Genomic DNA, 54348 nt, shown 5'->3' on the forward strand with positions numbered 1-54348 from the left:
CCTGGCAACTGCTGCGGATCGGCGGGGTGCGGCCGGAGCAGGCCGACGGGTTCGCGCGGGCGCTGCTCGGCGCGGAGTGCCGCCCGGACGACGAGCGGCGGGGCCGCGCGGTGACCGTCTGGCTGCTGGAGCAGGCGGCGCTGGCCGGGCACACCGCGCTGGAGCTGACGGCGCTCACCGCGGCCCTGGCGCAGCGCGGCGTGCCGGACCCGGACGCGGCGGTGCAGAGCACGATCGCCGAGGCGGAGGCGCTGGTCTTCCAGGACGCCCTGGAGGAGCCGGGCGCCCCGGCCCCGAGGGAGGACGACGGCGGGGAGGAGGAGCGCCCGGTCCGGGTCCTTGCCGGTCTGGAGCGGTACGCGCTCGCCGAGGAGAGCCTCGCCGACGGGCTGGCCCGGCTGGTCAACTCACCGGCCAAGGAGGCCGCCGGCCCCTGGGAGGCGGTCGCCGCCGGGGCGTCCGGCGGCGCGGCCGAGCTGACCCGCGCGGTCGCCGGGCACGCTCTGGTGCTGCACACCGGCGGCGAGGCGGCCCGCGCCGAACCGGCCGCGCTGCTCGGCGCGGCCCGGGCCGCCGGGCTGCGTGCCTTCGCCGTCTGCCACACCCCGGCCGGCCGCACCCGTCTCGCCGCCCTGCTCGGTGACGACGAGGGCGCCCGGGCCGTCGGCACGGTCGCCGGTGTCCTGTCCGGGGCCGAGGGGCCCGGCCGGGACGCGGAGGGCGCGCTGGACCTGGATCTGCTGATCGTGCTGGACGCGCCCCAACTCGACGTGGAGAGCGCTGCGATGCTCGTGGAGTCGCTGCCGGACGGGGCCCGGCTGGTGCTCAGCGGCGACCCCTCGGTGCTGTGGTCGGCCGGGCCCGGCCGGGTCTTCGCCGATCTGCTGGCCGTCCGCGCCTGCCCGCAGCTCGCCTCCCGCATCCCCGACCCCGGCCCGCTGGGCGAGCTGGTCTCCGGCATCGGGGCCGGTGAACTGAACCAGGTGGAGGCGCCCGGCAAGGAGATCGTCATCGTTCCGGTGCGGGACGCGGGCGAGGCCGTGCACCGGACGGTGCAACTGGTCGCGGACTCGGTGCCGCGGGCCATCGGGGTGCCGCCCGAGCAGACGGTGGTGATCACCCCGGGCCACGGCGGCGCCGCCGGCACCCGGGCCCTGAACACCGCCCTGAAGGAACGCCTCAACCCGGGTCCCGGCCGCTTCGGCGGCTTCGACCCCGGCGACCGGATCGCCTACTCCCCCGCCCCGGGCCGTACGGTGCCGGGCCGCGTGGTCAACGCCGACGCCGACGGGCTGCGGCTGGAGTGCGCGGGCGAGCCCGTCGTCGTGCCCCGGGAGCGGGTGGAGCAGTCGGTGCGGCACGGCTGGGCGCTGACCGCGCACCAGGCGGTGGGCGGCCGCTGGCCGGCCGCGGTGGTGGTGCTCCCCGGGGACGCCGCGCAGACCCTCACCAGACCCTGGATCTACACGGCCTTCGGCCGGGGTGAGCGCCATCTGTCGGTGGTGCACGGTGTGGAGCAGGCGCTGCCGAGGGCCGTGGCGGAGGTCCAGGCCAAGCCCCGGACCACCCGCCTGCGGACGCTGCTGCGCGCCCAGGTCCCCGCGGCGGACTGACCGGCCCGCCGGCTTCGCGCCCGGCCGGGGCGGCGGTGCCGTACGGGCCCTGGGCCCCGGCGGCACCGCCGGACCGGGTCACCGCTCGGCGTCGAGCGGCTCCAGATCGTCGTCGCCGTCGAGCTCGTCGTCCGCGTCCAGCTCGTCCAGGGCCTCGTCGATGCCGTCGTCCTCGTGGTCCTCGTCGTCGTCCTCGTGGTCCTCGTGGTCCTCGTCGAACACCGCGCTGACGTCGAACCGGCACAGCACCCGCTCCGGGTCGACCTCGTCGAACGGGGCCTCCAGCCACTCACCGGGTTCGGCCGGCTCGTCGGCGGCGGTGACCCACAGCGTGGAGTCGCCCTCCTCGAGGCCGAACTCCGCGTGCCGGGAGGCGATCTCGTCCGGTTCGAACTCGCCGAAGAGGACTCCGAGCGCCCCGGGGACGGTGGCGGCGGCCTCGTCGTTCGCGCCCTCGCCGTCCTCGTACTCCGCCGCCTCGACCCGCTGGGCCTGGGCCAGCAGCCGCTGGGGCTCCGCCACGGAGTAGTCGCGGCGGATCAGCACGCTGACGGCGTGCGGTTCCCCGGGGCCCGCGTACGGCGGCAGCGAGTCCTCCGCACCGGGGATCTCGAACGGCGTGACCTCGTCGTAGCGGTCGTAGAGCAGCTCGTCGTAGGCCTCGGCGGCCGAGGCCAGCTCGTTGAACGCCTCGTAGACGGCCTGGTCGTCCTCCCCCGTCCTGCGTTCGACCGCGGCCAGGTGACGGTCGAGCGCGGTCTTGACCGCCTCGACGGCGGCGCGTACCTCGGCAGCGGTGGGCTGCGCAGCATCAGACATAGTGCAGACGCTATCCGTACCGGGCACCAGCCCGCACAATAGATGCGATGCCGGAATACGAATTTGTCGACGTGTACGTGCCTCGTGGGGTGTCCCGCAAGGAGGCGACGCGTCTGCTGACGGACCATGCCGAGTACGGACACTGGGAGTTGGACCGACTGAGCCTGCTGCGCGACGGCAGCCGCAAGGTGCGGTTGCGCCGACGGATCATCCGCCAGGTGCGGGCCACGTGGTGAGGCAGGACGACGTATGAACAGCGGAGCGGGCCCCGCCAGGACGGCGGGGCCCGCTCCGGTTTCGACGGCCTCGCGGCCACGGCGTTCCGGCTAGGCGGCCCGGGCCTTGCGGTACAGCACCGCGCCCGCGAGCAGTGCGCCGGCGCCGGCCGGCAGCGCGAGCCCGAGCGGCACCTCGCTTCCGGTGTGGGCGAGCTGACCGCCGCCCGCGGACTGCTCCGAACCGCCGCCGTGCGTCCTGACCTGGGACGAACCGTGCGGCGTCCGGCCGGTGTCGGTGGGCGGAGTGGCCGGCGTTCCCGGGTGGCCGGGCGTACCGGGGTTGCCAGGCGTACCGGGGTGGCCGGGCGTTCCGGGGTGCCCCGGAGTGCCCGGGTTGCCGGGGCGGCCCGGGTGCCCCGGGTGGCCGGGCGGGTTGTGGTGCCCGCCGCCGTTGGCGCAGTCGTTGCCCTTGGCGGCGTTGCCGGCGCCCACGACGTCCACGCTGTTGCCGCACACGTTCACCGGGACGTCGACCGGCACCTGAACGGTGTTGCCGGAGCCGACGCCGGGCGAGTGGTCGCTGCGGCCGCTCGCGTGGGAGCCGCCGTGGCCACTCGAGCCGCTGCCGCCGTGGTTGGCGCACGCGTTGCCCGCGGCCGGGTTGAGGAGCCCGACCACGTTCACGGTGTTGCCGCAGACGTTCACCGGAACGTGCACCGGTGCCTGCACGGTGTTGCCGGACAGCACGCCGGGCGAACCGGTGGCGGATCCGGCCGCGCCGGCGTCGGCGTGCGCGTAGCCGCTCGCGGCGGCGATCACGCCGGTGGCGGCGGCCATGGTCATAAGACCCTTGCGGGTGCTCTGTCGCATTACGGAATTCCCCCCTGCCTTCGATGTTCTCTGCACCCTCCGCGAAAGGGAATTCCGCGGAGAAAGGCCCGTCGGCCCCGGAGCGCATGGCACGCGCTCCGGGGCCGACGGCACGTAAAAGACGCCCCTCGGGGAGCCTGCGTCAGTCGTTGACGCAGCCGTTGCCGAAGGCGGGGTTCAGGAGCCCGATCACGTCGACCGTGTTGCCGCAGGCGTTCACCGGAACGTGGACGGGCACCTCGATGACGTTGCCGGAGACGACGCCCGGCGAGTGCGCGGCGGCACCCTGGGCACCCGAGTCGGCGACGGCCAGGCCCGCGCCCGCGAGAACCAGACCACCGGTGGCGGCCGCGGCAGCGACGACCTTCTTGATCATTTATTCCTCCTAGTTGGCAATGCGATCCCAAGGTGCGGGGATCACATCACCTGTAACGAGGAGGGGGTAATGAGGCTACGAGCTTATCGTCGCATTCACTCTTCCCAGTCGATCTCGCACAGCCGCCCGATTAATCGACCGAAGGCGTCACGACGCCGATCGTCCGAAGGCGTCACGGCGCCGATCGTCCGGAGGCGTCACGACGCGTCGATGAACCGGTCGAGCACCCGGACACCGAACTTCAGCCCGTCCACCGGCACCCGCTCGTCCACGCCGTGGAACATGCCGGCGAAATCCAGCTCCGGAGGCAGCTTCAGCGGCGCGAAGCCGAAGCCGCGGATGCCGAGGTCGTCGAAGGACTTGGCGTCGGTGCCGCCGGAGAGCATGTAGGGGATCGCCTTGGCGGTCGGGTCCTCGGCGAGCAGCGCGGACTGCATGGCCTCGACCAGCGCGCCGTCGAAGGTGGTCTCGACCGCCTTGTCGGCGTGCACGTCCTCGCGGCGGACGTTCGGCCCGAGGAGCCGGTCGAGGTCGCCGAGGAACTCCTCCTCGTGCCCCGGCAGGAACCGCCCGTCGATGTGCGCGGTGGCCTCGCCGGGGATGACGTTGACCTTGTAGCCGGCGCCGAGCTGGGTGGGGTTGGCGGTGTTGGAGAGGGTCGCGCCGATGAGCTTGGCGATGCCGCCGAGCTTGGCGAGGGTGGCATCCATGTTCTCCGGGTCCAGCTCGGTGCCGAGGGCGTCGCCGAGCTCGTCCAGGAAGGCCCGGGTGGTCTTGGTGACCCGGACCGGGAACTTGTGCCGGCCGACCCGGGCGACGGCCTCGGACAGCTCGGTGATGGCGTTGTCCCGGTGGATCATCGACCCGTGTCCGGCGGTGCCGGCCACGGTCAGCTTCATCCAGTGCATGCCCTTCTCGGCCGTCTGGATCAAATAGAGCCGCCGCTTCTCGTTCACGGTGAACGAGAAGCCGCCCACCTCGCTGATCGCCTCGGTGACGCCGTCGAACAGGCCGGGATGGTGGTCGACGAGGTGGCGTGCGCCGTACGTGCCGCCCGCCTCCTCGTCGGCGAGGAAGGCGACCACGATGTCGCGCGGGGGCCGGCGTCCGCTCCGGAGCCGGTCGCGCACGACCGCGAGGGTCATCGCGTCCATGTCCTTCATGTCGACGGCCCCGCGCCCCCACACGCACCCGTCGGCGACCTCGCCGGAGAACGGGTCGTGGGTCCAGTCGTGGGCGTTGGCCGGTACGACGTCCAGGTGGCCGTGGATCAGCAGCGCGGGCCGGGACGGGTCCTCGCCCTCGATGCGGGCCACGGTGGAGGCGCGTCCGGGGTGCGACTCGAAGATCTCCGGCTCCAGCCCCACCTCGGCGAGCTTCCCGGCGACGTACTCGGCGGCCGCCCGTTCGCCGGGCCCGGAGTGGTCGCCGTAGTTGCTGGTGTCGAACCGGATCAGCTCGCGGCAGAGGTCCACGACCTCGTCCTCGCCGGTGACGCCCCTGGCCGTGTCCGTCTCGCTCACGCTGACTCCTCCCACTGTCACTGCTGGTGGTCCCGTCCATCCTCTCCCCGGCCCGGCCCCGCGCCCAAGACCGGGCCCGGCCCGTCACGCGCCGTTCACGCCGGACGGGCCCCGGGGACGGGGTGTGATCGGCCGGCCCGGAAAGCCTGGTAGTCTTTCCTTCGTCGCCGCGGGGGAAACCCTCGCACGAAAGACACCTTGTCCGGGTGGCGGAATGGCAGACGCGCTAGCTTGAGGTGCTAGTGCCCTTTATCGGGCGTGGGGGTTCAAGTCCCCCCTCGGACACCAGCAAGGCCCTCGCATCGCGGGGGCCTTTCGCATGCCCCGGGAGCGGCGCCGCGGTCCGGGGCGGCTCCCGGGTCGGCTCTCAGCGGGGCGCGGTGGCGCGCAGAGGCCGTGCGGTGAGGGTGCCGTCGTCGCTCCGCTCGACGCGGGTGCCGAGGTCGCGGCCGCACCGGTCGAGCACGGTGCGCAGCCAGGAGGTGTCCTCGGCCGAGGCGGGTTCCAGGCGCATCCGGCGGGCCCGCAGGGGCACCATCCGCAGGCGGGTCAGCCTGCCGGTGCCCGCCTCCAGGGTCACCAGGTACAGCAGGCGCAGGTCGTCCCGGTAGCGCTCGTAGCCGCTGATGCCCTCGTAGTCGTCGACGAGGTCGCCGCAGCCGTACAGGACGAGCCGGCCCCGGTACACCTCGGGGGCGCGCGGGTGGTGTGAGGAGTGGCCGTGGACGACGTCCACGCCGGCGTCGACCAGGGCGTGGGCGAAGCGGATCTCTCCGCCGGCGATTCCGTAGCCCCAGTTGGGGCCCCAGTGGACGGAGGCGACGACGAGGTCGGCGGGCCGCCGGAGCTGGCGCAGGCAGTCGGCGAAGGCGGCCGCGCCGGCCGGGGTCGGCGCGGCGATCAGGGCCACCCCGGAGCGGTCGGCGGTGGCGGCCCAGCCGTGCGGGATGCCGCTGGAGGGCATCCCGAAGGAGAAGACGAGGACGCGGCCGCCGGACTTCAGGGGGACGGCCGCCGGCCGCCAGGCGGAGACCGCGTCGGGGCCCGCTCCGGCCGTGCGCAGCCCGGCCCCGGCCAGGCTGTCCAGCGTCTCCGCGAGCCCGGGCGGCCCGAAGTCGAGCACGTGGTTGTTGGCGAGGGCGCAGACGTCGGGGCGGGCCGCGGCGAGGCAGGACAGGTTGGCGGGGTTCATGCGGTAGTGGACGGCCTTGCCGGGCTCGAAGTCGCCGTCCTGGGTGACGGCGGTCTCCAGGTTGATCACCCGTACCTCGGGCGCGGCCCGGTCCAGGCAGGGCAGTGCCTCGCCCCAGGGCCAGGCCGGGTCCACCGGGCGGGGTATCGGGCCGTTCACGGACTCGGCGAGGGCCACGTAGTCCCGGGCGTCGCGCACGTAGTCCTCCCGCAGGGCGGGGTCGCCGGGGTGCGGGAGGATCTGGTCGACGCCCCGGCCGAGCATGACGTCACCGGCGAGGAACAGGGTGACGGCGCCCTCGCGCATGGTCCCGGCCCTACACGTGCGCGGGGGCCATGTGGTCGGTGAACCAGTCGCGGGCCAGTTCGGTCACCCGCTCCAGCGTGCCGGGCTCCTCGAAGAGATGGGTGGCGCCGGGCACCACCTCGAGCCGGCTCTCGCAGCGCAGCGCGGCCCGCGCCTCCCGGTTGAGTTCGAGCACCTGCCGGTCGGCGCCGCCCACGATGAGCAGGGTGGGCGCCGTCACGTCGGGCAGCCGGGGCCCGGCGAGGTCGGGGCGGCCCCCGCGGGAGACGACGGCGGCGGGGCGGGCCGACGGTTCGGCGGCGGCCCACAGGGCGGCGGCCGCGCCGGTGCTGGCGCCGAAGTAGCCGACCGCGAGCCCTTCGGCGTCGGGCTCCTCGCGCAGCCACCGGGTGACGTCGCGGAGCCGGCCGGCCAACAGTGCGATGTCGAAGACGTTGGCCCGGTCGCGCTCCTCGTCCTCGGTGAGCAGGTCGAACAGGAGGGTGCCGAGTCCGGCGCGGTTCAGTCCGCCGGCGACGAACCGGTTGCGGGGGCTGTGCCGGCCGCTGCCGCTGCCGTGGGCGAAGGCCACGATTCCCGTCGCGCCCGCGGGCAGGGTGAGCCGGCCGCGCAGCCGGACGGCGCCGGCGGCGATCTCCGCCTCCCGGTCCCCGGGGCCGGTGCCGGCGAAGCGTTCGTGGCGGTGGGCCGCCTGCCGCAGCCAGGCGGTGACCTCGTCGTCGGCGACCTGGGTGAAGTCGCCGTAGAACTGGCCGATCGCGTAGAAGTCCGCCGGAGTGGCCAGGCAGACCAGGTCGTCGGCCTCCCCGGCGAGCCGGTGCGGGAAGTCCCAGGGTGCGACGGGGACCGCGAGCACGATCCGGGCGGCGCCGCGGGCCCGGGCGATCCGGCAGGCGACGCGCGCGGTGGAGCCGGTGGCCACGCCGTCGTCGACGATCACGGCGGTCCGGCCGGCGACTCCGGCCGGCCGGCGGTCGCCGCGGTAGCGGGCGGCGCGCTGTGCCAGGACGGCGCGCTCGTGCGCCTCGACCCGGTCCAGGTCGGCCCGGGTGACCCCGCTGCCGCGCACCACCTGCTGGTTGATGACGCGGACGCCGTCCTCGCCGATGGCGCCCATGCCCAGCTCGGGCTGGCTGGGCAGGCCCAGTTTGCGGACCATGCAGACGTCCAGCGGGGCGTCGAGGGCCTCGGCGACCTGCGCGCCCACCGGGATGCCGCCCCGGGGCAGTCCGAGCACCACGACGTCCTGGCCTCTGAGGTACTCGAGGCGGGCGCCCAGCCGCCGCCCCGCCTCGAGCCGGTCGGTGAAGAGCACGGTGGGTCCCCTCATTCCCGGGACAGCCAGAGCGGCGCGGGAGCCTCCCGGTCGGTCGCGCCCATGTCCTTCATGTCGCCCGCGGCCGCGCGCAGCAGCACCCGGCCCATGGCGATCAGCGCGCGTCCGGCGGCGAGTTCGTCGCCGATGTCGGGCACCGCCGTGTCGTAGGGGTTGCGGCGGGCCTCGGCGTGGCTCTCCAGGACGTTGTCTCCGGTGTCCAGGACGATCCGGGCGGTGGTGTCCGGGTCGTGTTCGGACAGGTACAGGTTCAGCCGCCATTCCTTCACCGACGGAGGACGACTGCTCAGGGGTCGGGTCATCGTCCGCCCCTCCTCACTGCGCTGCGAGGCCGACGGGACGCACCGGCACGCGTCACCCCTTCCACTGTGCACCGGCCGGGCGGGCGGCGCACCGGCGGCGGACCGGCGCGGCGGCCCGGGCAGAATGAGGGGCATGACCACGCGCGCCTGCCCCTGCGGACCTGCCCAGCCCTACGACGCCTGCTGCGGCCGTTTCCACTACGGGCCGGCCGCCGCTCCGACCGCCGAGGCGCTGATGCGGTCGCGGTACAGCGCGTTCGTCCGGGGGGACGCGGCGTATCTGCTGCGGACGTGGCATCCGCGCACCCGTCCCGAGCGGCTGGAGCTGGATCCGCGGACGAGGTGGACGGGGCTGGAGATCCTGGAGACCGGTGAGGGTTCGGCGTTCCACCGCGCGGGGACGGTGACCTTCCGCGCCTCCTACCGGGGCGGTTCGCTGCACGAGCGGAGCCGGTTCGAGCGGGTGGACGGGGCGTGGGTGTACGTCGACGGGGACTTCCTCGACTGAATCCCGGCCGGGGGCGTCGCGTCCGGCCCGGGATAACGGTTCCGGGGCGTCAGGGCGCCAGGATGTCCAGTTCCTGGAGGGCGCCCTCGGTGATCTCCCTGGTGAGCCGTTCGGCGCGGGTGCGGTCGCCTTCGCGGACCGCCTCGGCGACCTGGACGTGCAGGGTGACGGCCGCCGGGTCGGGGTCCTCGAACATGACCTCGTGATGGGTGCGCCCGGCCAGCACCTCCGCGACGACGTCGCCGAGGCGGGCGAACATCTCGTTGCCGGAGGCGGTGAGGACGACCCGGTGGAAGGCGATGTCGTGGACCAGGTAGTCCTGGAGCCGGTGTCCGCGTGAGTTGGCCACCATTCCGAGGGCGCACTCGGTGAGTTCGGCGCACTGCTCGGGCGTGGCGTGGGTGGCGGCGAGGCCGGCGGCCACCGGTTCGATCGCGGAGCGCAGCACGGTCAGGGAGCGCAGCTGGTGCGGGCGGTCGGCGCCCGCCAGACGCCACCGGATGACCTGCGGGTCGTAGACGTTCCACTCGCACTTGGGGCGGACGGTGACGCCGACCCGGCGGCGGGACTCGACCAGGTGCATGGACTCCAGCACGCGGACGGCCTCGCGCATCACGGAGCGTGAGACCTCGAAGTGCTGTGCCAGCTCGTCGGTGCGCAGCACGCTGCCCGGCGGATACTCCCCCGCGGTGATCGCGGGACCGAGGGTGTCCAGTACGCGGCCGTGCAACCCCCGGCCCGGTGTGCTCATGGAATCAGCGTACGGCCTGGATCACGGCGACAAAAAGTCAGACTTATATGTCACACACTCTTGTATTCGTCGTACCTAATAGGTTTCAGTGTGGCGACGCCGAAGTGGCGTCGGATGTCGAGGAAGACAGCGAGGCAGTCATGCGCACCCCCCAGGTCGTCGTCGTGATGGGCGTCGCCGGGACGGGCAAGACCACGATCGGTCCGTTGCTCGCCGCCCGGCTGGGTGTCCCGTACGCCGAGGGCGACGACTTCCACCCGCGGGCCAACATCGAGAAGATGACGGCCGGCGTTCCGCTCGAGGATGCCGACCGGTGGCCGTGGCTGGAGGCCATCGGGCACTGGGCGCACGGGCGCGCCGGGCTCGGCGGGGTGGTCAGCAGCTCGGCGCTGAAGCGGTCGTACCGCGACCGGCTCAGGGCCGTCGCTCCGGGAGTGGTGTTCCTCCACCTCACGGGCGACCGCGCGCTGATCGAGGACCGGATGTCCCACCGGCAGGGTCACTTCATGCCGACCGCGCTGCTGGACTCCCAGTTCGCCACGCTGCAGCCGCTGGAGCCGGACGAGGCCGGAGTGGCCGTGGACGTCGGCGGCAGCCCCGAGGAGATCACCGCACGCGCCGTGCGGGCCCTCGACGCGTTTTCCGACACCTCCGAGTAACACCTCACCCCCGTCCCCCGTACCTGCAAGGGAACCCCCGTGACCAGACTCAGCGTCGAGATGCTGGCAGCGGACGCACCTCCGCCGATCACCTCCGCCGGCCATGCCCAGCTCGGCATCGCCGTCCTGGTGGGCATCGCCGTCATCGTGCTGCTCATCACCAAGTTCAAGCTTCATGCCTTCCTGTCGCTGACCATCGGGTCGCTGGCGCTCGGCGCGGTCGCCGGCGCCCCACTGGACAAGGCCATCGTCAGTTTCACCACCGGACTCGGCAGCACCGTGGCCGGCGTGGGCGTCCTGATCGCGCTCGGGGCGATCCTGGGCAAGCTCCTCGCCGACTCCGGCGGCGCCGACCAGCTGGTCGACACGATCCTCGCCAAGGCGGGCGGCCGGTCGATGCCGTGGGCGATGGTGCTGATCGCGTCCGTGATCGGCCTGCCGCTCTTCTTCGAGGTCGGCATCGTGCTGCTGATCCCCGTCGTCCTGATGGTCGCCAAGCGCGGCAACTACTCCCTGATGCGCATCGGCATCCCGGCGCTCGCCGGCCTGTCCGTGATGCACGGCCTGATCCCGCCGCACCCCGGCCCGCTGGTCGCGATCGACGCGGTCAAGGCCAACCTGGGTGTCACGCTGGCGCTCGGCATCCTGGTCGCCATCCCCACGGTGATCATCGCCGGTCCGGTGTTCTCGCGCTTCGCCGCCCGCTGGGTGGACGTCCCCGCCCCCGAGCGGATGATCCCGCAGCGCCCGTCCGAGGACCTGGAGCGCCGTCCGGGCTTCGGCCCGACGCTGGCCACCGTGCTGCTCCCGGTGGTGCTGATGCTGGCCAAGGCGCTGGTGGACATCGTGGTGGACGACACCACGGACATGACCCAGCGGGTCTTCGACGTGGTCGGTTCCCCGCTGATCGCGCTGCTCGCGGCCGTCATAGTCGGCTTCTTCACGCTGGGCCGGCCCGCCGGCTTCAGCAAGGAGCGCCTGCAGCAGACGGTCGAGAAGGGCCTGATGCCGATCGCCGGCATCCTGCTGATCGTGGGCGCGGGCGGCGGCTTCAAGCAGACGCTGATCGACTGCGGAGTGGGCCAGATGATCCTGGACATCTCCAAGGACTGGGCGATCCCGGCGCTGCTGCTGGCCTGGCTGATCGCGGTCGTGATCCGGCTGGCCACCGGCTCGGCGACGGTGGCGACGGTCTCGGCGGCCGGTCTGGTCGCGCCGCTCGCGGCCGACATGTCGACCACCCACTCCGCTCTGCTGGTCCTCGCCATCGGCGCCGGCTCGCTCTTCTTCAGCCATGTCAACGACGCCGGTTTCTGGCTGGTGAAGGAGTACTTCGGGCTGAGCGTGGGGCAGACCGTGAAGACCTGGTCGGTGATGGAGACGATCATCTCGGTGGTCGCGGGCGGGCTGGTCCTGCTGCTGTCACTCGTCATATAGGCGGCACGGGCGCGGTACACACGGCGCCGCGCATGCGGGCGCGGCAGCCACCGCTCACCCCCTCCTCGGCGGCCGAGGAGGGGGTGAGCGCCGTTTCAGGGGCGCCACAGCGGGTGCTCCCGTTCGGCCCACCGTCTGCTCACGGTGCCGGTCCGCAGTCCGCGCCGGGCCTCCGGGTCGCCGAGCGCCATGCCGATGTGGCCGGCCAGCACCACGCCGATCGTCAGGGCCAGCCAGTCGTGCACGAAGGTCGCCGAGGTCCGCCAGACCAGCGGGGTGAGACGGGTGAACCACATCATCAGGCCGGTGCCGAGCATGACCAGCGTGGCCCCGGCGATCCAGGCCGCGTAGACCTTCTGACCGGCGTTGAACTTGCCCGCCGGCCGCGAGGAGCGGCGCTTGTCCCGGCTCAGCGCGGCCCACAGCCAGACGCGGTCGTGGGGGCCGAAGCGGTTGAGGAAGCGCAGGTCGGCGCGGAAGGCTCGGGAGGCGAGGCCCAGCAGCACCGGGACGGGCAGGGCGAGCCCGGCGCACTCGTGGATGCGGACGACCAGTGCACGGCGGCCGACGAGCACGGCGAGCTGCGGGATGTAGAGGCAGGCCGCGGTGAGCACGCACACGCCCATCAGCGCGGCCGTGCCGCGGTGCACCCAGCGCTGGGCCGGGCCGAAGCGGCGGACGCGGGAGTCCGGCGGTGCCGGGGTGTCAGCTCGTAGGCTCATCGGTCCGTCCGTTCGACCGGCCCACCCAGGCGTCGACGTCGTAGCCGAGCCCCTCCCAGTAGCCGGGCCGGACGCGGTCGGTCACGGTGATGCCGGAGAGCCACTTCGCGGACTTGTAGAAGTACATGGGCGCCACGTAGAGGCGGACGGGGCCGCCGTGGTCGTGGCCGATGTCCTTGTCCTGCATGCGCAGGGCGACCAGGACGTCCCGGCGGCGGGCCTGGTCGAGGGTGAGGCTCTCGGAGTAGGTGCCGTCGAAGCAGGTGAAGCGGACCGCCCGGCCGGCGGCCCGTACTCCGGCCGCGTCCAGCAGCCGGGAGAGCGTCACGCCCTGGAAGGGGGTGCCCGGGACCCGCCAGCCGGTGACGCACTGGACGTCTCTGACCAGCCGGGTCTGCGGCAGCGCGCGCAGGTCGGCGAGGGTGTAGGTGCGCGGGTGGTCGACCAGGCCGTCGACGGTGAGCCGGTAGTCGGCAGGGCTCTTGTGCGGGACGGAGGCGGCCACCGAGTAGTAGCGGAAGCCACCGCCGTTGGGCAGCAGACCGGTCAGGCCCGTCGGGTCGCTGCCGAGGAAGCCTTCGAGGCCGCGTTGCACCACCGGGGCGGTGGCGACGCCCAGTGCTCCCAGGGCGAGGGTGCCGAGGAAGACACGGCGGCCGACGGGCCGGCCCTGGGCGCCGGGGTCCTCGGGCGGTTCGGGGTTCACCTGTTCATTCGAGCACTTCCGGCCGGGGCGGGGCCAGTGTGTGCGGACATCGGTCAGAGTTCCGTAAGGACTTCCCGGACGGGTGCGGGAGCGCTCCCGCCGTGTGGGTACGGGTGTCCGCCCAGCGCGTGGGCGCGGGCCGCGCGGAAGGCCGCCCACGGGTCGCGGTGCGGGTACGACCAGGGGACGGGGGTGGCGTGCCGGCCGATGCGCCGGAACAGGGCCGCCGCCTCGGCCGGGCGGCCGGCGCAGGACATCGCGAAGGCGAGGTGGTTGAGGTCGGTGTGGCGGCGGGGGTGTTCGTCGTGCTCCCACTCCAGCCACCAGTCGAAGGCCGCGCGCAGGACGCGGCGGGCCCGGGGGCCCGACCAGTGCCCGCTGCCGGACGGGTCGGCGGGCGCCAGGCCGGTGGCGGCCAGGACGCGGTAGCGCTCGGCGTACGCGACGACCGGCAGGACGGCCAGCGGGGAGTCGGCGGGGGCCTCGGCGGCGGCCCGCTCGGCGAGGTCGTACACCTCGTGGGACTCGGCCCGGCCGCCGTGGGGCCGTTCGGCGAGCCGGGCGACCAGCAGGTGGTGGGCGTGGTGGTGTTCGGGGTGGCGCTCGCGCAGCTCGGCGAAGACGCCCAGCAGTTCGCGCTCGGGGCCGAGAAGGCGCGCGAGCCGGAGCAGGCCGAGCCAGGGGGTGGGGTCGGCGGGGGCCAGGGCCGCCGCGGCGTGGCAGGCGCCGCGGGCCCGTTCGGGGCTCTCCTTGCCGCGTAAGGTCCGCCGGACCAGCGCGAGGGCGTGCAGGGCGGCGGCGTCGGGCGAGTCCGGTTCGGCGACCAGCCAGTCCTGGGCCCAGGCGGCGGCGTAGGGCGCGCCGGCGAGCACGGTGAGGCGGTGGCCCCTGCGGTCCCAGTCGTCGCCGGTGCGGCGCAGCAGGGCGCGCGTGGCCTGTCGCCTGCCCTGGGCCAGCGAGGCGCGGGCGGCGAGGAGCTCGGCGTCGTCCAGGGCCTCGTCGAAGGCGCCGGGGTCCTCCGGGGCGGTGTCGCCCGGCTGGTCCGGAAGGGCACGGCGGGCGCCGAGCAGAGACGGGATTGGGGGCACCGCGGGACTTCCTGTTTCTCGGGCTGCCATCGACCGATCACGCACAGCAAACCCGCAGCCAAGGTTTGCGTCAAGCGAAACCGGAGTGTTGCCCTCTTCAACCAGCTTGTGGCGCGGGGCACTTGGGGCACGGACGCGCTGGTCGCCGCCGGGTCCGGACGGTGTGCGGGCCAGAGGGTGTGGCGTACGCCATGGCACGGTGTCCCGGGAACGCTACAGTCGGCCACTACGCGTCCGTGGTCCGGCCGGATGATCGAGGTACGCAGCGTGTCCGTTCTGGTTCTCCTGCTCGCCGTGGGCGCCGCCGCCTGCGTGGGCTGCGGGTTCGTGCTCCAGCAGAACGCCGCGCAGCGGGCACCGCTCGGCGACTTCCTGTCGTTCCGGCTGCTGCTGGACCTGATGCGGGTGCCGCGCTGGCTGGGCGGCATCGCCCTGATGGTGGCCGGCATGGTCCTCGGCGCGGTCGCCCTCGGCAAGGGCGAGATCTCGCTGGTCGAGCCGCTGCTCGCGACGAACCTCCTGTTCGCGCTGGCCCTGTCGCGCCTGCGGACCGGGAAGTCGCTCGGCCGTCAGGGCTGGGCGGGGCTCGGGCTGCTGGCGGGTGGTGTGAGCGCGTTCATCGTGGCGGGCGAACCGCGCGGTGGCATCGCCGTCACCGACCCGCTGCGGCACTGGCTGATCATCGGTGTCATGCTCGGCGCGGCCCTGGTGCTCACCACCTGGGCCAAGCGGTCCCGGCTGGACGGGGGCCCGGTGCTGCTGGCCACCGCCGCCGGGCTGCTCTACGGCGTGCAGGACGCGCTCACCCGGATCAGCGGCACCCGTTTCGCGGCCGGCGGCTTCCCGGAGCTGCTCAGTGGCTGGCAGCCCTACGGCGTGCTCGCGCTGGGCGTCACCGGACTGGTCCTGGTGCAGAGCGCGTTCGAGACGGCCGAGCTGCGCATGTCGCTGCCGGCGCTCACCGCGGCCCAGCCACTGGCGGGCATCCTGTGCGGGGTGGGCTTCCTCGGCGACCGGCTGCGCACCGACACCGGGGCGCTGGCCTGGGAGGCGGCGGGGCTCGCGGCGATCGTCGCGGGCATCGTGCTGCTCGGGATGCACCCGGCGATGCCGTCCGGCGCGGCGGACCCGGAGCGCGCCCGGGACCTCCAGTCGCGCTGAGCCCGCGCGCCGGGCCCTGCTTGGATACGGGCATGAACCCTGCTGACGAGATCCTCGACATCGTCGACGAGAACGACCGGGTGGTGGCGCGGGCCCCGCGCGGCGAGGCGTACGCCCGGGGCCTGCGCCACCGGTGCGTCTTCATCCAGGCCCGGGACGCGGCCGGGCGATTGTTCGTGCACCGCCGCACCCCCACCAAACTCGTCTTCCCCTCCCTGTACGACATGTTCGTCGGCGGTGTGGTGGGCGCGGGCGAGTCCTACGACGCGGCGGCGCTGCGCGAGGCGGAGGAGGAACTGGGCGTGTCGGGGCTGCCCCGGCCGGAGTTCCTCTTCAAGTTCCTCTACGACGACGGGGCCGGGAAGAGCTGGTGGTCGGCGGTGTACGAGGTGTGCTGCGACCTTCCGGTGCGGCCCCAGGCGGAGGAGGTGCAGTGGCACGACTTCCTGTCGGCGGACGAGGTGGAGCGGCGGCTCGGCGAGTGGGAGTGGGTGCCGGACGGCGTGGCGGCCTACGAGCGGCTGCGGGCGTTCCGGTCGGCCCGGTGACGCCCCGGTAGGGTCCTGCGCGTGAGTGAGTTCGTACGCAACGTCCGGCTCTGGTTCGCCCCGGAGCGGGTGCGCGAGGAGGGCGGCACGCCCGACTACCGGTTCTCGCTGGCCAACGAGCGCACGTTCCTGGCCTGGCTGCGGACCGCGCTCGCGCTGATCGGCGGGGGATTCGCGGTGGACCAGTTCCTGCCGGACCTGCGCTGGGCGTGGCGGGTCGGCCTGGCGCTCGCGCTGCTCGGCGCGGGGGTGCTGTGCTCGCTGCGCGCGGTGAACCACTACGTGCGCTGCGAACGGGCGATGCGGCGGGGCGAGGACCTGCCGGCCTCCCGGTTCCCGGCGGTGCTGAGCCTGGTCGTCGCGGTGGTGGCGGTCGCGATGGTCGTGGTGGTGCTGGTGGGATGGGCGGGGTGAGTACGGCCGGCCGGGATCCGGGGCTGCAGCCGGAGCGCACCCGGCTGGCCTGGCGGCGTACGACGCTGTCGGCGGCCGTGGCCGCCGTGCTCGCGGTGCGGGCCGCGCTGCACGGCGGGGCGTCGGCCACCGCGGTCGTCGGATGCGCGCTGTGCTGCGCGCTCTGGCTGGGCCTCCTGTGGGTGGCCCACCACCGCATCCGCGTCCTGGCGGCCGGGGCCCGGCCGCCCGCGCTGGCACCGCGGCACGCCACGGCGGCCGCGCTGTGCGCGGTGGCGATGGCCGTGTGCGCGGTCGTGCTGGTGGTCTGAGCGGGCGTTCCCCGGCCCGGGAAGCGCCCGCGGGAACGGCCGCCGGGTCCGTGGCCGCCGGGGTCGGTGGCCGCCGGGGTCGGTGGCCGCCGGCGTCTAGGAGGTTCCCTCCGCCTCCCGGTCGACCGTGACGACGATCTTCCCGCGGGTGCGCCCCTCCTGGCTTCGCCGGTGCGCGTCGGCCGCCCGTTCCAGCGGGTAGGTCTCCTGGACGTGCACGGACACCGCCCCCTGCTCGGCCAGTTCGGACAGCTTGCGCAGGTCCCCGGCGTCGGGCCGGACGAAGTGGTAGCGGCCGCCGAAGCCGACCACCTCCGGGTCGGCGATGGACACCAGCCGGCCCTCCGGGGCGAGCAGGTTGGCCGAGACCTTCAGGGTGTCGCCGCCGATGGTGTCGAAGACGGCGTCCACGCCCTCCGGGGCGAGTCCGCGCACCCGCTCGGACAGGCCCTCGCCGTGGCTCACCGGCTCGCCGCCGATCCCGCGCACGAAGTCGTGGTTGCGCTCGCTCGCCGTGCCGATCACCCGGGCGCCGAGGTGGGCGGCGATCTGGACGGCCAGGGAGCCGACCCCGCCGGCCGCCGCGTGCACCAGGACGGTCTCGCCGCGCTTGACCTCCAGCGCCTTGACCAGGACCTGGTAGGCCGTCAGCCCGGCCAGCGGCAGCCCCGCCGCCTCCTCGAAGGACAGGTTGCGCGGCTTGCGCGCCAGGGTGCGCACGGGCGCGGCGACGTACTCGGCGAAGGTTCCCCGGGACAGGAAGTCCTCGCGGACGTAGCCGATGACCTCGTCGCCGACGGAGAACTCCGGTACCGAGGCACCGGGCCGCACCACCACTCCGCTGACGTCCCAGCCGGGGATCACCGGGAAGACGGCGTCCAGGATCTGGTCCAGGTAGCCCTCGCGGCACTTCCAGTCGACCGGGTTGACGGCCGCGGCGCGGACCTTGACCAGCACCGAGTCGGGGCCGACCTTGGGGTCGTCCGCCTCGCCGTACTCCAGCACCTCGGGCCCGCCGTAGCGGCTGTAGCTGATGGCCTTCATGCCCACGACCCTCCGGGGTCCTCGTGCGCCGCGCAACCGGTATGCCGAGATGTGCACCGTTCGCGTGACAACGTCCGCGTCGCCCTCACCGGTACCCCGAAGACGGCCGTCATGACAACCCGCCGGGCGCGGTGCACCGATTATCGTGGCTCCGGTCACGTTCGGGGGCCGGTTCGGCACGCGCACTGGACTACATACCGACCGGTCGGCATCATGAGACGCGTTCCTGTTCACCCGTTCGTAGGAGTGATGTATGAGCGCCGACCACCCGCCCGGACTCGATCTCGACCGGCTGCGCGCGCTGCTCGACCGTGAGCGGCCCGGCCTGGTGAACGGCTCCCTGTCGGGCCGGCTGATCGAGGGCGGACGGTCGAACCTCACCTACGCGCTCTCCGACGGCACCTCGCGCTGGGTCGTCCGGCGGCCGCCGCTCGGGCACGTGCTGGCCACCGCGCACGACATGAAGCGCGAGCACCGCGTGATCAGCGCCCTGCACCCGACGGAGGTGCCGGTCCCCCGCCCGGTGCTGCTGTGCGAGGACGAGGACGTGCTCGGGGCTCAGTTCTACGTCATGGAGTTCGTCGAGGGCACGCCCTACCGCACCGCCCAGCAGCTCGCCCCGCTCGGCGAGACGCGGACCCGGGACGCCGTGCTCTCGCTCGTCGACACCCTGGTCGAGCTGCACGCGGTGGACCCGGCGGCCGTGGGCCTTACGGACTTCGGGCGCCCGGAGGGCTTCCTGGACCGCCAGCTCCGCCGCTGGGGCAAGCAGCTCGACGCCTCCCGCAACCGTGAGCTGGCGGGCGTCGACGAGCTGCACGCGGCCCTCGGCCGCGCCCTGCCCACCTCGCCCGCCCCGGCCGTCGTCCACGGCGACTACCGGCTGGACAACGTGCTGATCGGCTCCGACGACACGATCAGGGCGATCCTCGACTGGGAGATGTCCACCCTCGGCGACCCGCTCACCGACCTGGGCCTGCTGGTGATGTACAGCACGCCGCTGGGCCTGCCGACGTCGCCGGTGTCCACGACCGCCGAGGCGCCCGGGCACCCCCGGCCCGCCGAGCTGATCGAGCGGTACGCCGCCCGCTCGGGGCGCGACGTCTCCGCCGTCTCCTGGTACACGGCGTTCGCCTGGTTCAAGCTCGCCGTGATCCTGGAGGGCATCCACTACCGGTACACGCTCGGCCAGACGGTGGGCCGCGGATTCGACCGGATCGGCGAGCTGGTGCCCGTCTTCATCGACCACGGACTGACCACTCTTCAGGAAGGCTGACCGGACATGGACTTCGCGTTCGACGCGCGCACCGAGGAGCTGCGCGCCAGGCTGCTGGCCTTCATGGACGAGTACGTGTACCCGGCCGAGCCGGTCGCCGAGGAGCAGCGGGCCGCGCTGGCCTCGCCCTGGGACACCCCGGCCGTGGTGGAGGAGCTGAAGGCCGAGGCGCGCCGGCAGGGCCTGTGGAACCTCTTCCTGCCCGATGCCGAGTACGGCGCCGGGCTGACCAACCTGCAGTACGCCCCGCTCGCCGAGATCACCGGCCGCTCCCCGCACCTGGCGCCGACCGCGACGAACTGCGCCGCGCCCGACACCGGGAACATGGAGGTGCTGGCGCAGTTCGGCGACGAGCGGCAGAAGAAGCAGTGGCTGGAGCCGCTGCTGGCGGGTGAGATCCGCTCGGCGTTCGCGATGACCGAGCCGGAGGTGGCCTCCTCGGACGCCACCAACATCACCACGCACATCGAGCGGGACGGCGACGAGTACGTCGTCACCGGCCGCAAGTGGTACATCTCCGGGGCGATGAACCCCGACTGCAAGATCTTCATCGTCATGGGCAAGACGGACCCGGACGGCGCCGACATCCGCCGGCAGCAGTCCATGGTGCTGGTCCCGCGCGACACCCCAGGGGTGACCGTGAAGCGCGCGATGCAGGTCTTCGGCTACGAGGACCACTCGCACGGCGGTCACGCCGAGGTGGTCTTCGACCACGCGCGCGTGCCCGTCACCAACCTGATCGGCGAGGAGGGCGGCGGCTTCGCCATCGCCCAGGCCCGGCTCGGCCCCGGCCGGATCCACCACTGCATGCGGCTGATCGGCATGGCCGAGCGTGCGATCGAGCTGATGTGCCAGCGCGCGGTGTCCCGGACCGCCTTCGGCAAGGCGCTGGCCCAGCAGGGCGTGGTGCAGAACTGGATCGCCGACGCGCGGGTCACCGTCGAGCAGCTGCGGCTGCTGGTGCTGAAGACCGCCTGGCTGATGGACACCGTCGGCAACCGGGGCGCGCACACGGAGATCCAGGCCATCAAGATCGCCACTCCGCGCGCGGTGGTCGGCATCCTGGACCGGGCGATCCAGCTGCACGGCGCGGGCGGGGTGAGCCAGGACTTCCCGCTGGCCGAGCTGTACGCCAGCGCCCGCACCCTGATGCTGGCCGACGGCCCGGACGAGGTGCACCAGCGGTCGCTGGCCCGGCGCGAGCTGAAGAAGTACCTGTAGGGGGACACGGGTGAGGGGCGGCCGCGCGGCGCGGTCGCCCCTCTTTCGTGCCCGGTTACGGGCGCAGCGCGCGCAGCAGCAGGTCGGCGAGGTGGTCGGCGACCTGCTGCGGGGTGAGCGGGCCGTCGGGGCGGTACCAGGTCGACAGGTGGTGGACCGAGCCGAAGTGGTAGTCCACGACCAGGTCGGCCGGGGTCGCGGTGGAGAAGACGCCCTCGCGCTGGCCCTCCTCGATGAGCGCGCGGAAGCCCTCGTGGTAGCGCCGGCGCTCGGCGCGCACCTGCTTGTTCTTCTCTGGGCTCAGATGGTGCATGGAGCGGAAGAAGATCATCGCGTCGTCGAGGTTCTCGATCGTCGTGACGACGACGTCGGCCGCCGCGCCCCTGAGCCGCTTCTCCACCGGCTCGTCCGCGTTGGCGAAGGTGTCGAGGCGCTCCTGCTGGATGCGCAGCACGCGCGCGTACACCTCGTGCAGAAGATCGTCCTTGGAGCCGAAGTAGTGGTACAGCGCCCCCTTGGTGACGCCGGCCGACTCCACGATCTCCTGCACCGACGTGCGGTCGTAGCCCTGCTCGGCGAAGAGGCGGGTGGCGGCGGCCAGCAGCCGCTGCGGGACGGGCGTCCCGTCTCCGTCCGTCGTCCTGGGCACTGCCGCCACCTGCCTTTCCGTCGTGTCTACCGACTGTCGTTACCGCTGCCCTGCGCCCGGGTGCGCAGTTCCCGCCGGAGGATCTTCCCACTCGCCGTCTTGGGCAGGTCGGGCAGGATCTCCACCTGGCGCGGGTATTTGTAGGCGGCCAGTCTCTCCTTGCAGTACACCGCGAGTTCATCCGGGTCCGGGTCGGCGCCCGGACGCAGGCTGATGAAGGCCTTGACGGTCTCGCCGCGGTAGCCGTCGGGGACGCCGACGACGGCCGCCTCGCGCACCGCCGGATGGGTGTACAGGACGTCCTCGACCTCGCGCGGCCAGACCTTGAAGCCGGACGCGTTGATCATGTCCTTCTTGCGGTCGACGACGTAGAGCCAGCCCCGCTCGTCCATGAACCCGATGTCCCCGGTGCGCAGTTCGCCGTCCGGGAAGGTCTCGGCGGTTGCGTCGGGGCGCCGCCAGTAGCCGGGGACGACCTGCGGGCCGCGTACGACGATCTCGCCCTGCTCCCCGAAGGGCAGTTCCTCGCCCCGGTCGTCCACGATCCGTACGACCGTGTCGGCGCCGGGCAGGCCGACCGAGAGCGTCCCGGAGACGGGGTCGACGGGTGACTCCAGGCCGGGCGGTACGGAGGCGCAGGGAGCGGTGCACTCGGTGAGGCCGTACCCGGTGCGGATGTACGGCCCGAAACGCTCGCGGAACCCCTCGACCAGGGCGGGCGGCACGGGGGCCCCGCCGGAGGAGATGTTCACGAAGGAGGAGAAGTGGTCCGGGGTGACGTCCGGGTGCGCGGCGAGGGCCATGAACGCGGTGGACGGGCCGACCGTGTAGTGCGGGCGGTGCTCGGCGAAGGCCGCCAGGACCACGCCCGGCTCGAAGCGGTAGGTGAGCACAAGGGTGCCGGCGCTGTTCAGGCAGGCGCCGAGCTGGCAGACCATCCCGGTGATGTGGAACAGGGGCGCGAGCGCGTAGTAGACGGGCGCCTCGGGCAGGGCGAGGCCGGTCCGCTGACGCTCGGCGTTGTGCATGATGTTGCCGTGCGTGTTGGTGGCGCCCTTGGGGGTGCCGCTGGTGCCCGAGGTGTAGCTGATCAGCGCGATGTCGCCGGGGCGCGGGTCGCGGCCCGCCGGGGCCCGGCCGCCCCGCCGGGCGACGGCCACGAGATCGTCGGTGTCGGGAGCCTGGGGCAGCCGCTCGAAGGTGAGCACGCGCGCGTCGTCACGGGTCTGGAAGTCCAGCTCGCAGCCGGTGAGCACGATCCGCACCGGCGAGTCCGCGGCCGTGTCCCTCAGGTACGACTCCCAGGCCCGGTCGGAGCAGATCAGCGCGGCGACCTCGCCGTCCCGCAGTACGTGGGCGACCTCGGCCGACTTGTACATCGGGTTGACGGGCACGACGGTGGCGCCCGCCTTCCAGGCGCCGAGGACCGCGAGCACGAAGTGCGGGGAGTTCTGCAGCAGTACGGCGACCCGGTCGCCGCGCTCCAGGCCGCGCTCCGCGAGGTGGGCGGCGACCGAGTCGGTGAGCTCGTCGACCTCGCGGTAGCCGAGGGAGGCGTCGAAGTAGGTGAGGAAGGCGCGGTCGGGGGCCTCGGCGACGGCGCGGCGCAGGGCGTGCACCAGGGAGTCGGCGGGGTCGACCGGGGCGCGCTGGGCCTCGTCGAGCAGGGCCAGCCAGGGCCGGGCGGCGTAGCGGGAGTCGCTCATCGGCCGGCCTCCCACTTGCGCTGGATGTGGTTCATGCCGGCCAGCCAGCGGTCGGGGGTGGCGGCCCGCGCCTGGTAGAACTCGGCGACCTCGGGGTGCGGCAGGATCAGGAAGCGGTCCTCCTCGATGCCCCGGAACAGTGCGTCCGCGACGTCCTCGGGCTCGATCGCGGTGGGCTGGAGCACCAGGTCGCCCGCGCTGCCGGTGGCGGCCAGCATGTCGGTGCGAACGCCCTGGGGACAGATGGCGTGCACCTTGACGCCCCGGTGGCGGTAGGTGAGCGACAGCCACTCGGCGAAGGCCAGCGCACCGTGCTTGGTGACGGCGTAGGAGGGGGCGCCGATCATGGTGAGCAGCCCGGCGGCCGAGACGGTGGAGACGAACCGGCCGGCGCCGCGCTCCAGCCAGCCGGGCAGCAGCGCCTGGGCCGCGCGGACGTGCGCCATCACATTGACGTCCCAGGACAGCGCCCAGGCCCGCTCGTCCAGGGGCGCGCCGGCTCCGGCGTCCTCGAAGGCGACGCCGGCGTTGGCGCAGTAGACGTCCACGGTGCCGCCGAGCGCGTCCCGGGCCTCGTCGACGACGGCCGAGGCGTCGCCGGGCACGGCGATCCCGCCGATCTCCCCGGCCACGGCCTCGGCCTTCTCCGCGTCCAGGTCGTTGACGACCACGCGGGCGCCCTCGGTGGCGAACCGCCGGGCCAGCGCGGCCCCGATCCCCCCACCGGCTCCGGTGACGACCACTCCCGCATCCTGCACGGCTTTCACCATCGGTCTCCTTCGACGCGACGCGACTCGGCTCAGCGACGGCCAGACTAACCGGTCGGTATGTGTGAGGGAAGGGCCGCCGGAGCAAACCTAGGCAGGCCCCGAGGGCGCGCGGGGCCGTACCGGTGTGCGACTCCGCGGCGTGGGCTCGACCCGCCACGCACGGTCCGCACTTCCCTACCCGATGGAGGTCTCCTCGTGCATCTGTCCAGACGGAGCGTACTGGCGGCGGCCACGGTGACCGCCGCCCTCCCGGCGGCACCGGCGGCCGCCGCGGAGCATCCGCGCACGGGCTTCGAGCGGCTCGCGGCCGACGGGTACCGCGTCCTCGACGGCCGGCGCGTCGGCGTCGTCACCAATCCCACCGGCATCACCCGGGACGCCCGGCACATCGTCGACGTCATGCACGCGGACCCCCGGGTGCGGCTGACCGCCGTCTTCGGCCCGGAGCACGGCTTCCGGGGCACCGCCCAGGCGGGCGGCTCGGAGGGGCGCTACGACGATCCGGCGACCGGGCTGCCGGTCTACGACACGTACCTGAAGAGCGGTCAGCCGCTGGCCGACGTCTTCACCGCCTCCGGGGTGGACACGGTCGTCTTCGACATCCAGGACGTCGGCGCCCGTTTCTACACGTACATCTGGACGCTCTACGACTGCATGGAGGCGGCCGCTCTCGCGGGCAAGAGGTTCGTCGTGCTCGACCGGCCCAACCCGGTGACCGGCCGCTCGGCCCAGGGCCCGGTGCTGCACCGGGAGTTCGCCACGTTCGTCGGCCGGCAGCCGATCGCGCAGGCGCATGGGATGACGGTGGCCGAGCTGGCCCGGCTGTTCAACGGGGAGTTCCTGGACGAGCCCGTCCCGCTGGAGACGGTCCTTATGACGGGCTGGAAGCGCGACCGGTTCTACGACGCCTCGGGCCTGCCCTGGGTGCCGCCGAGCCCGAACATGCCCACCCCGGACACCGCGCTGGTGTACCCCGGCACCTGCCTGTTCGAGGGCACCAACCTCTCCGAGGGACGCGGTACGACCCGGCCGTTCGAGCTGCTCGGGGCCGAGGGCATCGACGGGCGGTGGGCCGAGGCGGCCAACGGGGCCGGGCTGCCGGGCGTGCGGTTCCGGGAGGCGTACTTCGCGCCCACGTTCTCCAAGTTCCAGGGGAAGACGGTCGGGGGCGTGCAGATCCATGTGCACGACCGGGACGCCTTCGATCCGGTGCGCACCGGGATCGCGCTGCTGGTGACCGCCCGGAAGGTCTGGGACGGCTTCGCCTGGCGCCCGGACAACTGGATCGACAAGCTCACCGGATCCACCCGGGTGCGGACGATGATCGACGCGGGCGCGGACACCGACGAGGTCGTCGGCGCCTGGCAGGGCGAGCTGGCGGCGTTCCGGCGGGTCCGCGGGAAATATCTCCTCTACAGGTGAGCCGCCCGCTCTGGCCAACTCCCCCGGTCAGCGGGACGATGCGCCCACATCGCACCGTTTCGGGGCACGAGGGAGCCTGTCATGGCGGAGCCTGGGATGAGCGTGTCTCCCTACTGGGAGCTGACCTTCGACGCGGACGGGGACTTGGACGGCCCCGAACGGGACCGGCTGCTGGCACAGGTCACGGAACGCGGCGTCCGTGACCTGATCGTCTTCGCGCACGGCTGGAACAACGACCGTTCGGGCGCGACGGCGCTGTACCGCGCGTTCTTCGCCCCGGTCCCGGGCCTCGCCCCGAGGGCCCGGATCGGGTACGCCGGCGTCATCTGGCCGTCGATGCGGTTCTGCGACGAGCCCATCGGGGACCTGCCCCGGTCGGTGGCGGCCGTGGAGGCGCAGGCGGCGCCGGGCCCGGCGCTGGACAAGGACACCCGGCGCGCCCTGCTGCGCGCCTTCCCGGACCGGGCCACCGTGCTCGACCGGCTGGCCCGGCTGCTGGACGAGCAGCCGGCCGGGGACGAGGGGCTCGCGGAGTTCGGGCGCCTGGCGCGGCTGCTCGTCGAGCGGGGACCGGGCACGCCCGCGGTGGCGGACGTCCCGGAGGAGGACGGGCCGGCCCTGTTCCGCGGTGACCCGGCGGCGGCCTGCGCGGAGCTGGCCGACGCCCTGGCGGGCCTCGGCACGGCGGAGGGGTTCACGCTGCCGAACCCCTGGAACGGGGCCAAGGAACTCCTGCGGCAGGCCACGTACTACACCATGAAGCGGCGGGCCGGGACGGTCGGCGAACACGGGCTGGGGCCGGTCGTCGGACGGCTGGCCGCCACGGCGCCGGGCGTGCGGGTGCATCTGGTCGGGCACAGCTTCGGCGGGCGGCTGGTGTCGTTCGCGCTGCGCGGGCTGCCCGCCGGGGTGCGCACGGTCAAGTCCGTGACGCTGCTCCAGGGCGCCTTCTCCCATTACGCGTTCGCCGCCCGGCTGCCGCACGACCCGGACCGCGCGGGGGCGCTCGGGGACCGGCAGAAGCGGATCGACGGCCCGCTGGTGTGCTGCTACTCGCGCTTCGACTCGGCGCTCGCCACGTTCTACCCGCTGGCGTCGCGCTGCGCGGACGACGACCGCTCGGTCGGCGGCCTCGCGCTCGGCCGGATGGTGGGCGACCGATGGGGAGCCATGGGCCACGACGGGGTGCGGGGGGTGGCGGGGACCGGCGCCCTGGACCTCGCCGCGGCCCTGCGCGGACCGCTGCCCTCGTCGGGCTGTGTGAACGTCGACGTGGCGGCGGTGGTGCGGCGCGGAGGCGCGCCGAGCGGGGCGCACAGCGACATCGTGCACCCGGAGCTGGCGCGGGTGGTGCTGGCGGCGGGCCGCATCGCCTGACCCGCCGCCGCCGGGGTGTCACCGGTGCGAGGTGTACTCCACGACCTGCTGGAAGGTCGGCCGGTTCTGCCAGCCGATCCGCCCGTGCTTGACGCCGCCCAGGGGGCGCTGCGCGATGGAGTCGGCGCACCACTGGTCGCCCGCCGAGCACTGGTCGTCGCCGGGGTAGACCTGGGCCGCGGTCTTTCCGGCCGCCTCCTTCAGGGTGCTGATCAGGACGTCCCGGCAGGCGCCCGGGCCGCCGCCGCCGCAGTACTCGCGTGTCAGGCCGTCCCGCACGGGCTCACCGAGCACCGCCCGGATGTCCTTGTCGACATAGCTCCACCAGCCGTACTGGAAGGAGCTGCCGGCGTGCGATCCGGTCGGGCCGTGACCGGCCGACGGGGCCTCGTCCACGGGGAGGTTGCCGGTGAACGCGGTGTACAGGTCGCTGCCCAGACCGGGTTCGAACTCGGCCTTCACCAGCAGCGGCCACCAGGCGTCCAGGATCCGGACGGCGTCCGCGTCGGCGTACTTCCTGGAGCCGGCCGAGGTCTCCGTGCGTTTCGCGCCCGCGGTCACCCACGCCTGGAGCCTGCTCACCGCCGCGGCGGCCGTGGAGTCGGTCACCGGCGAGGAGCCGATCACCTTGAGCAGCTTCGGCAGCACGTCCTCGGCGCGCAGGTCGGCGAGGGCCGCGTCCGCCATGGCCTGCACCACTTTGGTACGGGTCACCCCGCCGGCCGCGACCAGCTTCGCCACGCGGTCGTCCAGCAGGTCGCCGCGGTGCACGGACCCGTCGCCCCAGGAGGCGGTCGTGTAGTCCGCGGCCTGCTTGTTGTTCCAGGAGATGTAGTAGTCCTGGTCGACGGAGTTCGGATGGGCGGAGGCCGGGGTGTAGTCGGCGGTGTTGGTGGCCGGGTCCCAGTTCCGCCACTCGTAGGCGGGCTCGGCCAGTACCGGGAACTCGGCGTCGACGCCGCTCGCCCGGACCGGATTGTCGCCGCTGTTGTAGTACGCGGTGTGCTGCGAGTCGGCGTAGAGCCAGTTGAAGGTGTAGTTGATGTGCTGGGCCGCGCTCTGGAAGTCCTTCGGGCCCTTGACGTAGCCGGGGTCGTTGAGCATCTGGAAGCCGATGATCGAGTCGGCCTCGTGCAGATAGGAGGAGCGCAGGGTGGTGTAGGCGACCTTCTTGCCGCCGACGGTCGCGCGGTACTGCACCGGTCCGTACTTGGTGCGCCACACCCGCATCGTGTACGAGCCCGCGGCGGTGCCGTCGGCCACGGTGGGCTTCCAGGCGTTCTTCCGCTCGACCTGGTCCATGGCCGTGCAGGTGCCGTGGTACAGGTAGTGGTGGTCGTCCTGGCACAGCTCGACGGCGTAGGTGTCGATGATGTCCTGGCCTGAGGTGGTCGCGCTCCAGGAGTAGTCCTGGCCGCGGCCGAGTTCGACGTACATGCTCAGACCCGCGAAGGAGGCGCCGCGGGCGCTGATGCCGGGGCCCTGGATCTCCTGGAGCAGGAGCAGTTGCGGGGCGAAGTAGCCGGTCTGCGGTCCGAAGACGGCGACGGGGCGGCCGCTCGCGGTGTACTTGCCGCTGACCACGAGGGCGTTGGACATGCCGCGCCGGGCGGAACTCAGGGCGGTTCTCGCCGCCGCGCCCGACGCGCTCTTCGCGCCGGCGGTGGCCGCGCTGCCGGTGCGGTCGTAGACCAGCGGCTCCTCGGTCACCGAGCCGGCGTCGGGCAGCGCCGTGCCCTCGGGGTCGGCGGGCCGGCCGGCGTACGGGAAGCTCGTGCCGTCGTGGACGGTGAGGGCCGCCTCGGCGTCGTTGCGCATCCGGAACGACTCCCAGACCCTGGTGCCTTCCACCACGCCGTACTTGGACTGGGCGGCGATCAGGGAGAGCGCGTTGTTCACCTCGCCGCCGCCGCCCGAGCCGAACAGCGAGCCGACGACGGAGGCGAGGGCCACCAGGTCGGTGATCTTGAAGTGGTCTATGGTGCCGGCGTTGGTGACGGAGTCCTTGTGGCCGGTCAGGACATACTCGCCGGGGAAGTAGCGGCCGCTGTCGGAGGCGTCGATGTAGGAGTTGATGCCGTCGAGGTAGGCGTTCGCGTCGGTGAGGGCCTGCTGCCCGCGGGTGCCGTTGTGCGCGACGGCGTTGTCGATCTGCGCCTGCAGGTCGGCCTCGGTGTACGGCGCGTCGCGGTAGAACTGCTGCTCCAGGCCCTGGTTGGCGGCCGCGCCGCCCGCGAAGCCGGTGAGCTGCCCGCGGCCCACGTGCCGGAAGACGTCCATGAGCCACAGCCGGTCCTCGGCGGCGGCGTATCCGGCGCCGAACTCCGTGCCGTACCGGCTGGTGCCTGTGATGTGCGGCACACCGGTCTTCTTGTCGCGCACGATGGTCACGTCACCGCGCCCGGCCGGCTTCTCGGTGGAGGCGACCTGGTCGGAAGGGACGCCGAAGGACGCGTCGTTGAAGAAGGTGTTGATCTTCGCGTCGGTGAGCCCCTGGTATCCGGTCGCGAGGCCGGCGTAGGGGCCGAGCTGGTCCTCGGCGTGTGCGGGCTGGGTGCCGAAGGCCTGGTTGAGCAGGATCTGGGCGAGAGTTGCGTTGCCGTTCTCGCCGGGCGGCAGGATGTCCGAGCACTGGCCGCCGCAGTAGTCGTTCGAGGCGGCGGCGGTGTCCGCGGCGGTGGCGCGGGTGACCGGTGAGAGAAGTCCGGCGACGAGAACGCATATCGACGCCGTCTTCAGGAACCCGGTGAGCCTGCGGGGAGTTCTCAGTTTGTCGAACAGCACGTTGCGTGGGGCGCGCCGTGGCATGGCAGCTCCTCCCGACGGGGATGGGCCGGACGTTACCGCCGGTATCCCCGGGATTGAAGATGAACATGCGTCAACTTTCGGAGTCACCGGAGCGGCGCCCGGCGGTCAACCCGGGGCGCCTTATGGGAGGGCATCGGAAAACGGATGGAGCCGGATCGTGTGTCGATACGTCTATTCGGCGACGTCGCGAGGAACCCGTACGGCGACGGAGAAGTGACGCAAGAGCGGACGCAGGTGTGACGGAGGTGCATGGCGATGGCCGGATTCCGAAGTCTGGCGAGACAGGTGCGAGATCCGCGGTGTGACCTGGCGCTGCGGCGCTACTCACTGCGCAAGTGCCTGGAGCGGTTCGCTCCTTATGGGCATCGGGCGACCTGGGACCATCTGTGCTCCCGGGCCGGTTTCGGTCCGGAGGACCGGTCCCCCGATCCGGCGCGGCTCGTGGCCGCGCTGGAGGAGTTGGAGGAGGCGCGGGCGGTCTGGCTCGGCTACGAGGCCGAGTTCGCCGAGCGCCGCAAGAAGGAGAAGCACGACGGGCTGCGTCGGCCGGGGACGGTCGACGACTGGCACCGGCTGACCTGGGGCGGGTTCGGGGTCGCCTGGTGCGACGACCCGCGGGTCCACCCCGGCGAGCCGCTGGCGGAGGTGCTGCGCCGGCTCATCGCCGCGCTGAACCGCGAGCCGGGCGGATGCTGCCCGGTCTGCGACGGGGAGCGGCTGGTCTGGAGGTACGGCCTCGACCACGAGCCGTCGTCCGGCCCGGTCTGCGCGGACTGCGGCATCCTCGTGCCCCGGCCCGTGCTCACCCCGCAGGCACTGGCGTACGCCAGAAGCGAGCGCCTGCTGATGTCGGCCTGAACCACGGCCGGCCCGACCGACGGGGATGCGCCGGGGGTGCGCCGGGGGATGCCGCACCCCCGCAACGGCACGGCCATGTGCCGCACTTGAGGCGCACCGCGACAGGCCTCGGCCGGCGACGGCAGGGCGAGCCGCGCCACGCGGCCGCCGCTACGGCCGTTCCGGCAGGAGGCGGGAGCCGCTCAGGCGGTTGCCCGAGATGTCGTCCGGGTTGGACAGGACGCAGTTGTCCAGGGACAGGCAGCCGCAGCCGATGCAGTCCGTGAGGTGGTCCCTGAGCCGGTTCAACTGCCGTATGCGCTCGTCGAGTTCGGAGCGCCACGCCTGCGAGAGGCGGGCCCAGTCCTCGCGGGTCGGGGTCCGCTCCTCCGGGAGCCGGGCCAGGGCCTCGCGGATCGTGGCCAGCGGGATGCCGACCCGCTGGGCCGCGCGGACGAAGGCGACCCGGCGCAGGGTGTCACGGGTGTAGCGGCGCTGGTTGCCGGCGGTGCGGCGGCTGGTGATCAGCCCCTTGGTCTCGTAGAAGTGCAGGGCGGAGACGGCGGCGCCGCTGCGTGCGGACAACTGGCCGACGGTCAGCTCGTGGACCTTCTCGGGGATCTGGGGCACCCCGCAGAGCCTACCGACCCGGCCGGCCCCTCATCCGTTGACATCGGCCCCGCACCCGACCATGCTAAGCAGTTGCTTAGGACTGCGAGCGAGAGGCCGGGAACATGGCAGAACCGAGGACCTTCACCTCCCCCGACGAGCTGAAGGCCGCCGTGGGCGAGCAGCTCGGCCACACGGACTGGCTGGAGATCGACCAGAAGCGGATCGACCTGTTCGCGGAGGCGACCGGGGACCACCAGTGGATCCACGTCGACCCGGAGAAGGCCGCCGCGGGGCCGTTCGGGACGACCATCGCGCACGGCTATCTCACCCTGTCCCTGCTGCCGCTCTTCGGCCCGCAGCTGCTCCGGGTCGAGGGCGTGCGGATGGGCGTCAACTACGGGACGAACAAGGTCCGCTTCCCCTCCCCCGTCCCGGTCGGCTCCCGGCTGCGGGCCACCGCGGCCATCACCGGCGTCGAGGACGTCAAGGACGGCATCCAGGTGACCCTCGCCTTCACCGTGGAGCGGGAGGGCGGGCAGAAGCCCGTGTGCGTCGCGGAGTCGGTGTCCCGGTACTACCTCTGAGCCGGGGCGTCCGCCTCGGCGCCCACCATGCGCAGCACGAGGTCGGCGTAGAGCGCGCCGACCTCGTCGGGCGTGCGGGGCCCGTCCACGTTGAACCAGCGGGCCACGTCGATGCAGAGCGACAGCACCGCGAGGGTGGTGCCCTGCACGTCCGGGACCCGGAACTCGCCCGCGGCGACACCGTCGTCGATGATCCCCCGCACCTCGGCGTCGACCTGGCGGCGCAGCGCGACGATCTCGGCGCGGGCCGCGGGGCCGAGCGCGTCGAGTTCGTACTGCACGACCCGCGCGGTGGTGCGCCGCCCGGCGTGCCAGCGGACGAAGGAGCTGACGGCGTCGGTGAGCCGCTCGGTGGCGGTGCCCTCGCGCCGGGCCGCCGTACGCAGGATGTCGAGGGCCTTGTCGTGGCCGATCCTGCTGATCCGGTGGAGCAGCTCTTCCTTGGTCTTGTAGTGGATGTAGAGCGCGGCCGGGCTCATGCCGGCGCGGCCCGCGATGTCGCGGGTCGTCGTCGCGTGGTAGCCGCGCTCGGCGAAGGCCTCCACGGCGGCGACCAGCAGCCGCCGTGCCGCGTCAGGGGTGACCTGTTCCCACGGCTCGACCTCGCCGCCGGTCGTCTCCTCCGCCGTACTCATCGCTCGTTCGCCCCTCTCGGTGACAGGAGCACCACCATACCGCCGAAGGTGAGCGCTCGCTTAGAGCGGCCGCTCGGCGAAGTGCGCTGACCACGGCAACCGCTCAGAGCTTCTCGAAGGGATCGTGCTCGGCGAGCAGCTTCTCCAGCCGGGCCTGGTCGACGCGGCTGACGATCTGCCCGGCCTCCTGCCGGTCCCGGATCACCTTGGCGAGGGTGAAGGCGGACGTGACGAGGTAGAGGACGGCGATGGCCAGGAAGGAACGCACCCAGGCGTTGGCGTCCAGCCGGAGGATACCGATGCCGGTGGCCGCCATGGCGACCGCGAAGGAGGCGACGGACTGGCCGTAGAAGGCGGCCGTGTTCTGCTGCTTGACCGGTGTGTCACTCATGCGACGAGCATCGGCGGACGCGGCCCGTGCCACATCCGCCGGGATACTCAGAACAGCTACTCAGCAGCACCGGGACGAACGACTCAGAAGGCGGAGACCCCGGTGAGCTCCCGCCCGATGAGCAGCTTCTGGATCTGGCTGGTGCCCTCGTAGAGGGTCATCACGCGGGCGTCGCGCAGCAGTTTGCCGGCCGGGTACTCGTCGATGTAGCCGTAGCCGCCGAAGACCTGGAGGGCGTTGTTGGCGGCCCGCACGGCGGCCTCGGAGGCGAACAGCTTGGCCTTGGAGGACTCGACGGCGAACGGCCTGCCGCGGTCGATCAGATCGGCGACCCGCCAGGTGAGCAGCCGGGCGGCGTCCACGTCGACGGCGATGTCGCTGATCAGTTCCTGCACGAGCTGGTGCCGGGCGATGGGCTTGCCGAACTGCTCGCGCTCGCCGGCGTACCGCACGGCCGCGTCCAGCGCGGCCTGGGCTATGCCGACGCATCCGGCGGCGACCGACATCCGCCCCTTGGCCAGCGCGGACATGGCCACGGAGAAGCCCTTGCCCTCCTCGCCGACCAGCGCCGAGGCGGGCACCCGCACCTCGTCCAGGACCAGCTCGGCGGTGGCCTGGCCGCGCAGGCCGAGCTTGCCGTGGATGGTGCGGCGGGTCAGGCCGGGGGTGTCCGCGGGCACCAGGAAGGCGGAGACGCCCTTGTGGCCGGGGGCGTCGGTGGACCGGGCGAAGAGGAGCACGACGTCGGCCCAGGTGCCGTTGGTGATGAACATCTTGGTGCCGCTCAGGACGAAGTCGTCGCCGTCGCGCACCGCCCGGGTGGAGAGGTTTCCCGCGTCGGAGCCGGTGCCGGGTTCGGTGAGGCCGAAGCAGCCGACGTACTCGCCCGCGGTCAGCCCCGGCAGCCAGCGCCGCTTCTGTTCCTCGCTCCCCCAGGCGGCGATCGACTTGGCGACCAGCCCCAGGGACACCGAAACGATCCCGCGCACCGAGGAGTCGCCGCGCCCCAGCTCCTCGGTGACCAGGCAGTAGGCGAGGTGGTCGCCGCCGGAGCCGCCGTACTCCTCGTCGACGGTCAGGCCCAGGAAGCCGACCTCGCCGAGCTTCCTCACGATGCCCCGGTCGACCTCCTCGGCCCGGTCCCAGGCGACCACGTGCGGGGCGATCTCGCGCTCCACGAAGTCCCGGGCGAGCTGCCGTACGGCGGCCTGCTCCTCGCTCAGCTCCAGGTTCACCACGCGATCACCCCACGGATGCGGATCTTGAAAGACGTACATTTAAATTAGCACTGCTAGTTTCTGGTAGCAGCCCTACTATGTGCGCCATGGCCCGACCGCGCAAGCCCCTCCTCAGCACCGACCGGATCGTCGAGACGGCCCGGGAACTCGTGGACGCGGAGGGCCTGGCGGCCGTCTCCACCCGGCGGCTCGCCGCCCAGCTGGGGGTGAGCGGGCCGTCGCTCTACAACCACTTCCGCACCAAGGACGAGATCCTCGAGGCGGTCGCGGACTCGGTGAGCGGACAGGTCGACCTGTCGATGTTCGAGGACGGCCGGGACTGGCGGACCGCGCTGCACGACTGGGCCGTCTCCTACCGGACCGCGCTGCGCGACCACCCCAACATCGTCCCGGTGCTCGCCCGCGGACCCGGCCGCCGCCCCGCCGCCCTGCGGCTCGCGGACGCCGTGTACGGCGCGATGGTCCGCGCGGGCTGGCCGCCGGCGCAGGCCACGTCCATCGGCGCGCTGATGCGGTACTTCATCATGGGCTCCGCGCTCGGCTCCTTCGCGGGCGGTTTCGTGGACGACGCGAGTGCGTACGACCCCGCCGACTACCCGCACCTCGGGCAGGCCCATCTGCTCGCCGAGCAGCAGGAGAAGATCGACGAGCGGGCCTTCGAGACCGGGCTGACCGCGCTGCTGGACGGGCTGGCGCAGCAGTACGAGCGGACCCGGCAGAGCGTGTGAGGGCACCTGGACACTTCGGCCGGTGCCGAAGCGTCGGTGCCGCATGCTGGGTGCATGACCACCAAGGACACCCGGGCCGCCGGGCTCGCCGCGCTCGCCTCGCTGGTCGCCGACGAGACGCGGGCCGCCTGTCTGCTGGCGCTGCTGGACGGGCGGGCCTGGACCGCCGGGGAACTGGCCCGGCACGCCGGGGTGGCCCCGTCCACGCTCAGCGAGCACCTGGGCAAGCTGGTCGCCGGCGGGCTGCTCGCGCAGGAGCGGCAGGGGCGGCACCGGTACGTGCGGCTGGCCGGCGCGCGGGTGGCCCAGCTCGTCGAGGACCTGGCCGCCCGGGTGGCGCCCGCCGGGACCGCGCGCCCGCGCACGCTGCGGGAGTCGAGCGCGGGCTCGGCGATGGCCCGGGGCCGCACCTGCTACGACCATCTCGCCGGACGGCTGGGCATCACCATCACGGACGCGCTCACCGAGCGGGGGCTGCTGCGCCAGGACACCGGGTTCGCGCTGACGGACGCCGGACTGCGGTGGTACGGCACGGCGGGGATCGCCCTCGACCGGTCCGCCAGGCGGCCCCTGGCCCGTGCGTGCCTGGACTGGACCGAGCGGCGGCCCCACCTCGCGGGCTCGGCGGGCGCCGCGCTGTGCCGCCACGCGCTGGACGCGGGCTGGTGCGTGCGGATCGGGTCCGAGCGGGCGGTGCGGGTGACTCCGGCGGGGGCGCAGGCTCTGCACGAGTTGCTGGGTATCGGGCGGGATGCGTTGTGCTGAGCGGCGCCAGGGGGGCGGGGGGTTGCGCTTTGCCGCGGGCTGCGGGTCCGCTGTGGCCGGTCGCGGGTCCGCTGCGGCCGGTCGCGCCCACGCGGCGGGAGCCGCACGTCGATGGGGCCCCGCACCCCTGGAGGCGCCTGACGATCTCCCCCTGCCCCCAAGGCGCCGTCGTTTTTCCGCCAGCCGGCGTCACGCCGTTCCGCCTAGCCTCAGGAGCATGATGAGCAACGCCCCGCGTCACCCCTGGCTGCCCGCCGCCGCCGCTTCCCTCACCGTCGTGCTCTGGGCCTCCGCCTTCGTGGCGATCCGCAGCGCGGGGGACGCCTACTCGCCGGGGGCGCTGGCGCTCGGGCGGCTGCTGTCCGGGGCGCTGACCCTGGGCGTCCTGTGCGTCGTACGGCGCGAGGGGCTGCCGCCCAGGTCGGCCTGGCGCGGCATAGCCCTGTCCGGGGTGCTCTGGTTCGGCTTCTACATGGTCGCCCTGAACTGGGGCGAGCAGCGGGTGGACGCCGGCACCGCCGCCCTGGTCGTGAACGTCGGCCCGCTGCTGATCGCCCTGCTCGGGGCCCGGCTGCTCGGTGACCCGATGCCGCCGAGGCTGCTGGCGGGCATGGCCGTGTCCTTCGCCGGTGCCGTGACCGTGGGGCTCTCGATGTCGGGGGGCGGCGGGGCGGCCTCGCTGCTCGGGGTGGTGGCGTGCCTGCTCGCGGCGGTGGCGTACGCCGCCGGGGTCGTGTCGCAGAAGCCCGCCCTCGGGCAGGCGAGCGCGCTGCAGGTGACGACGTTCGGGTGTCTCGTCGGCGCGGTGGTCTGCCTGCCGTTCGCCGGCCGCCTGGTGACCGAGGCGGCCCACGCACCCGTGTCGGCGACCCTCGACATGGTCTACCTGGGCGTCTTCCCGACCGCGCTGGCCTTCACCACCTGGGCCTACGCCCTCGCCCGCACGACCGCCAGCCGGATGGGCGCGACCACGTACGCCGTGCCGGCGCTGGTCGTGCTGATGTCGTGGCTGGCGCTCGGCGAGGTGCCGGGGGCGCTCACCCTGGTGGGCGGGGTGCTGTGCCTGGCGGGTGTGGCGGTGTCGCGGTCCCGGGCGGCCGGACGCTCGCGCCGGGCCGCGGCCGGGGAGCCGCGACCCGAGAAGGTCCGCTGAGCCGGCGGGCGCCGGGCCATCGCCGGGCCCTCAGAACACCACCAGCGCGCGGCCGCCCTTGCCCGCGAGCATGTTCTCGAAGGCCGCCGGGATGCCCTCCAGCGCGATCCGCTCGGTGACCAGCGCCGAGAGGTCCAGCCGGCCCTCCCGTACGTGCTCGGCGAGGACCGGTACGTCGCGGGCCGGGTCGGTGTTGCCGTAGACGCAGCCGGACAGGGTGCGGCCCCAGTGGAAGATCTCCAGGGCGTTGAAGGTGACCTCCTGGTCCTTGCCGCCGATGCCGACGACGGTCGTCCGGCCGCCCCGGCGGGTGGAGTCCCAGGCGGCGCGGATGCTGACCGCGCGGCCCACGCACTCCACGGCGACGTCGACGCCCTGCTTGCCGGTGAGAGCGCGGATCTCGCGCGCGGTGGTGTCGGAGGCGATGACGTAGTCGGTGGCGCCGGCCGCGCGGGCCAGTTCCTCCTTCTCCGGCGAGACGTCGACGGCGATGATCCGGGAGGCGCCGGCGATACGGGCGGCCTGGAGCGTGGCGAGGCCCACGCCGCCGGCGCCGAACACCGCGACCGTCTCGCCCTGCCGGACCCGTGCCGAGTGGTGGACGGCGCCGTAGCCGGTGAGGACGGCGCAGCCGAGCAGGGCGGCGTCGGTGAGCGGGACGCCGTCGGGCAGCGGCAGCACGCAGGACGCGGCGACCACCGTCTCCTCGGCGAACGCGGCGACGTTCAGGCCGGGGTGGAGTTCGGTGCCGTCGCTCGTGCGCGCGTGCACGCCCGCCGCGCCGGCCAGGGCGTTGGCGCACAGCCAGACCTCGCCGAGCGCGCAGGCGTGGCAGGTGCCGCAGGACGGCGCCCAGTTGAGGACGACGGGGGTACCGGGCGCGACATGGGTGACGCCCTCCCCCACGGACACCACCGTGCCGGCGCCTTCGTGGCCGAGGACCGCCGGGACCGGCACCCGCATGGTGCCGTTGGACAGGGACAGGTCGGAGTGGCAGACGCCGGCGGCGGCGAGGCGGACGCGGACCTGCCCGGGGCCCGGGTCGGGCAGCTCGATGCCGGTGATCTCCAGGGGTGCGCCGATGGCGGGCAGGACGGCGGCTCGTACGGCCATGGCTCGCTGACTCCTCAGAACTGCAGGGACTTGGTCTGGAGGTACTCGGCCAGTCCGTGGCTGCCGAGCTCCCGGCCGACCCCGGACTGCTTGTAGCCGCCGAACGGGGCGAGGGGGTTGAACCGGCCGCCGTTGATGTCGACCTGGCCGGTGTCCATGCGGCGGGCGAAGGCGACCGCCTCCGACTCGTCCCCGGCCCAGACGGCGCCCGCGAGCCCGTACACCGTGCCGTTGGCGATGCGCAGGGCGTCCTCCTCGTCCTCGTAGCGCAGGACGCACAGGACCGGGCCGAAGATCTCCTCCTGGGCGACGGTCATCTCCGGGGTGACGTCGGCGAGGACCGTCGGGCTGACGAAGTACCCCTGCTCGCGCGGTGATCCGGGGCCGCCCGCGACCAGGCGGGCGCCCTCGGCGACGCCCTTCTCGATGTAGCCGAGCACCCGGTCCCGCTGCCTGGCGTTGACGACCGGGCCGATGCGGTCGCCGTACTTGGCGGCGGCGGCCGCGGCCAGTTCGACGGCCTCGTCGTAGCGGTCCCGGTGGACCAGCATCCGGGTCCAGGCGCTGCACGTCTGGCCGGAGTTGGACATCACGTTGGCGACGCCCACGCCCACCGCCTTGGCGAGGTCGGCGCTCGGCAGGATGACGTTGGCGGACTTGCCGCCCAGTTCCAGCGCCACCTTCTTCACGGCGGCGCCGGCCGCCGCGCCGATCCGCCGGCCGACGGCGGTGGAGCCGGTGAAGGAGACCAGGTCGACGTCCGGGTGCTCGGCGAGGGCCTGCCCGGCGACCGGGCCGAGGCCGGTGACGAGGTTGAACACACCGGCCGGGACGCCGGCCTCGTGGACGGCCTCGGCGAACAGCTGGGCGGTGAGCGGGGTGTCCTCGGCGGGCTTGAGGACGACGGTGCAGCCGGCGGCGAGCGCGGGGGCGGCCTTGGCGACGATCTGGTGCAGCGGGTAGTTCCAGGGGGTGATCGCACCGACCACGCCGATGGGCTCGTGCAGCACGGTGGAGTTGCCGACCTTCTCCTCGAAGGAGTGGGTGGCGGCCAGCTCTGCGTAGGAGCCCGCGACCGCGATCGGCACGCCGGCGTGCACGGCCTGCGAGAACTGAAGGGGCGAGCCCAGCTCGGCGGTGACCGTCTCGGCGATCTCGTCCTTGCGGGCCACCAGGACGTCGCGGAGGGCGGTCAGCCGTGCGGCGCGTTCGGCCGGGGGTGTGGCCGCCCAGGCCGGGAGGGCCGCGCGGGCGGCGCGTACGGCGGTGTCGACGTCCAGCGCGTCACCGGCCGGGACCCGGCCGACGACCTGTTCGTCGGCCGGGTTCACGACCTCGATCACGTCCCGGCCGGCGGCGGGGCGCCAGGCACCGTCGATGTACAGGCCGTCATGTGCCTTCATGCTGCTTCCTCCCGGCGGGGCTCCGTCGTCCGGCACTCAAACTAGCGGCGATAGTTTTCACGCGCCAGACGTGCCCGGGTGCCGGCGGCTCCCCGGCACCCGGACGTACCGGGACATCATCGCCCGGACGCACCGGGACACCGTCGGCGGATCGGCGCCGGCTCACTCGTCCAGGTCGGGCAGCCGGGCCGGGGACGGGCAGATGCGGTCGCCGTGCTGGTCGAAGACGAAGAGGTGGGCGAGGTCGACGAGCAGGGGCACCTGCATGCCGTGGCGCAGCCGGATGTCGGGGGTGGTGCGGACCACCAGGTCGCCGGGGAGCCGGCCCTCCGGCGGCGCGGGCTCGGGAACGGTCTCCTGCGGCTGTTCCAGCACCACCACGGGGCCGGCCCGCAGCGAACCGGCCCGCTCCCGCAGCCGGTCCAGCACGCCCGCCCCTTCCCGGCGGCGCCGGCGGGCGGCCCGGGCGGCCGGGCGCGGGGCCTCGAGCTCGGGTACCACGGCGGGGCGCGAGCCGGTGTCGAAGTGCACGAGGGTCTCGTGTCCCTGGAACTCCACGTGCTCCACCAGCCCGGTCAGCGGCACCTCACCGGGCCGGGCGGCGCTGTGCTTGGCGATGCGCACCGCCTCCGAGCGCAGCCCGACGATGATCTCGCGGCCCTGCTGGACGCGGAGCAACTGGTGGTCGAGGGACAGGGGTTCGGGCAGACGCAGGTACTGCTTGCCGAGGCTGATGGTCATGGCGCCGTCGAGCGGGGCGCGGACCAGGCCGCGCAGCAGGTTGATGCGCGGGGTGCCGATGAAGGCGGCGACGAAGACGTTGCGGGGCAGCGCGTAGACCTCGCGCGGGGTGCCGACCTGCTGGAGCACCCCGCCGCGCAGCACGGCGACCCGGTCGCCGAGGGACATGGCCTCGGACTGGTCGTGCGTGACGTACACCGTGGTGACGCCGAGCTCGCGGGTGAGCTGGGCTATCTCGGCCCGCAGGTGGTTGCGGAGCTTGGCGTCGAGATTGGACAGCGGCTCGTCCATCAGGAACGCGGAGGGGTGCCGCGCGATGGCCCGGCCCATGGCGACCCGCTGGCGTTCGCCGCCGGAGAGCTGGCCGGGGAACCGGTCGAGCAGGTCCTCGATGCCGAGCATGCGGGCGGTCGCGTCCACGCGCGGGGCGGGGTCGGCGGCGGGTGCCTCGATGCGCAGCGGAAAGCCGATGTTGTCGCGGCTGGTCATGCTCGGGTAGAGGGCGAAGTTCTGGAAGACCATGGCGATGTCCCGCTCGGCGGGCAGCCAGTCGTTGGCGTGCTCGCCGTCGAGGAACAGTTCGCCGTCGTCGATCTCCTCGAGTCCGGCGATCATGCGCAGCACGGTGGACTTGCCGCAGCCGGAGGGGCCGAGCAGGACCAGGAACTCACCGGGTGCGATGTCCAGTGAGACCCGGTCGACCACGCGGGGGCCCCGGGAGTAGGACTTGCTCACGTCGTGCAGAGAGATGGCGCGTGTCATGGGTGCTGCCCCCGGGGGCTGTGCGGAGCGCCGCTGCTCCGTGGTCCGGGGCCCCGTGCGGACGTACGGGGCCCAGGGACATGCCGTCGGTTTCCCGCCGCGCGGCCGGCGTGAAGGGGACGACAGGCCCCACGAGTCACGGAAGTTAACGGAATGTGCCCGGCCGGGGAAGGGTGGTGACGATGTCCGGAACCGCGCCCCAGGCGAGGGCCGAAACGGAAGGGCGGGTTCGGGCTCCGGGCCTCCCGGTGCGGTCCGCGGGGGGCGGTACCGGGCGGTCAGCCGGTCGCGGTGAGGTGGGCGAAGACCACCACGTTGCTCGTGTAGCCGGTGCGCCGGCTGTACAGGCCGCCGCAGGTGAGCACGCGCAGCTCCGGGCGCCGGGAGGGGCCGTAGACCTCCTTGTCGGGGAAGCCGGCCTTGTCGTACACCTTCACCCGGTCCACGCTGTAGACGGCGGTACGGCCGTCCGCGCGCCTTACCTCGATCGGCTTGCCGGGCTCGACCTGGGCCAGGGCCGCGAAGACGGCGGCGCCGGTGCGGGTGTCGCGGTGGCCGACGGCGACCGCGGTGCCGGTCTCCCCCGGCGTCGGACCGCCCTGGTACCAGCCGACCTCCTTCGGCCGGTCCAGCGGCGGGGTCGACAACTGCTGTTCGCGGTCGAGTCCCAGGCCCATGACCGGGGCGTCGATGCCGAGGGACGGGATCCGGAAGTCCGTCGGCCGGGACCGGGTGGACAGGGGGCGGGGCGGGGGCGCCTGGTCCGCGGACTCCCCCTGCCGTCCGTCACCGGCCCGGTCACCCGCCCGGTCCGGCCCGTCCGGTCCGCCGCACCGGACCCCCACCGTCACCAGGACGCCCGCGAGCAGGGCCGTCCTGGCGAGGCGGTAGGCGCGGGTCCGGTACCACGGCCTGGGTCGGCGCCTACGCGGCACCATGGGGCCGCCGGCGGATCAGCCGGATGTACACCGCGCCGCTGACCGCGACCAGTCCGACGGCCGCGGCGGCCGCCACCGGCGAGAACGCGCCCGTCGTGTCGACGAGGCCGCCGCCGCCCGCGTGCACACCGCCCTTGGGGCCGTCGTTGTGGTCGCCGCCGCCCGAGCCCCAGGCCGAGTCGCTCTGCTGGTCGCTGTCCTGCCGGCCGCTGTCCTGCCGGCCATTGTCCTGCCGGCCGTTGTCCTGCCGGCCGTTGTCCTGCTGGTGGTCCTCGATCTGGCCGCCCGGACCGTTCTGCCCCTCCGCCCTGCCGTCACGGCAGTTGACGCGGAAGACCTTCTCCTTCAGGGCCGGGGGCGTCCCCACGGTCCAGCTGATCTTGTACTGCCCGTCCGCGAGTCCCAGCGGGTCGGTGTGGCCCGCGCCGCCGGCGAGCTGGATGCTGCCCGTCACGGTGGCGGCGGTGGGCAGCGGCGGCTGGGGCGTGATGGTGTAGGTGATGCCGGGCAGCGAGTCGAAGTTGACGGCCTCGAGGAAGAACTTGCAGACCACCGGGTCGTCCTTCGCCGAGCCGATGAACGACGGCGGGTTGGTGGAACGCGCGTTGTGGATCCTGATGTCGCCGTTCTCCCCTACCGCCGTCGCCGCCGGCGCCGCCACCCATGACGCGCCCGCCGCGGCGATGGCGGTGAGGACGACGGTGGCACCCGCGCGGGAGAAGGTCCGTGGAAGTGTCAGGGTGGGCATGCAAGCTCCTCCGAGTTAGACGATTTTCATACAAATCGCTCTCCTCTGGACTCTCACGCATGCGCTCCACGGCCCGCGGCACCAACGCCGGACGCGCCGTCAGATATCGCTCGTGCGGCGCAACGCCGGTCCCTTCCGGCCCGCCTCCGAGGCCGGACCGGCCTCCGGGCACCGCTTTCCGCCCGCCGGCGACCGCACCGCCACCGCCGAGGACAGCAGCAGCAGCGCCCCCAGCATCACGAACGGCGCGGCCACTCCGGCCACGCCCGCTACCAGGCCCGCCGCGGCCGGTGCGGCGACCTGGCCGAGCCGGTTGCCGGTCAGGCGCAGGGCGAGCGCGGTGGAGCGGGCGCCGGCCGGGGCGGCCTGCACGACCGTCGTCATGGACAGCGGCTGTCCGACGCCGAGGCAGAAACCGAGGACGGTGAGCATCGCGCCGAGCGCCCACACCGGCACCGGCACGGCCACCCCCGCGCAGAGCACGGCCGCCAGGAAGCAGGTCACGGTGAGCAGCGCGGGGCGGCCCAGCAGCCGCAGCAGCGGGGTGAGGACCAGCCGGCAGGCGATGGTGGCCCCGGCGCGCAGACTGAGCAGGACACCGATCACCGCGGGGGCGATGCCCCGGTGCTCGCCGACCACCGGGAGATAGGCGGTGAGGATGTCGGTGGCGGAGAGCACGGAGAGGCTGATGAGCATCCCGGCGGGCACGCCCCGGGCGCGCAGGATCCCGCCGACCGGCACTCTGCCGCCCTGCGCAGACAGGGAGTTGACGGCCGTACGGTCCTCGATGCGCCACAGCGAGGTGAGCGCGAGCGCCCCGCCCGCGCCCGCCACGACGAGGGCGAGCGCGCTGCTGCCGGCCATGTCGGGGCCGCCGATGAGGGCGCCCGCGGCGATCGGCCCGACGAGCTGGCCGAGGGAGGCGCCGATGGTGAAGTGCCCGAAGTTGCGGTCCTGTTCGTGCGGCGCGGACTGCCGGGCCACCAGCGACTGGGCGCCGATCACGAAGCTGAGGTGCCCGAGCCCCATCACCCCGCTCCACAGGGCCGTCGCCCACAGGGAGCCGGCAAGTCCGCTCAGTACGCAGCCCCCGGAGATGAGGACGACGCCCACCGGGAGCAGCGGAGCGCAGCGGCCGTGGTCGGTACGGCGGCCGAGCGGCACCGCCGCGAACAGCGGGAGCAGGGCGTACACCCCGGCGATGACACCGACCGCCCGTTCGTCGGCGCCCAGCGCGAGCGCCCGGTAGGAGACGGCGGGCCGGGCCATCGACACCGCCCCCTGCGCGAGACCGAAGGCGACGACGAGGCGGAGCAGCCAGCCGCGGTTCCCACCGGGCGCCATGGGACGTTCTCCTTCCGGGAGATGCTTCCCGGGTGATTTCCCGGGTGACTGTTCGGGGACTTTCCGAAGGGGCTTTCCGGGAGCCTTTCCGAAGGGGGCCTGTGGGGGGCCTTGGGGGGCCTTCCGGAGGCTCAGAGGATGCCGAAGACGACGCCCGCGCCGAGCACCACCAGGGAGGTGAGCACGGCCCACTTCACGACGAACCGGGTGTGGTCGCCGAACTCGACCTTGGCCATGCCCACGAGGACGTACACGGCCGGGACGAGCGGGCTGGACATGTGCAGCGGCTGGCCGACGATCGAGGCGCGGGCGATCTCCACGGCGGAGACGCCGTGCGCCTGGCCCGCCTCGGCGAGCACCGGCAGGATGCCGAAGTAGAAGCCGTCGTTGGACATGAAGTACGTGAGCGGAATGCTCAGCACGCCGGTGACGAGGGCCATGTGCGGGCCCATCCCGTCGGGGATGTTGCGCACCAGCCACTCGGCCATGTGGTCCACCATGCCGGTGCCCTGGAGCACGCCGGTGAACACGGCGGCGGCGAAGACCATGCCGGAGACGTTCAGGACGTTCTCGGCGTGCGCGGCGATCCGGGCCTTCTGGTCCGGCATGTGCGGGAAGTTGACGGTCAGCGCGAGGGCGGCGCCGAGCAGGAACAGCACCGGGATCGGCAGCCACTCCATGATCATGGCGGTGAGCAGGGCGACCGTGAGCAGCGCGTTGAACCAGTACAGCTTGGGCCGCAGGGTGGCGCGTTCGGGGTCGAGGCCCTGGAAGCCCTCGTCCTCGGGCGCCTCGGGCAGGCCGCCGCCGGAGCCGGCGCCCGCGGTGCGCGCCGGGGTCTTCCCGGAGCCGGCGCCGACCAGCACGGTCTCCGTCTCGGGCGCCTCCACCAGGGCCTCGTCCAGGGTGAGCACTCCGAGCCGCTTGCGCTCGCGCCGGCCGAGGGCGTAGGCGAGGACGAGGACGAACAGCAGGCCCGTGGCCAGGGCCGGGATCATCGGGACGAAGATGTCGCTCGCGTCCAGCTTCAGCGCCGTCGCGGCGCGCGCGGTCGGGCCGCCCCACGGGAGGGTGTTCATCACGCCGTTGGCCATGGCCGCCACGCCGGTCATCACGACCAGGCTCATCTTCAGCCGCTTGTACAGCGGGTACATCGCCGAGACGGTGATCATGAAGGTGGTGGAGCCGTCGCCGTCGAGGGAGACGATCGCGGCCAGGACGGCCGTGCCGACGACGATGCGCAGCGGGTCGGCCCTGCAGAACCTCAGGATGCCCCGGACGACCGGGTCGAAGAGGCCGACGTCGATCATCACACCGAAGTAGACGATCGCGAACATGAGCATCGCCGCGGTGGGGGCGAGGCCGGTGACGCCGTCGATGACGTAGTCGCCGAGGTGGGCGCCCTTGCCCACGAAGACACAGAAGAGTGCCGGTATGAGCACGAGCGCCGCGATCGGCGACATCTTCTTCAGCATGATCAGGACCAGGAAGGTCGCGATCATGGCGAAGCCGAGGATGGTCAGCATGTGGATACCTAACGTTCGCCCTTGAACATCCCACCTGGGGCCGGCGGTGCGACGACGTTAGGTCCCGTCAAACGGCGTTAACAAGTGGTTGACACGCGAGCAATAAGCGCGAAAGTCCAGGTCACAGCTTTGCTCAGGTCAGCGTGGTGAGCTGTTCGGCCACGGCCGCCACCTCGACGGGCACGCCGTTGAGGACCGCGTTGCCGGAGAGCGGGTCGAGGAGGCTGCCGTCGAGGAGCTGGTTGACGTTGACGCCGGGGTCGGTGCCGGCGTGGCTCAGCCGGACGCCGGGGCGGTCGTGGCCCCAGCCGTGCGGCAGGCTCACCACGCCCGGCCGGACCGCGTCGGTGACCTCGGCGGGCGCGGTCACCTCTCCCCCGGCGCCCTTGACCCGTACCGGTTCTCCGTCCGCTATGCCGAGGCGTGCGGCGTCGCGCGGGTTGAGCTGCAGGGTGCAGCGGTTGCTGCCGCCGGTGAGGGCGGGCACGTTGTGCATCCAGCTGTTGTTGGAGCGCAGATGGCGGCGGCCGACGAGAACCAGTGCGGCGGGGCGTTCGCGCAGGGCCTCGCGCAGCCGGGGCAGGTCGCCGGCGATCGGCGCGGGCAGCAGTTCCACCTTGCCGCTCACGGTCTTCAGGGGCTGCGGCAGGCGCGGGCGCAGCGGGCCGAGGTCGATGCCGTGCGGGTGGTCGAGCAGTTTGCGCAGCGTCAGCCCGTCGGGCCGGGCGCCGAAGCCGTCGCCGTAGGGGCCGAGGCGCAGCATCAGGTCGAGCCGACGCTCGGGGCCGCTCTCCCCGGTGAGCTGTGCGGCCAGTTCCCGCGGATCGCGGCCGTGCACCGGGGAGTGGGGTTCCTGGACGGCCTTGCCGAGGGTCTGGTCCACGACCATCGCGTCCACGGCGGCCGGGTCGGCGCCGTGCATGCCCGTCGCGGCCAGGACCAGCCGGGCGAGGATCTCGGTCTCGGCCATGCGGCCGGGTTCGAGGGGGACGGCGGGACGGCTGTAGCGGACCTGGTTGCGCACGGCGAGGGTGTTGAAGGCGAAGTCGTGGTGCGGGCTCTGCGAGGGCGGCGGCGGGGGCAGTACGACGTCGGCGTGGCGGGAGGTCTCGTTGAGGTAGGGGTCGACGCTGACCATGAAGTCCAGCGAGTGCAGGGCCTTGTCGAGGCGGTCGCCGTCGGGCGCGGACAGCACCGGGTTGGCCGCGACCACGACGAGCGCGCGGACCGGCTCGCCCTCGTCGGTCACGGTGTCGATCTCCTCGGCGAGCGCGGAGAGCGGCAACTCGCCCTTCGCCTCCGGCAGCTGCCGTACCCGGGAGCGCCAGCGGCCGAGGGTGAAGCCGTGACCGGGGCCGGCCGGGCGGGGGGTGCGGTCGGTGGCGGCCTGCGGGAAGAGGGCGCCGCCCGGCCGGTCCAGGTTGCCGGTGAGGACGTTGAGGACGTCGACCAGCCAGCTGGCGAGGGTGCCGTGCGGGACGGTGCAGCTTCCGATGCGGGCGTAGACGGCGGCGGTGGGGGCGGCGGCGAGTTCACGGGCGAGGGTGCGGATGAGGTCCGCGTCGAGGTCGCAGGCCGCGGCCACCGCCTCGGGGGTGAAGTCCGCGATGGCCGCGCGGAGTTCGTCGACGCCCTGGACGTGCGGGGCGAGCGCGCCGAGGTCGGTCAGCCCCTCCTCGAACAGCACCGTGGCCAGCGCGGCGAGCAGCAGGGCGTCGGTGCCGGGGCGGATCGCGAGGTGCCGGTCGGCGAGTTTCGCGGTGCGGGTGCGGCGGGGGTCCACCACGGTGAGCCGGCCGCCGCGGGCCCTGAGGGCCTTGAGCCTGCCGGGGAAGTCCGGGGCGGTGCACAGACTTCCGTTGGACTCCAGCGGGTTGGCGCCGATCAGCAGCAGGTGGTCGGTGCGGTCGAGGTCCGGGACGGGGATGGCGTTCGCGTCACCGAAGAGCAGGCCGCTGGAGACGTGCTTGGGCATCTGGTCGACGGTGGAGGCGGTGAACAGGCTGCGGGTGCGCAGGGCGGCCAGCAGGACCGGCGGGTAGAGGGCACCGGCCATGGTGTGCACGTTGGGGTTGCCGAGGACCACGCCGAGGGCGTGCGGCCCGTACCGCTCGACGACCGGGCGCAGCCCCGCCGCGACCGCGTCGAAGGCCTCCTCCCAGGTGGCCTCGCGCAGCGCGCCGTCCTCGCGGACCAGCGGCACGCGCAGCCGGTCCGGGTCACCGTCGACGGCTCCGAAGGCGGCGCCCTTGGGGCAGATGAAGCCCTTGCTGAAGACGTCCTCGCGGTCGCCTCGGGCGCCGGTGACGCGGGTGCCCTCGACGGTGAGGGTCAGCCCGCAGGTGGCCTCGCACAGGGGGCAGATTCGCAGGGCGGTGCGGGGCACGGGTCCTCCCGGAGGATCGGCGGCGGTGCCGGGCCCGCCCCGGTGGGCCCGGGTGGGCTCCGGCGGGCTCGGGGGGTGAGCATACCGACCGGTAGGCATGGAGGGGAGCCCCCGCGACGGCCGCGGCCGCGGGGCCGCCTTCAGTCGAGGACGCGCCCCAGGTACGCCCGCAGCAGTTCGCGGGTCTCGTGGATGATCGCCTCGTCCCCCTCGGGATCGACCCGGAAGGCGAGCTGAACAAGCGTGTCGGCGCTCTCCACGGCGACCAGGAACACGCGGCGCAGCTCCTCGCCGGGGCTTCGGCCGAGGTAGCCGGAGAGCAGGTCGGTGAGCCGGTCGGCGACCCGGGTGTTGGGCTCCGCCTGCCGGGCGCCGACCGGGATCTGGTTGCCGAAGTCCACGAGGGCGAAGCCCGGCGCGGTGCGCTTCATGGCCAGGTACTCGTCCAGTACGGCGTCCACGGCGGCCCGCCAGTCCCCCCGCCGCTCACCCTTCAGCCGCTCCCTGACGCGCTCGGTGTACCGCTCCAGGTTGCGCTGGGCGAGGGCGTCCGCCATCTGCCGCTTGTTGCCGAAGAAGCGGTAGACCGAGCCGATGGGCACCTCGGCGCGCGCGGCCACCGCCCGGGTGCTCAGGGCTTCGTAGCCGGCCTCGTCGAGGAGGTCGGCGCAGGCGTCGAGGATCCTGGTCAGCCGTTCGGCGCTGCGCCGCTGGACGGGCGCGCGGCGGAGCGATGTCGCGTGGGGCACGGACTTCATGATGCCTCTCCGCCCGGGTCGGGTGAACCTCGCCCCCCCCAGTACGGAAAAGGGTGGCCGTTGCACTCATCGGTGGTGCGGGGCAGGGGCGGCCGTCGTATCCGGCAGTGGTGCGGGGCAGGAGCGGCGGTCACACCCGCGAAGGTGGCGGACCGGGGGCCGCCGCACCGGCCGGCAGGGCGGAGAGGGCGATCCCGCCGCTCACCGCACGGGGCGCGGGACCGGCCGCGCGCTCAGGTTCCGGCGGTGCCGGTGTCCGTGACCGGCCGCGCCTCCGCTCCGGACGCCGTGATGTCGGCGGTGCCCTGCACCGGCTCGCCGCGGACGGCCCACACCGTGCCGTCGTCGGCGTACAGGCGGGCGGTGACATGGTGGGTGCCGTGCGGGACGTGCCGGCCGGCCAGGTGGTACTCCCGTGTGCGCAGCCGGGCCACCCGGTGGCCGTCGACGAAGAGGCGGACGAGCCCGCGTCCGGGCACCGCCCGCGGCCGGGCGTCCGGCGCGGAGAAGCGGAAGTGGCGCAGCGTCAGCCGGACGTCCCAGCCGCCCGCGGTGTCCGGGGCCACCTCGACGGCGACCTCCGGCGCGCCCCGGCCGCCGGCCTCGCGCAGATGCCGGCCCGTCTCGTCGGTGCCGTCCAGGACGTCGCCCACCGGCGACGGCGCGACTGCACCGGCGCGGTCGTGCGCCTCGCCGGTCCCGCAGCCCCCCGCTCCCAGCGGCAGCAGAACCGAGACCGCGAGCGCGGTGAGGGCCCTGCCCGTCCATGACCTCCATGCCATGCCCGGGAGGCTAGAACAACGTGCCGTCACCCCGAATCCCCCTGAAGTCTGGTTCCGGGTCTACCCCTTCGGGTGGACCCGGCGCGAGAACCCAGGACCCTCTTGCGCCCGGCCCCCGCCATTCCTACGGTGATGCATAGGAATCAGGAGCGCAAGGGAGCGATCAATGAGCGGGGACGCACGGAAGACCGCCGAGGGACTGTCGTACCTGACCGGGTTCGGCAACGAGCACGCCTCGGAGGCGGTGCCGGGCGCCCTGCCCGAAGGCCGCAACTCGCCGCAGCGGGCGCCGCTCGGCCTGTACGCCGAGCAGCTCAGCGGCACGGCGTTCACCGAGCCGCGGGCGCACAACCGGCGCTCCTGGCTGTACCGGGTCCGCCCGTCGGCCGCGCACCCCGCGTTCACGCGCACCGGCAACGGCGCGATCCGCACGGCGCCCTTCACCGAGACCGTGCCCGACCCCAACCGGCTGCGCTGGAACCCGCTGCCCGAGCCGCCGTCCGGCACCGACTTCCTGGCGGGCCTGTGGACACTGGGCGGCAACGGCGACGCGACCCAGCGCACCGGCATGGCCGTGCACCTGTACCACGCCAACGCCTCGATGGAGCGGGTCTTCTCCGACGCCGACGGGGAGCTGCTGATCGTGCCGGAGCGCGGCGGCCTGCTGCTGCACACCGAGTTCGGCCGGCTCCATGTGGAGCCCGCACATGTGGCGCTGATCCCGCGCGGGGTGCGCTTCCGTGTGGAGCTGCTCGACACGGCATCGGACGGCGGGCAGAGCCCGACCGCGCGAGGCTATGTCTGCGAGAACTACGGGGCGCCGTTCCAGCTCCCCGACCTCGGGCCCATCGGCGCCAACGGGCTGGCCAACGCCCGGGACTTCCGGGCACCGGTCGCCGCGTACGAGGAGGTGGAGGGACCGGTGGAGGTGGTCAACAAGTTCTGCGGCAACCTCTGGACCGCCACGTACGACCACTCCCCGCTCGACGTGGTCGCCTGGCACGGCAACCATGTGCCGTACGTCTATGACCTGCGCCGTTTCAATGTGATCGGCACCATCTCCTACGACCACCCCGACCCGTCCATCTTCACGGTGCTGACCTCCCCGTCGGAGACCCCGGGCCTGGCCGGCGTCGACTTCGTGGTGTTCGCCCCGCGCTGGCTGGTGGGCGAGGACACCTTCCGGCCGCCGTACTTCCACCGGAACGTGATGAGCGAGTACATGGGCCTCATCGAGGGCGCCTACGACGCCAAGGCCGAGGGGTTCGTGCCGGGCGGCGGCTCGCTGCACAACATGATGTCGGCGCACGGCCCGGACCGGGAGACCTTCGACCGGGCGAGCGCGGCCGAGCTGAAGCCGCAGCGGGTCGACGACGGGCTGGCGTTCATGTTCGAGACCCGCTGGCCGCTGACGCTCGCCCCGCAGGCGGCCGGGGCCGGCCACCTCCAGCAGCGGTACGACGACGTCTGGCGGGGTCTCGAGCGTCACTTCCGCGCGCTGTGACCACTCCGTTGCACCGAACGATCCCGAACAGGTACGGATAGCCCCGTGACCTCCTTCGCCCCGGATTCGATCGTCCTGAACCGCAAGCTGCCGCTGTGGTACCAGGTGTCGCAGTCGCTGCGCGCCTCGATACTCGGCCGCTCACCGCGGGACCCGCTGCGCCTGCCCACCGAGGAGCGGCTCGCGGAGCATTACGGGGTGAGCGTGCTCACCATGCGGCAGGCGCTGAAGGAACTGGAGGACGAGGGACTGATCAGCCGGCACCGGCGGCGCGGCACGTTCATCGAGCCCGATGCGCGGCGCGGCGCGCCGGTGCGGCTGCTGGGCTCGGTGGACGCGATCGTCGCCCAGCAGTCCGGCATGACGACCGAACTGCTGGAGCAGGGCAGCACCCCCGTGACCGGCGAACTCGCCGAGCACTTCCCGGACCTGGCGGAGGTGGCGACGTACCACCGGCTGCGTAGCGACGAGAAGACCGGCGAGCCGACCAACCACGCCCGCAACCACGTCCGTCCCGAACTCGCCGCGCGCATCGACGTGCGGGATCTGGTCCGCTGGCCGATGACGAAGGTGCTCCGGGACGTCGTCGGCGCGGACATCAGCCGCATCACGGACACCGTGGAGGCCCGGCTCGCCGACCCGGAGACCGCACGGCTGCTCCAGGTGCCGCTGCTCAGCCCGATCCTGCACTACACGGGCGTGACCTACGACGCCGCCGGCCGGGCGCTGGACGTGGTGGTCATCCACTACCGGGGCGACCGCTTCTCCTTCACGGTGACCCTGGACGCCACCTGACCCGGCCGTCACCGGCAGGCTCTACGATGCCCAGCGTGACGCACGACGACGCTCCGCCGCTGGCGGACCTCATGCCGTGGTCCGTCGCACCGCCGCGGCCGGGCCGCGCCTGGCCGACGGCGCCCGACCCCGGCTCCCTGCGGGCCCGCTGGGACGCGCTGCTCAGGGCCGGGGGCCCGGACCGGGAGACCCTGTTCGAGCCGACCCGCTCCCGCACGGCGCACTCCGCGGTGGGCCAGCTCCCCGGCCAGTCCTCCGGCACCGAACGGCTGGCGCGCGCCGAGGGCCCCTGCGCCGAGCCGGTACGGGTGCTGGCGGCACCCTTCGACGAGCAGTGGCTGATCCCGGACCACCGGCTGCTCGACGTGGCCCGGCCGGAACTGTGGCGGGTGGCCGGCGAGCGGCAGGTGTTCCTGGTCGAGACGGGCGACGACGACGGTCCGCTGCTCGCGACCTCGCTCCTGCCACTGCTGCGCCCCGGCCGCGTCCGGCCGCTGTACCGCCGCCCGGACGGCACGGAGCCGAACCTGGCGCCCGGCCTGCTGGACCACCTGGGCGCCCTGCTGGGGGAACGCCCCACGGCCGCGGACGTCCTGGCCTGGATCCTGGCGGCGGTCCGCCCCGGCCTCACCGTCCCGCTCACCGGGGACGCCGATGTCTGGGCCGCGGGCGTGGAGCTGGGCCGCCGCATGCTGTGGCTGATGCGCCGCGACGGCGAACGCCCCAAACTGCCCGGCGGCCGCCGCCCCTACGTCCGCGCGCCCCTGCCCGCACGGCCCCTCACCCTGCACTACGACCGCGAGGAGGAGACGCTGCACCTCGACGAGGGCCGGGTCTCCCCCGTGCCGCCGGAGGCCTGGGACCACGAGGTGGCCGGGGTCCGGGTCCTCCAGGCGTGGTTCGCGGCCCGCACCGCTGCGGCGGAACCGGGCACCCTGGCCGCGATCCGTCCCGCCACCTGGCCGCAGGCCTGGACGTCGGAGCTGCTGGAGCTGGTCACGGTGCTGGCCCTGCTGGCGGAACTGCGCCCGCGGCGCGCCGCCCTGGAGGTCACCTCACCGGTCACCGCGGCCGGGCTGCGCCGCGCGGGCGTCCTGCCGGTCCCGGCCGCCGCCCGCCGCCCCGCCTCGGTCCTGGACCACCGGGAGGAGGGCCCGGACGGCCAGTTCGCCCTGCTCTAGGCCCTGTCGCGCAGGGCGGCCTCCAGCCGGGCGATGTCGGTGGCGTCCTTGGCCCGGCGCGGCCGGGAGGGGTCCCAGACGGGCATCATGCGCTTGATCTCGATCTGGACCCGCGGAGCGACGATCGGCGCCGTCGACTTCCCGATCCGGCCCGGCTCGTCGGCGAGCAGCCCCTCGGGCCAGGGCGTCCCGGCCCAGGGGCCGCCCGCGACGACGATCCGGCCCTCGGCGTCCTTGTCCAGCAGGGTGAAGCTGCTGTCCAGGCCGTCCCCGGTGAAGTCGAGCTGGAGGCCGGGCGGCGGCCCGGGAACCGGCCGGTGCCCGAGCCGGGTCAGGGTGCGGGTGAGGGCTGCCGCGTCCCGCGCCCAGGCGAACCAGTCGACGTCCCCGTGGTCCCGGGTGACCTCGCCGAGGAAGAAGTCCATCGCCCAGCCGCCGCGCAGCCACAGGGCCGGGCCCGGGCCGCGGGTGGCCGCCAGCACCTCGGCGATCAGGGCGAGTTGGCGTTCCGCGCGGTCCCGGTCCATACGGTCACGGTACGGGGCGTGCCGGCGGGGTACTGACAGGACCGCCGGTCAGGGGAGATCATCCGGCTCATGGATCATCTGCCGCTGCCCCTGGAGGGCATCACCGTCGTCGCCGTCGAACAGGCCGTGTCCGCGCCGTTCGCCACCCGGCAGCTCGCCGACCTGGGCGCCCGGGTCGTGAAGGTGGAGCGGATCGACGGCGGTGACTTCGCGCGGGGTTACGACACCGCCGCCGGCGGTCTCGCCTCGCACTTCGTGTGGTGCAACCGCGGCAAGGAGTCCATCGCCCTGGACCTGAAGGACCCGCGCGGCCTGGCGGTCGTACGGCGGCTGGTGGCGGACGCGGACGTGTTCGTGCAGAACCTCGCCCACGGTGCCGCCGCCCGGCTGGGGCTGGACGCGGCCACGCTGTGCGCCGCGCACCCGCGGCTGATCGCCGTGGACATCTCCGGGTACGGCGGTTCGGGCCCGTACGCGGACAAGCGGGCGTACGACATGCTCGTGCAGTGCGAGGCCGGGCTCGTGTCGGTGACCGGGACGCCCGGGCAGCCGGTCAAGGCGGGCATTCCGGCGGCGGACATCGCGGCGGCCATGTACGCCTTCTCCGGCGTGCTGGCCGCGCTGGTCCGGCGGGGCTCCACCGGCCGGGGCGGGCCGGTGGAGGTGTCGATGCTGGAGGCGCTCGCGGAGTGGATGGGGCATCCGCTGCACCACGCGATGCACGGGGGCGAGCCGCCGGCCCGCACCGGCCTCGCGCACGCCGTCATCGCGCCCTACGACGCCTATCCGACGGCGGACGGCGGGCGGGTGCTGCTGTCGGTGCAGAACGACCGGGAGTGGCGCCGGCTGGCCGAACAGGTCATGGAAAGGCCGGAGTTGGGGACGGACCCGGACTTCGCGACGAACGCGGCCCGGGTGGCGAACCGGGCGCGGACCGACGAGCTGGTCGCGGACGCGCTGGGAGCGCTCGGCGCCGACGAGGCGCTGGCCCTGCTGGAGAAGGCCGGGATCGCCTGCGCGCGCCTGCGTGACCTGCACGAGCTGGCGGACCATCCGCAGCTCGCGGCCCGGGAGCGGTGGCGTCGGGTGGGTACGCCCGCCGGGCCGCTGAAGGCGCTGCTGCCTCCCATCACGCTGCCGGGCGGGGACGAGGCACGGATGGGTGACGTGCCCGCGCTCGGACAGCACACCGGTTCCCTGCTGCGCGCCGTGGGGATGACGGACGACGAGATCGCAGCGTTGCGCCGGGACGGTGTGGCGGCCTGAGCGCGGGCCCCGGACGGGTTCCGGGACCGCCGGCCTTGCTCAAGGGACCCCGCGGGGCCTCGCGGGGTTCGCTCGGTACTCGGCTCGGCGCCGGCTCAGTGCCCGCCGAACAGCGAACGGCGCAGCCGGCGCAGCGGCGCGAACAGGGAGACCCGGCTGACCCGCCGGCCCCGGTCGCTGCGCTGGTGCGCGGTGTCACGTGCCGTCAGCTCAAGCATCAGCGAGGTGGCCTCGGCCGTCTCGACCTGCGGTATGGCGGGACCCGCCAGCACCGACAGATGGCGGTCGAGGCGCGAACTGGTCGCGCTGCTCCCGCAGGTGATCGCAGGGACCCTGGCCCTGCTGCGCACTGTTATCTGCTCCATGTCACTCCCCACCCGTACGAGTCCACCCGGCCCGGGCAGGGTAACCCTATCGCCCCGGTGGAGCACCCGTGTATCTCGCCCACAGGATTCACCTTCCCCACAAGGAGGTTGACCATTCCTCGCTGACTACTCT

The 54348-nt window shown here is 73.5% G+C and carries 55 protein-coding genes and 1 tRNA gene (2 of these 56 cut by a window edge); 23 read left to right on the forward strand and 33 right to left on the reverse strand.

What is annotated here, in order from left to right; translation table 11 throughout:
* Positions 1-1613 carry the 3' portion of a helix-hairpin-helix domain-containing protein gene (locus ABZ478_RS10600; protein ID WP_359547251.1) on the forward strand. 553 nt of this gene lie to the left of the window's left edge, so the window shows 1613 of its 2166 coding nt (coding positions 554-2166); its start codon lies beyond the left edge, outside the window; the stop codon is at positions 1611-1613.
* Between the two features lie 78 nt (positions 1614-1691).
* Here the strand turns inward: ABZ478_RS10600 and ABZ478_RS10605 are convergent, their stop codons facing one another.
* On the reverse strand, positions 1692-2432 hold the full coding sequence (locus ABZ478_RS10605) for a hypothetical protein (RefSeq protein ID WP_359547254.1): 741 nt from the start codon (positions 2430-2432) through the stop codon (positions 1692-1694).
* A gap of 47 nt (positions 2433-2479) precedes the next feature.
* On the opposite strand from ABZ478_RS10605, the gene ABZ478_RS10610 reads away from it, so the two are divergent.
* Positions 2480-2668, forward strand: a complete 189-nt coding sequence (locus ABZ478_RS10610; RefSeq protein ID WP_043407302.1) for a DUF5703 family protein — start codon at positions 2480-2482, stop codon at positions 2666-2668.
* A 90-nt stretch (positions 2669-2758) separates the two neighbouring features.
* On the opposite strand, the gene ABZ478_RS10615 is transcribed toward ABZ478_RS10610, so the two are convergent.
* The 3 genes from ABZ478_RS10615 to ABZ478_RS10625 form a co-directional block, all read right to left on the reverse strand.
* Complete coding sequence (locus ABZ478_RS10615) at positions 2759-3520, reverse strand: chaplin family protein (protein ID WP_359547257.1); 762 nt, start codon at positions 3518-3520, stop codon at positions 2759-2761.
* Between the two features lie 142 nt (positions 3521-3662).
* Positions 3663-3896: a chaplin ChpH gene (gene chpH / locus ABZ478_RS10620; protein WP_358935055.1), complete on the reverse strand. Its 234-nt coding sequence runs from the start codon at positions 3894-3896 to the stop codon at positions 3663-3665.
* Between the two features lie 197 nt (positions 3897-4093).
* Complete coding sequence (locus tag ABZ478_RS10625; protein WP_359547259.1) at positions 4094-5419, reverse strand: M20/M25/M40 family metallo-hydrolase; 1326 nt, start codon at positions 5417-5419, stop codon at positions 4094-4096.
* 200 nt (positions 5420-5619) lie between these two features.
* Here ABZ478_RS10625 and ABZ478_RS10630 point away from each other — a divergent pair.
* A tRNA-Leu gene (locus tag ABZ478_RS10630) sits at positions 5620-5707 on the forward strand.
* 79 nt (positions 5708-5786) lie between these two features.
* On the opposite strand, the gene ABZ478_RS10635 is transcribed toward ABZ478_RS10630, so the two are convergent.
* The 3 genes from ABZ478_RS10635 to ABZ478_RS10645 are packed head-to-tail and all read right to left on the reverse strand — an operon-like array spanning position 5787 to position 8555.
* A complete protein-coding gene (locus tag ABZ478_RS10635) occupies positions 5787-6917 on the reverse strand; it encodes a CapA family protein (protein WP_359547262.1) in 1131 nt (376 codons plus the stop codon).
* Between the two features lie 10 nt (positions 6918-6927).
* A complete protein-coding gene (locus tag ABZ478_RS10640; protein ID WP_359547265.1) occupies positions 6928-8232 on the reverse strand; it encodes a phosphoribosyltransferase family protein in 1305 nt (434 codons plus the stop codon).
* A gap of 11 nt (positions 8233-8243) precedes the next feature.
* Positions 8244-8555: a dsRBD fold-containing protein gene (locus ABZ478_RS10645; protein ID WP_358935047.1), complete on the reverse strand. Its 312-nt coding sequence runs from the start codon at positions 8553-8555 to the stop codon at positions 8244-8246.
* Positions 8556-8688: 133 nt separating this feature from the next.
* Here ABZ478_RS10645 and ABZ478_RS10650 point away from each other — a divergent pair, with 133 nt between their 5' ends.
* The gene (locus ABZ478_RS10650) at positions 8689-9063 is read left to right on the forward strand and encodes a YchJ family protein (protein ID WP_359547267.1); all 375 of its coding nucleotides are present in this window, start codon (positions 8689-8691) and stop codon (positions 9061-9063) included.
* Positions 9064-9112: 49 nt separating this feature from the next.
* Here ABZ478_RS10650 and ABZ478_RS10655 read toward each other — a convergent pair whose 3' ends face one another.
* The gene (locus tag ABZ478_RS10655; RefSeq protein ID WP_359547269.1) at positions 9113-9814 is read right to left on the reverse strand and encodes a FadR/GntR family transcriptional regulator; all 702 of its coding nucleotides are present in this window, start codon (positions 9812-9814) and stop codon (positions 9113-9115) included.
* Between the two features lie 140 nt (positions 9815-9954).
* On the opposite strand from ABZ478_RS10655, the gene ABZ478_RS10660 reads away from it, so the two are divergent.
* Together ABZ478_RS10660 and ABZ478_RS10665 are read left to right on the forward strand one after the other, a co-directional pair.
* Positions 9955-10473, forward strand: a complete 519-nt coding sequence (locus ABZ478_RS10660; protein WP_359547271.1) for a gluconokinase — start codon at positions 9955-9957, stop codon at positions 10471-10473.
* Positions 10474-10512: 39 nt separating this feature from the next.
* Positions 10513-11910, forward strand: a complete 1398-nt coding sequence (locus ABZ478_RS10665) for a gluconate:H+ symporter (RefSeq protein WP_359547273.1) — start codon at positions 10513-10515, stop codon at positions 11908-11910.
* A 95-nt stretch (positions 11911-12005) separates the two neighbouring features.
* Here the strand turns inward: ABZ478_RS10665 and ABZ478_RS10670 are convergent, their stop codons facing one another.
* Genes ABZ478_RS10670 through ABZ478_RS10680 form a run of 3 tightly spaced genes read right to left on the reverse strand, consistent with a single transcriptional unit; the run spans position 12006 to position 14426 of the window.
* Positions 12006-12632: a cytochrome b/b6 domain-containing protein gene (locus ABZ478_RS10670; protein WP_359547275.1), complete on the reverse strand. Its 627-nt coding sequence runs from the start codon at positions 12630-12632 to the stop codon at positions 12006-12008.
* Entirely contained in the window at positions 12616-13338 is a 723-nt protein-coding gene (locus tag ABZ478_RS10675) for a molybdopterin-dependent oxidoreductase (RefSeq protein ID WP_359547278.1), read from the reverse strand. The genes ABZ478_RS10670 and ABZ478_RS10675 overlap by 17 nt, the downstream gene beginning before the upstream one ends.
* 53 nt (positions 13339-13391) lie before the next feature.
* Positions 13392-14426, reverse strand: a complete 1035-nt coding sequence (locus ABZ478_RS10680) for a hypothetical protein (protein ID WP_359547280.1) — start codon at positions 14424-14426, stop codon at positions 13392-13394.
* Positions 14427-14675: 249 nt separating this feature from the next.
* Here ABZ478_RS10680 and ABZ478_RS10685 point away from each other — a divergent pair, with 249 nt between their 5' ends.
* From ABZ478_RS10685 to ABZ478_RS10700, 4 genes are read left to right on the forward strand one after another with little or no spacing between them, the layout of a single operon-like run.
* Positions 14676-15587 carry a DMT family transporter gene (locus ABZ478_RS10685; protein ID WP_359547282.1) on the forward strand — a complete coding sequence of 304 codons (912 nt, stop codon included), beginning with the start codon at positions 14676-14678 and terminating at the stop codon, positions 15585-15587.
* Between the two features lie 32 nt (positions 15588-15619).
* Complete coding sequence (locus tag ABZ478_RS10690; protein WP_359547285.1) at positions 15620-16135, forward strand: NUDIX domain-containing protein; 516 nt, start codon at positions 15620-15622, stop codon at positions 16133-16135.
* A gap of 21 nt (positions 16136-16156) precedes the next feature.
* Positions 16157-16549, forward strand: coding sequence for a DUF202 domain-containing protein (locus ABZ478_RS10695; protein WP_199209958.1), 393 nt, complete (start codon positions 16157-16159; stop codon positions 16547-16549).
* On the forward strand, positions 16537-16860 hold the full coding sequence (locus ABZ478_RS10700; RefSeq protein ID WP_358935026.1) for a DUF202 domain-containing protein: 324 nt from the start codon (positions 16537-16539) through the stop codon (positions 16858-16860). The genes ABZ478_RS10695 and ABZ478_RS10700 overlap by 13 nt, the downstream gene beginning before the upstream one ends.
* Before the next feature lie 96 nt (positions 16861-16956).
* Here ABZ478_RS10700 and ABZ478_RS10705 read toward each other — a convergent pair whose 3' ends face one another.
* Complete coding sequence (locus ABZ478_RS10705) at positions 16957-17904, reverse strand: NADP-dependent oxidoreductase (protein WP_359547287.1); 948 nt, start codon at positions 17902-17904, stop codon at positions 16957-16959.
* A gap of 253 nt (positions 17905-18157) precedes the next feature.
* Here ABZ478_RS10705 and ABZ478_RS10710 point away from each other — a divergent pair, with 253 nt between their 5' ends.
* A complete protein-coding gene (locus ABZ478_RS10710) occupies positions 18158-19180 on the forward strand; it encodes a phosphotransferase family protein (RefSeq protein ID WP_359547289.1) in 1023 nt (340 codons plus the stop codon).
* A gap of 6 nt (positions 19181-19186) precedes the next feature.
* Positions 19187-20401 (forward strand): acyl-CoA dehydrogenase, encoded by a 1215-nt coding sequence (locus ABZ478_RS10715; RefSeq protein WP_359547291.1) that lies wholly within the window; start codon positions 19187-19189, stop codon positions 20399-20401.
* 55 nt (positions 20402-20456) lie between these two features.
* On the opposite strand, the gene ABZ478_RS10720 is transcribed toward ABZ478_RS10715, so the two are convergent.
* The 3 genes from ABZ478_RS10720 to ABZ478_RS10730 are packed head-to-tail and all read right to left on the reverse strand — an operon-like array spanning position 20457 to position 23526.
* The gene (locus tag ABZ478_RS10720; protein WP_358935018.1) at positions 20457-21050 is read right to left on the reverse strand and encodes a TetR/AcrR family transcriptional regulator; all 594 of its coding nucleotides are present in this window, start codon (positions 21048-21050) and stop codon (positions 20457-20459) included.
* Positions 21051-21076: 26 nt separating this feature from the next.
* Positions 21077-22756 carry an AMP-binding protein gene (locus tag ABZ478_RS10725; protein ID WP_359547292.1) on the reverse strand — a complete coding sequence of 560 codons (1680 nt, stop codon included), beginning with the start codon at positions 22754-22756 and terminating at the stop codon, positions 21077-21079.
* Positions 22753-23526 carry an SDR family oxidoreductase gene (locus tag ABZ478_RS10730; protein WP_359547294.1) on the reverse strand — a complete coding sequence of 258 codons (774 nt, stop codon included), beginning with the start codon at positions 23524-23526 and terminating at the stop codon, positions 22753-22755. Before ABZ478_RS10730 ends, ABZ478_RS10725 begins: the two co-directional genes overlap by 4 nt.
* Before the next feature lie 195 nt (positions 23527-23721).
* Here ABZ478_RS10730 and ABZ478_RS10735 point away from each other — a divergent pair, with 195 nt between their 5' ends.
* Positions 23722-24948, forward strand: coding sequence for a DUF1343 domain-containing protein (locus ABZ478_RS10735; RefSeq protein WP_359547297.1), 1227 nt, complete (start codon positions 23722-23724; stop codon positions 24946-24948).
* An 81-nt stretch (positions 24949-25029) separates the two neighbouring features.
* Entirely contained in the window at positions 25030-26325 is a 1296-nt protein-coding gene (locus ABZ478_RS10740; protein WP_359547300.1) for a serine-threonine protein kinase, read from the forward strand.
* An 18-nt stretch (positions 26326-26343) separates the two neighbouring features.
* On the opposite strand, the gene ABZ478_RS10745 is transcribed toward ABZ478_RS10740, so the two are convergent.
* Positions 26344-29133, reverse strand: coding sequence for a penicillin acylase family protein (locus ABZ478_RS10745; RefSeq protein ID WP_359547302.1), 2790 nt, complete (start codon positions 29131-29133; stop codon positions 26344-26346).
* A gap of 255 nt (positions 29134-29388) precedes the next feature.
* Here ABZ478_RS10745 and ABZ478_RS10750 point away from each other — a divergent pair, with 255 nt between their 5' ends.
* A complete protein-coding gene (locus ABZ478_RS10750; protein ID WP_359547304.1) occupies positions 29389-29991 on the forward strand; it encodes a hypothetical protein in 603 nt (200 codons plus the stop codon).
* A gap of 150 nt (positions 29992-30141) precedes the next feature.
* On the opposite strand, the gene soxR is transcribed toward ABZ478_RS10750, so the two are convergent.
* Positions 30142-30600 carry a redox-sensitive transcriptional activator SoxR gene (gene soxR, locus ABZ478_RS10755; RefSeq protein WP_358935004.1) on the reverse strand — a complete coding sequence of 153 codons (459 nt, stop codon included), beginning with the start codon at positions 30598-30600 and terminating at the stop codon, positions 30142-30144.
* 104 nt (positions 30601-30704) lie between these two features.
* On the opposite strand from soxR, the gene ABZ478_RS10760 reads away from it, so the two are divergent.
* Complete coding sequence (locus ABZ478_RS10760; RefSeq protein ID WP_359547306.1) at positions 30705-31166, forward strand: MaoC family dehydratase; 462 nt, start codon at positions 30705-30707, stop codon at positions 31164-31166.
* Here ABZ478_RS10760 and ABZ478_RS10765 read toward each other — a convergent pair.
* The 3 genes from ABZ478_RS10765 to ABZ478_RS10775 all read right to left on the reverse strand — a co-directional run bounded on the left by ABZ478_RS10765 (position 31157) and on the right by ABZ478_RS10775 (position 33427).
* A complete protein-coding gene (locus tag ABZ478_RS10765; RefSeq protein WP_359547308.1) occupies positions 31157-31801 on the reverse strand; it encodes a TetR/AcrR family transcriptional regulator in 645 nt (214 codons plus the stop codon). The genes ABZ478_RS10760 and ABZ478_RS10765 overlap by 10 nt on opposite strands.
* A gap of 103 nt (positions 31802-31904) precedes the next feature.
* Positions 31905-32192, reverse strand: a complete 288-nt coding sequence (locus ABZ478_RS10770; protein ID WP_359547310.1) for a YiaA/YiaB family inner membrane protein — start codon at positions 32190-32192, stop codon at positions 31905-31907.
* An 83-nt stretch (positions 32193-32275) separates the two neighbouring features.
* Positions 32276-33427 (reverse strand): acyl-CoA dehydrogenase family protein, encoded by a 1152-nt coding sequence (locus tag ABZ478_RS10775; protein ID WP_359547526.1) that lies wholly within the window; start codon positions 33425-33427, stop codon positions 32276-32278.
* An 89-nt stretch (positions 33428-33516) separates the two neighbouring features.
* Here ABZ478_RS10775 and ABZ478_RS10780 point away from each other — a divergent pair, with 89 nt between their 5' ends.
* From ABZ478_RS10780 to ABZ478_RS10790, 3 genes are all read left to right on the forward strand, one after another.
* Positions 33517-34158, forward strand: a complete 642-nt coding sequence (locus tag ABZ478_RS10780) for a TetR/AcrR family transcriptional regulator (protein WP_359547313.1) — start codon at positions 33517-33519, stop codon at positions 34156-34158.
* 54 nt (positions 34159-34212) lie between these two features.
* The gene (locus ABZ478_RS10785; RefSeq protein WP_359547315.1) at positions 34213-34923 is read left to right on the forward strand and encodes a winged helix-turn-helix domain-containing protein; all 711 of its coding nucleotides are present in this window, start codon (positions 34213-34215) and stop codon (positions 34921-34923) included.
* A 217-nt stretch (positions 34924-35140) separates the two neighbouring features.
* Entirely contained in the window at positions 35141-36076 is a 936-nt protein-coding gene (locus ABZ478_RS10790; RefSeq protein WP_359547316.1) for a DMT family transporter, read from the forward strand.
* A gap of 30 nt (positions 36077-36106) precedes the next feature.
* Here the strand turns inward: ABZ478_RS10790 and ABZ478_RS10795 are convergent, their stop codons facing one another.
* The 10 genes from ABZ478_RS10795 to ABZ478_RS10840 form a co-directional block, all read right to left on the reverse strand.
* Positions 36107-37189, reverse strand: a complete 1083-nt coding sequence (locus ABZ478_RS10795) for a Zn-dependent alcohol dehydrogenase (protein ID WP_359547318.1) — start codon at positions 37187-37189, stop codon at positions 36107-36109.
* A gap of 14 nt (positions 37190-37203) precedes the next feature.
* The gene (locus ABZ478_RS10800) at positions 37204-38592 is read right to left on the reverse strand and encodes an aldehyde dehydrogenase family protein (RefSeq protein ID WP_359547320.1); all 1389 of its coding nucleotides are present in this window, start codon (positions 38590-38592) and stop codon (positions 37204-37206) included.
* A gap of 162 nt (positions 38593-38754) precedes the next feature.
* Positions 38755-40095, reverse strand: a complete 1341-nt coding sequence (locus ABZ478_RS10805; protein ID WP_359547322.1) for an ABC transporter ATP-binding protein — start codon at positions 40093-40095, stop codon at positions 38755-38757.
* A 278-nt stretch (positions 40096-40373) separates the two neighbouring features.
* Positions 40374-41033 (reverse strand): class F sortase, encoded by a 660-nt coding sequence (locus ABZ478_RS10810; protein WP_359547325.1) that lies wholly within the window; start codon positions 41031-41033, stop codon positions 40374-40376.
* Positions 41020-41781, reverse strand: a complete 762-nt coding sequence (locus ABZ478_RS10815) for a hypothetical protein (RefSeq protein WP_359547328.1) — start codon at positions 41779-41781, stop codon at positions 41020-41022. The genes ABZ478_RS10810 and ABZ478_RS10815 overlap by 14 nt, the downstream gene beginning before the upstream one ends.
* A gap of 99 nt (positions 41782-41880) precedes the next feature.
* Positions 41881-43125, reverse strand: coding sequence for an MFS transporter (locus ABZ478_RS10820; protein WP_359547331.1), 1245 nt, complete (start codon positions 43123-43125; stop codon positions 41881-41883).
* Positions 43126-43256: 131 nt separating this feature from the next.
* Entirely contained in the window at positions 43257-44651 is a 1395-nt protein-coding gene (locus ABZ478_RS10825; RefSeq protein WP_359547333.1) for a citrate:proton symporter, read from the reverse strand.
* A 133-nt stretch (positions 44652-44784) separates the two neighbouring features.
* Entirely contained in the window at positions 44785-47037 is a 2253-nt protein-coding gene (locus ABZ478_RS10830; RefSeq protein ID WP_359547335.1) for a molybdopterin oxidoreductase family protein, read from the reverse strand.
* Positions 47038-47177: 140 nt separating this feature from the next.
* Positions 47178-47795: a TetR/AcrR family transcriptional regulator gene (locus ABZ478_RS10835; protein ID WP_359547338.1), complete on the reverse strand. Its 618-nt coding sequence runs from the start codon at positions 47793-47795 to the stop codon at positions 47178-47180.
* A 233-nt stretch (positions 47796-48028) separates the two neighbouring features.
* Positions 48029-48577 (reverse strand): hypothetical protein, encoded by a 549-nt coding sequence (locus ABZ478_RS10840; protein ID WP_359547340.1) that lies wholly within the window; start codon positions 48575-48577, stop codon positions 48029-48031.
* 166 nt (positions 48578-48743) lie between these two features.
* Here ABZ478_RS10840 and hmgA point away from each other — a divergent pair, with 166 nt between their 5' ends.
* Genes hmgA through ABZ478_RS10855 form a run of 3 tightly spaced genes read left to right on the forward strand, consistent with a single transcriptional unit; the run spans position 48744 to position 52057 of the window.
* The gene (gene hmgA, locus ABZ478_RS10845; protein WP_359547342.1) at positions 48744-50081 is read left to right on the forward strand and encodes a homogentisate 1,2-dioxygenase; all 1338 of its coding nucleotides are present in this window, start codon (positions 48744-48746) and stop codon (positions 50079-50081) included.
* 45 nt (positions 50082-50126) lie between these two features.
* Positions 50127-50876, forward strand: coding sequence for a GntR family transcriptional regulator (locus ABZ478_RS10850; protein WP_359547344.1), 750 nt, complete (start codon positions 50127-50129; stop codon positions 50874-50876).
* A gap of 26 nt (positions 50877-50902) precedes the next feature.
* Complete coding sequence (locus ABZ478_RS10855) at positions 50903-52057, forward strand: type ISP restriction/modification enzyme (protein ID WP_359547346.1); 1155 nt, start codon at positions 50903-50905, stop codon at positions 52055-52057.
* Here ABZ478_RS10855 and ABZ478_RS10860 read toward each other — a convergent pair.
* Positions 52054-52584, reverse strand: coding sequence for an aminoglycoside adenylyltransferase (locus ABZ478_RS10860; RefSeq protein WP_359547348.1), 531 nt, complete (start codon positions 52582-52584; stop codon positions 52054-52056). The two genes, ABZ478_RS10855 and ABZ478_RS10860, sit on opposite strands and share 4 nt — an antisense overlap.
* A 69-nt stretch (positions 52585-52653) precedes the next feature.
* On the opposite strand from ABZ478_RS10860, the gene ABZ478_RS10865 reads away from it, so the two are divergent.
* Positions 52654-53850: a CaiB/BaiF CoA-transferase family protein gene (locus ABZ478_RS10865; RefSeq protein ID WP_359547350.1), complete on the forward strand. Its 1197-nt coding sequence runs from the start codon at positions 52654-52656 to the stop codon at positions 53848-53850.
* A 95-nt stretch (positions 53851-53945) separates the two neighbouring features.
* Here the strand turns inward: ABZ478_RS10865 and ABZ478_RS10870 are convergent, their stop codons facing one another.
* The gene (locus ABZ478_RS10870; RefSeq protein ID WP_351671069.1) at positions 53946-54215 is read right to left on the reverse strand and encodes a hypothetical protein; all 270 of its coding nucleotides are present in this window, start codon (positions 54213-54215) and stop codon (positions 53946-53948) included.
* A 126-nt stretch (positions 54216-54341) separates the two neighbouring features.
* Positions 54342-54348, reverse strand: the end of a protein-coding gene (locus tag ABZ478_RS10875) for an anti-sigma factor (protein WP_359547352.1). 806 nt of this gene lie beyond the right edge of the window; only the last 7 of its 813 coding nucleotides appear in the window; its start codon lies beyond the right edge, outside the window; it ends in the stop codon at positions 54342-54344.

Origin of the sequence: Streptomyces sp. NPDC005706, assembly GCF_040631045.1 — a bacterium.
Classification (GTDB): Bacteria; Actinomycetota; Actinomycetes; order Streptomycetales; family Streptomycetaceae; genus Streptomyces.

Excerpts from the sequence above, each read along its gene's own strand:
- hmgA (WP_359547342.1), top strand. The coding sequence starts at position 48,744 with ATGAGCGGGGACGCACGGAAGACCGCCGAGGGACTGTCGTACCTGACC.
- ABZ478_RS10805 (WP_359547322.1), bottom strand. The coding sequence starts at position 40,095 with ATGACACGCGCCATCTCTCTGCACGACGTGAGCAAGTCCTACTCCCGG.
- ABZ478_RS10660 (WP_359547271.1), top strand. The coding sequence starts at position 9,955 with ATGCGCACCCCCCAGGTCGTCGTCGTGATGGGCGTCGCCGGGACGGGC.
- ABZ478_RS10745 (WP_359547302.1), bottom strand. The coding sequence starts at position 29,133 with ATGCCACGGCGCGCCCCACGCAACGTGCTGTTCGACAAACTGAGAACT.
- ABZ478_RS10740 (WP_359547300.1), top strand. The coding sequence starts at position 25,030 with ATGGCGGAGCCTGGGATGAGCGTGTCTCCCTACTGGGAGCTGACCTTC.
- ABZ478_RS10645 (WP_358935047.1), bottom strand. The coding sequence starts at position 8,555 with ATGACCCGACCCCTGAGCAGTCGTCCTCCGTCGGTGAAGGAATGGCGG.
- ABZ478_RS10840 (WP_359547340.1), bottom strand. The coding sequence starts at position 48,577 with ATGGCATGGAGGTCATGGACGGGCAGGGCCCTCACCGCGCTCGCGGTC.
- ABZ478_RS10670 (WP_359547275.1), bottom strand. The coding sequence starts at position 12,632 with ATGAGCCTACGAGCTGACACCCCGGCACCGCCGGACTCCCGCGTCCGC.
- ABZ478_RS10865 (WP_359547350.1), top strand. The coding sequence starts at position 52,654 with ATGGATCATCTGCCGCTGCCCCTGGAGGGCATCACCGTCGTCGCCGTC.
- ABZ478_RS10655 (WP_359547269.1), bottom strand. The coding sequence starts at position 9,814 with ATGAGCACACCGGGCCGGGGGTTGCACGGCCGCGTACTGGACACCCTC.
- ABZ478_RS10760 (WP_359547306.1), top strand. The coding sequence starts at position 30,705 with ATGGCAGAACCGAGGACCTTCACCTCCCCCGACGAGCTGAAGGCCGCC.
- ABZ478_RS10765 (WP_359547308.1), bottom strand. The coding sequence starts at position 31,801 with ATGAGTACGGCGGAGGAGACGACCGGCGGCGAGGTCGAGCCGTGGGAA.
- ABZ478_RS10605 (WP_359547254.1), bottom strand. The coding sequence starts at position 2,432 with ATGTCTGATGCTGCGCAGCCCACCGCTGCCGAGGTACGCGCCGCCGTC.
- ABZ478_RS10825 (WP_359547333.1), bottom strand. The coding sequence starts at position 44,651 with ATGCTGACCATCCTCGGCTTCGCCATGATCGCGACCTTCCTGGTCCTG.
- ABZ478_RS10780 (WP_359547313.1), top strand. The coding sequence starts at position 33,517 with ATGGCCCGACCGCGCAAGCCCCTCCTCAGCACCGACCGGATCGTCGAG.
- ABZ478_RS10790 (WP_359547316.1), top strand. The coding sequence starts at position 35,141 with ATGATGAGCAACGCCCCGCGTCACCCCTGGCTGCCCGCCGCCGCCGCT.
- ABZ478_RS10860 (WP_359547348.1), bottom strand. The coding sequence starts at position 52,584 with ATGGACCGGGACCGCGCGGAACGCCAACTCGCCCTGATCGCCGAGGTG.
- ABZ478_RS10810 (WP_359547325.1), bottom strand. The coding sequence starts at position 41,033 with ATGGTGCCGCGTAGGCGCCGACCCAGGCCGTGGTACCGGACCCGCGCC.
- ABZ478_RS10815 (WP_359547328.1), bottom strand. The coding sequence starts at position 41,781 with ATGCCCACCCTGACACTTCCACGGACCTTCTCCCGCGCGGGTGCCACC.
- ABZ478_RS10710 (WP_359547289.1), top strand. The coding sequence starts at position 18,158 with ATGAGCGCCGACCACCCGCCCGGACTCGATCTCGACCGGCTGCGCGCG.
- ABZ478_RS10700 (WP_358935026.1), top strand. The coding sequence starts at position 16,537 with ATGGGCGGGGTGAGTACGGCCGGCCGGGATCCGGGGCTGCAGCCGGAG.
- ABZ478_RS10800 (WP_359547320.1), bottom strand. The coding sequence starts at position 38,592 with ATGAAGGCACATGACGGCCTGTACATCGACGGTGCCTGGCGCCCCGCC.
- ABZ478_RS10650 (WP_359547267.1), top strand. The coding sequence starts at position 8,689 with ATGACCACGCGCGCCTGCCCCTGCGGACCTGCCCAGCCCTACGACGCC.
- ABZ478_RS10725 (WP_359547292.1), bottom strand. The coding sequence starts at position 22,756 with ATGAGCGACTCCCGCTACGCCGCCCGGCCCTGGCTGGCCCTGCTCGAC.
- ABZ478_RS10820 (WP_359547331.1), bottom strand. The coding sequence starts at position 43,125 with ATGGCGCCCGGTGGGAACCGCGGCTGGCTGCTCCGCCTCGTCGTCGCC.
- ABZ478_RS10615 (WP_359547257.1), bottom strand. The coding sequence starts at position 3,520 with ATGCGACAGAGCACCCGCAAGGGTCTTATGACCATGGCCGCCGCCACC.
- ABZ478_RS10705 (WP_359547287.1), bottom strand. The coding sequence starts at position 17,904 with ATGAAGGCCATCAGCTACAGCCGCTACGGCGGGCCCGAGGTGCTGGAG.
- ABZ478_RS10835 (WP_359547338.1), bottom strand. The coding sequence starts at position 47,795 with ATGAAGTCCGTGCCCCACGCGACATCGCTCCGCCGCGCGCCCGTCCAG.
- ABZ478_RS10770 (WP_359547310.1), bottom strand. The coding sequence starts at position 32,192 with ATGAGTGACACACCGGTCAAGCAGCAGAACACGGCCGCCTTCTACGGC.
- ABZ478_RS10795 (WP_359547318.1), bottom strand. The coding sequence starts at position 37,189 with ATGGCCGTACGAGCCGCCGTCCTGCCCGCCATCGGCGCACCCCTGGAG.
- ABZ478_RS10690 (WP_359547285.1), top strand. The coding sequence starts at position 15,620 with ATGAACCCTGCTGACGAGATCCTCGACATCGTCGACGAGAACGACCGG.
- ABZ478_RS10870 (WP_351671069.1), bottom strand. The coding sequence starts at position 54,215 with ATGGAGCAGATAACAGTGCGCAGCAGGGCCAGGGTCCCTGCGATCACC.
- ABZ478_RS10785 (WP_359547315.1), top strand. The coding sequence starts at position 34,213 with ATGACCACCAAGGACACCCGGGCCGCCGGGCTCGCCGCGCTCGCCTCG.
- ABZ478_RS10730 (WP_359547294.1), bottom strand. The coding sequence starts at position 23,526 with ATGGTGAAAGCCGTGCAGGATGCGGGAGTGGTCGTCACCGGAGCCGGT.
- ABZ478_RS10635 (WP_359547262.1), bottom strand. The coding sequence starts at position 6,917 with ATGCGCGAGGGCGCCGTCACCCTGTTCCTCGCCGGTGACGTCATGCTC.
- chpH (WP_358935055.1), bottom strand. The coding sequence starts at position 3,896 with ATGATCAAGAAGGTCGTCGCTGCCGCGGCCGCCACCGGTGGTCTGGTT.
- ABZ478_RS10685 (WP_359547282.1), top strand. The coding sequence starts at position 14,676 with ATGATCGAGGTACGCAGCGTGTCCGTTCTGGTTCTCCTGCTCGCCGTG.
- ABZ478_RS10750 (WP_359547304.1), top strand. The coding sequence starts at position 29,389 with ATGGCCGGATTCCGAAGTCTGGCGAGACAGGTGCGAGATCCGCGGTGT.
- ABZ478_RS10715 (WP_359547291.1), top strand. The coding sequence starts at position 19,187 with ATGGACTTCGCGTTCGACGCGCGCACCGAGGAGCTGCGCGCCAGGCTG.
- ABZ478_RS10855 (WP_359547346.1), top strand. The coding sequence starts at position 50,903 with ATGCCCAGCGTGACGCACGACGACGCTCCGCCGCTGGCGGACCTCATG.
- ABZ478_RS10610 (WP_043407302.1), top strand. The coding sequence starts at position 2,480 with ATGCCGGAATACGAATTTGTCGACGTGTACGTGCCTCGTGGGGTGTCC.